The sequence below is a fragment of the Bartonella sp. AP331QHHD genome, assembly GCF_042195905.1.
GTDB lineage: Bacteria > Pseudomonadota > Alphaproteobacteria > Rhizobiales > Rhizobiaceae > Bartonella.
Map to the genome: position 1 here is coordinate 1 of NZ_JBHIPG010000064.1, position 57,671 is coordinate 57,671.

The 57,671-nt window shown below is 36.6% G+C and carries 27 protein-coding genes, 3 tRNA genes and 3 pseudogenes (1 of these 33 running past the window's edge); 16 read left to right on the forward strand and 17 right to left on the reverse strand.

What is annotated here, in order from left to right:
• Nucleotides 1–512: 512 nt before the first annotated feature.
• Entirely contained in the window at nt 513–1,520 is a 1,008-nt protein-coding gene (gene gpsA, locus ACFIMS_RS08000; RefSeq protein ID WP_375652409.1) for an NAD(P)H-dependent glycerol-3-phosphate dehydrogenase, read from the forward strand.
• Nucleotides 1,521–3,366: 1,846 nt separating this feature from the next.
• Here the strand turns inward: gpsA and fabI are convergent.
• Genes fabI through fabA form a run of 3 tightly spaced genes read right to left on the reverse strand, consistent with a single transcriptional unit; the run spans nt 3,367 to nt 6,021 of the window.
• Nucleotides 3,367–4,185: an enoyl-ACP reductase FabI gene (gene fabI / locus ACFIMS_RS08005; RefSeq protein ID WP_375681212.1), complete on the reverse strand. Its 819-nt coding sequence runs from the start codon at nt 4,183–4,185 to the stop codon at nt 3,367–3,369.
• A 48-nt stretch (nt 4,186–4,233) separates the two neighbouring features.
• Nucleotides 4,234–5,454 carry a beta-ketoacyl-ACP synthase I gene (gene fabB / locus ACFIMS_RS08010; protein ID WP_375628420.1) on the reverse strand — a complete coding sequence of 407 codons (1,221 nt, stop codon included), beginning with the start codon at nt 5,452–5,454 and terminating at the stop codon, nt 4,234–4,236.
• A gap of 57 nt (nt 5,455–5,511) precedes the next feature.
• A complete protein-coding gene (gene fabA / locus ACFIMS_RS08015) occupies nt 5,512–6,021 on the reverse strand; it encodes a 3-hydroxyacyl-[acyl-carrier-protein] dehydratase FabA (protein ID WP_273722474.1) in 510 nt (169 codons plus the stop codon).
• 232 nt (nt 6,022–6,253) lie between these two features.
• Here fabA and irrA point away from each other — a divergent pair, with 232 nt between their 5' ends.
• A complete protein-coding gene (gene irrA / locus ACFIMS_RS08020) occupies nt 6,254–6,766 on the forward strand; it encodes an iron response transcriptional regulator IrrA (RefSeq protein ID WP_375612837.1) in 513 nt (170 codons plus the stop codon).
• Nucleotides 6,767–6,812: 46 nt separating this feature from the next.
• Here the strand turns inward: irrA and ACFIMS_RS08025 are convergent, their stop codons facing one another.
• From ACFIMS_RS08025 to ACFIMS_RS08040, 4 genes are all read right to left on the reverse strand, one after another.
• Nucleotides 6,813–7,373: an SH3 domain-containing protein gene (locus tag ACFIMS_RS08025; RefSeq protein ID WP_375612838.1), complete on the reverse strand. Its 561-nt coding sequence runs from the start codon at nt 7,371–7,373 to the stop codon at nt 6,813–6,815.
• Nucleotides 7,374–8,992: 1,619 nt separating this feature from the next.
• Nucleotides 8,993–9,226 carry a 30S ribosomal protein S21 gene (rpsU, locus tag ACFIMS_RS08030; RefSeq protein WP_012754552.1) on the reverse strand — a complete coding sequence of 78 codons (234 nt, stop codon included), beginning with the start codon at nt 9,224–9,226 and terminating at the stop codon, nt 8,993–8,995.
• Between the two features lie 185 nt (nt 9,227–9,411).
• Nucleotides 9,412–11,085: a formate--tetrahydrofolate ligase gene (locus ACFIMS_RS08035; protein ID WP_375611441.1), complete on the reverse strand. Its 1,674-nt coding sequence runs from the start codon at nt 11,083–11,085 to the stop codon at nt 9,412–9,414.
• A 756-nt stretch (nt 11,086–11,841) separates the two neighbouring features.
• Nucleotides 11,842–11,918 (reverse strand) — tRNA-Arg (locus tag ACFIMS_RS08040).
• 369 nt (nt 11,919–12,287) lie between these two features.
• Between ACFIMS_RS08040 and ACFIMS_RS08045 the strand changes: the two genes are divergently transcribed.
• The 3 genes from ACFIMS_RS08045 (at nt 12,288) to pgi (ending at nt 18,412) form a co-directional block, all read left to right on the forward strand.
• The gene (locus ACFIMS_RS08045; RefSeq protein WP_375628415.1) at nt 12,288–13,427 is read left to right on the forward strand and encodes an efflux RND transporter periplasmic adaptor subunit; all 1,140 of its coding nucleotides are present in this window, start codon (nt 12,288–12,290) and stop codon (nt 13,425–13,427) included.
• Nucleotides 13,424–16,558: an efflux RND transporter permease subunit gene (locus tag ACFIMS_RS08050; protein ID WP_375696595.1), complete on the forward strand. Its 3,135-nt coding sequence runs from the start codon at nt 13,424–13,426 to the stop codon at nt 16,556–16,558. Before ACFIMS_RS08045 ends, ACFIMS_RS08050 begins: the two co-directional genes overlap by 4 nt.
• A gap of 189 nt (nt 16,559–16,747) precedes the next feature.
• Nucleotides 16,748–18,412 (forward strand): glucose-6-phosphate isomerase, encoded by a 1,665-nt coding sequence (pgi, locus tag ACFIMS_RS08055; protein WP_375668144.1) that lies wholly within the window; start codon nt 16,748–16,750, stop codon nt 18,410–18,412.
• 317 nt (nt 18,413–18,729) lie between these two features.
• Here the strand turns inward: pgi and ACFIMS_RS08060 are convergent.
• Nucleotides 18,730–18,819 (reverse strand) — tRNA-Ser (locus tag ACFIMS_RS08060).
• A 285-nt stretch (nt 18,820–19,104) separates the two neighbouring features.
• Here ACFIMS_RS08060 and rplU point away from each other — a divergent pair.
• From rplU to ACFIMS_RS08080, 4 genes are all read left to right on the forward strand, one after another.
• Complete coding sequence (gene rplU / locus ACFIMS_RS08065) at nt 19,105–19,584, forward strand: 50S ribosomal protein L21 (protein WP_375696596.1); 480 nt, start codon at nt 19,105–19,107, stop codon at nt 19,582–19,584.
• Between the two features lie 12 nt (nt 19,585–19,596).
• Nucleotides 19,597–19,866 (forward strand): 50S ribosomal protein L27, encoded by a 270-nt coding sequence (rpmA, locus tag ACFIMS_RS08070; RefSeq protein ID WP_100130483.1) that lies wholly within the window; start codon nt 19,597–19,599, stop codon nt 19,864–19,866.
• A gap of 1,410 nt (nt 19,867–21,276) precedes the next feature.
• Nucleotides 21,277–23,808 carry a phosphoenolpyruvate--protein phosphotransferase gene (ptsP, locus tag ACFIMS_RS08075; protein WP_375638169.1) on the forward strand — a complete coding sequence of 844 codons (2,532 nt, stop codon included), beginning with the start codon at nt 21,277–21,279 and terminating at the stop codon, nt 23,806–23,808.
• Between the two features lie 1,270 nt (nt 23,809–25,078).
• Nucleotides 25,079–25,168: transfer RNA gene (locus ACFIMS_RS08080), tRNA-Ser, on the forward strand.
• 680 nt (nt 25,169–25,848) lie between these two features.
• Here the strand turns inward: ACFIMS_RS08080 and ACFIMS_RS08085 are convergent.
• The 7 genes and pseudogenes from ACFIMS_RS08085 to ACFIMS_RS08115 all read right to left on the reverse strand — a co-directional run.
• Nucleotides 25,849–26,420, reverse strand: a pseudogene (locus ACFIMS_RS08085) (integrase); the annotation flags it as partial.
• 824 nt (nt 26,421–27,244) lie between these two features.
• The gene (locus ACFIMS_RS08090) at nt 27,245–28,471 is read right to left on the reverse strand and encodes an MFS transporter (RefSeq protein ID WP_375638170.1); all 1,227 of its coding nucleotides are present in this window, start codon (nt 28,469–28,471) and stop codon (nt 27,245–27,247) included.
• A 362-nt stretch (nt 28,472–28,833) separates the two neighbouring features.
• The gene (locus ACFIMS_RS08095) at nt 28,834–29,004 is read right to left on the reverse strand and encodes a hypothetical protein (RefSeq protein WP_375612867.1); all 171 of its coding nucleotides are present in this window, start codon (nt 29,002–29,004) and stop codon (nt 28,834–28,836) included.
• A 919-nt stretch (nt 29,005–29,923) separates the two neighbouring features.
• Complete coding sequence (locus ACFIMS_RS08100) at nt 29,924–30,013, reverse strand: YqcI/YcgG family protein (protein ID WP_375612870.1); 90 nt, start codon at nt 30,011–30,013, stop codon at nt 29,924–29,926.
• 151 nt (nt 30,014–30,164) lie between these two features.
• Nucleotides 30,165–30,239, reverse strand: a pseudogene (locus ACFIMS_RS08105) (YqcI/YcgG family protein); the annotation flags it as partial.
• 164 nt (nt 30,240–30,403) lie between these two features.
• A complete protein-coding gene (locus ACFIMS_RS08110; protein WP_375696597.1) occupies nt 30,404–31,609 on the reverse strand; it encodes an ATP-grasp domain-containing protein in 1,206 nt (401 codons plus the stop codon).
• Nucleotides 31,606–32,811, reverse strand: coding sequence for a hypothetical protein (locus tag ACFIMS_RS08115; protein WP_375696598.1), 1,206 nt, complete (start codon nt 32,809–32,811; stop codon nt 31,606–31,608). Before ACFIMS_RS08115 ends, ACFIMS_RS08110 begins: the two co-directional genes overlap by 4 nt.
• Before the next feature lie 1,208 nt (nt 32,812–34,019).
• Here ACFIMS_RS08115 and tmk point away from each other — a divergent pair.
• Complete coding sequence (gene tmk / locus ACFIMS_RS08120) at nt 34,020–34,478, forward strand: dTMP kinase (RefSeq protein WP_375696602.1); 459 nt, start codon at nt 34,020–34,022, stop codon at nt 34,476–34,478.
• A 600-nt stretch (nt 34,479–35,078) separates the two neighbouring features.
• On the forward strand, nt 35,079–36,290 hold the full coding sequence (locus tag ACFIMS_RS08125) for an MFS transporter (protein ID WP_375638174.1): 1,212 nt from the start codon (nt 35,079–35,081) through the stop codon (nt 36,288–36,290).
• Between the two features lie 318 nt (nt 36,291–36,608).
• Here ACFIMS_RS08125 and ACFIMS_RS08130 read toward each other — a convergent pair whose 3' ends face one another.
• Together ACFIMS_RS08130 and ACFIMS_RS08135 are read right to left on the reverse strand one after the other, a co-directional pair.
• Nucleotides 36,609–36,878: a hypothetical protein gene (locus ACFIMS_RS08130; RefSeq protein WP_012754562.1), complete on the reverse strand. Its 270-nt coding sequence runs from the start codon at nt 36,876–36,878 to the stop codon at nt 36,609–36,611.
• A gap of 2 nt (nt 36,879–36,880) precedes the next feature.
• Nucleotides 36,881–37,327 carry a hypothetical protein gene (locus tag ACFIMS_RS08135; RefSeq protein ID WP_375638175.1) on the reverse strand — a complete coding sequence of 149 codons (447 nt, stop codon included), beginning with the start codon at nt 37,325–37,327 and terminating at the stop codon, nt 36,881–36,883.
• Between the two features lie 494 nt (nt 37,328–37,821).
• On the opposite strand from ACFIMS_RS08135, the gene ACFIMS_RS08140 reads away from it, so the two are divergent.
• From ACFIMS_RS08140 to ACFIMS_RS09990, 5 genes and pseudogenes are all read left to right on the forward strand, one after another.
• Nucleotides 37,822–38,328 (forward strand): helix-turn-helix domain-containing protein, encoded by a 507-nt coding sequence (locus ACFIMS_RS08140; protein WP_375696603.1) that lies wholly within the window; start codon nt 37,822–37,824, stop codon nt 38,326–38,328.
• Between the two features lie 1,124 nt (nt 38,329–39,452).
• Complete coding sequence (locus ACFIMS_RS08145; protein WP_375696599.1) at nt 39,453–45,716, forward strand: Vomp family autotransporter; 6,264 nt, start codon at nt 39,453–39,455, stop codon at nt 45,714–45,716.
• Between the two features lie 634 nt (nt 45,717–46,350).
• Nucleotides 46,351–51,564 (forward strand): YadA-like family protein, encoded by a 5,214-nt coding sequence (locus tag ACFIMS_RS08150; protein WP_375696600.1) that lies wholly within the window; start codon nt 46,351–46,353, stop codon nt 51,562–51,564.
• A gap of 987 nt (nt 51,565–52,551) precedes the next feature.
• Nucleotides 52,552–52,854, forward strand: coding sequence for a hypothetical protein (locus ACFIMS_RS08155; protein WP_375611461.1), 303 nt, complete (start codon nt 52,552–52,554; stop codon nt 52,852–52,854).
• A 426-nt stretch (nt 52,855–53,280) separates the two neighbouring features.
• Nucleotides 53,281–57,671 (forward strand): annotated as a pseudogene (locus ACFIMS_RS09990) (Vomp family autotransporter); it runs 45 nt beyond the window's last position.

A 57,671-nucleotide genomic window follows, 5' to 3' on the forward strand; every position in this document is an offset into this window, starting at 1 on the left:
GTTCAGAAATGCCCATGGGGCAGGGTCTAAGTACGCAAACTCCTGTAGATCAAGCACCTGGTTCAGAAATGCCCATGGATCAAGATCCAAATACGCAGTTTCCTGTGGAGTAGTTGTTAGAAATATCTACGGAGCTGATGCGGCATGTATCAGCTTCGTAGAAGAAATTTGTAGGATATAAAGCAGGAGATAAGTACAAGATATCAGTGGAATGAGTATCATTATTTTGAATATACTTTTAATTTAAAAAAGAAAGTCCGTGGGGTATTTAGTCAAGCTTTAATTTTTGAGACAAATAGCTATTTGTAGAATATACAAAAAGTGATATTTGTAAAATTTACTACAAAGAAAGAGAATGTGCGAAACAAGTTTTTATGTTGTGTGAGATAAAAAAGCTACGAAGCAGTAATATTTTTAGATTTAAAGAATTTATATTAAAGATAGCATTAAAATTATTTGTAATAATAATATGCAATTGAAATCAAAAATTTAGAGAATAATCAGAAAATTTAATGAAAACCGTTGCAATGACAGTTATAGGTGCTGGTTCTTTTGGTACTGCATTAGCGATAGCTCTTGCCCGTAATGGTCATAATGTTTTACTTTGGGGATATAGTCCTCAACATATCAAAGAATTACAGGAACAACGTTGTAATCAAGTATATTTACCCGATGTTCGATTTCCTGAAAATTTATTACTTGAAGCTTCCCTTGAAACTGCAATAACGGCAAGTCACAATATATTAATCGCTGTTCCAAGCCATGTATTTCATCAAGTTTTGTATAATATTCAGCCTTATTTAGATCAGCATTCACGCGTTATTTGGGCTACAAAAGGTTTAGAACATGGTACTGGACGTTTCTTACAAGAGGTTGCTCGTGAGATTTTAGGTGAAAAAATTCCTTTAGCTGTTTTTTCTGGACCAACTTTTGCGCAAGAACTAGCTATTGGTTGGCCTACTGCAATGACGATAGCAGCTTCTGATGTTGAGTTTGGTAAAGAATTGCAGCAACTTTTTCATTGTGACAAAACTTTTAGAGTTTATAAAAGTTCAGATATGATTGGTGTTCAATTAGGGGGGGCCGTCAAAAATGTTATTGCTATTGGTGCAGGAATATCAGATGGCATAGGTTTTGGGGCAAATGCACGAATAGCTCTTATCACACGAGGACTAGCTGAAATCAGTCGTTTAGGGGGGGCTATGGGTGCTGAGCTTTCCACATTTATGGGAATGACAGGCTTAGGTGATCTGGTTTTGACATGTACTGATAATCAGTCGCGTAATCGCCGTTTTGGAATACTTCTTGGTAAAGGAATAGATATAAAAGAAGCAGAAAAACAAATTGGTCAGGTTGTGGAAGGATACTTAAATACCAAGGAAGTATATACGTTGGCGCAGCGTATTGGGGTAGAAATGCCCATTGTAGAACAAATTTATCAAATTCTCTATTGTGGTAAAAATATAACTGAAGCGGCAAACACATTACTAAGCCGCGCCCTCAAGGACGAAATTCAATAATATCCTGTTTTTTAATAATTCCAATCGTAAAAAATAGAAACATGCTATGATAGACATATAAAATAGATTTTATTGATGGTTGTATAAGGCAGTCATATTCCAGAAAATTATAGATTCATATCATTCGATTCTTTATGAAACATGGCTGAAATATAAAAGTTTTGGCTTTTGTCTAAGAGCTATCTCTTTTAAGATAAATTATCGTTTCCACTTACACATGTTTATGTAATGTAATGAACAAGATATTTTTATTGTCTCTTAAATTCATCTCACAATGATATTTGCAAACAGAATAGTACAAGACTCATTAGGTAGAAGCATCTTATTTATGTAACGTATAAGCTAAGAATATCGGGGCAGGGATATTGTGAATCTCTGTTTTTGTAATTCTTTAAAACAAGAAGACAATCTAATTTGGGAAGAAGATGAAATTTTAAAGCTGAAAATCGGTTCCCATTTCTACAATCATTTTTAAATTCAGTTTTACGCTATCTAAAGCAATATCTTTTAAATAATGGAGATTATCTCACACCTTTATTTTTCTCATTTTCTAATGAAAGCATTTCTCTGATGTGTCAGGTAAAATAGAACGTCCAAAAAAACACGATTGCTGTTATATATTCACGTGCTTGTTTTAAAGAGACCTCTCTTAAAAATCCTAAGTCCAATTTGCGACGGTGACCGTGAATAGTGTAACCGATAAAGCTATTGTGCACATCCCCATCTTTATGTTTATGAAGGAGGAAGACGAGCATCATTACACCCCCAAATGTTGTGAGACAGCTCTTGGCACTTGAAGCTGTTCAGTAGAGATATTTAAGCCTTTTATTTTCTCACATGTCAATTCTGTTTTTTATATGCAAGAAATGATTTTTGGAATTATAACTTTGAAAGTCTAAGATTGAAAAAATGTTATTGTACTTGTTTGTGGCTGTCATTTAAACTGAAAAATAATGTGATTATAAAGATAAAAAATTGATTTATATAAATAATTCATTTTATTTTTGTATTGAGTTAATTAAAAATATATGTTTGCTTGTCACAAGCGGGTTAGTATGTGGATAAAAATTATTAAAGATACTTCTAATGAATCATCTCAAGTGTCAAAGGTTGTTTCAATATTAGAACATGGCAAGTAAAATGACGGTGTCGGTTTGTCATCTATATAAACATTAAAATGGTGGTAAAAAAAGGATTTTATGTACTTCACAAGGATTTTTTATACGTTCTACAGGTACCATTGTGAAATGGAATGGCGTGCATTGAGAGATATCTTTAAAAAATGCATGAAGGAGAAACAGCTATAGTGTTTTTGGGTGTTCTATTTTACCTGACACATCAGAGCAATGCTTTCATTAAAGAACAATAGTAAGATTAATGATTGATTTCTTTACGCCTTCATATTCATCCTAAATTAGATTGTATTTGCGTTTCAAGAATAAATCAAACGGTAGGAATATTTTTTTCAATTTGCTACACAAAAGCTGAAACTAAGGGTTTTAATAATTCTCTAATCTCTGTTTCAAACTGCGGTGGCATGAGGGTTGGATATTGATTTATAAGCAATGGCAAAAGCGTATGCTTTAGTAAGGTAAATAACGTCATAAAATACACACTTTATCAACCATGGATTGAAGAAATATTCCGGCTTTTATAAAATATTTTGCGAAACAAGGCATCGTACATCTGGTTTTGTATTGACTTATTCTTACAAACATTTGCACATATTCCTTACGTCATATTATTATAAGTCAATACACTATTATATAGCTGAGAAAGTACTCAATACCCGATTAAAGCACTATGTACATGATTGATTTTCTTTTTTAGTGCAATGAAATAAATTTTATTCTTCTTGGGAATCGTCACTTTTTTTCAGTTCTTCAAGTATTGGCATAGACATGATGTTATAGCCTGAATCAACATAATGGATTTCACCTGTAACACCTGATGATAAGTCAGAGAGTAGATAAAGAGCAGATTTTCCAATTTCATGAATATCTACGGTACGCCGTAATGGGGCATTACGGCGTTGATGTGAAAATATTGCCCGTGCAGCTGCAATACCATTACCTGCTAAAGTTCTAACAGGACCAGCGGAAATCGCATTGACACGAATATTTTGAGGACCAAAGTCCGCTGCTAAATAACGTACCATAGCTTCTAAAGCTGCTTTAGCAACACCCATGATGTTATAATTAGGCACAACTTGCTGTGAAGCACCATAGGTAAGAGTTAAAAGTGTTCCTCCATTGGGCATAAGCTTACCCGCGTGCTGGGCAATTTCAGTAAAGGAATAAGCTGAAATAACCATCGTGCGTTGAAAGTTTTCACGTGTTGTAACATCAACGTAACGCCCTTTTAGCTGAGTTTTATCTGAAAAACCAATGGCATGGACAATAAAATCAATTGTTTTCCATTCTTTTTCAAGTTGCTCAAAGACGTAATCAATATTTTCACTTTTTTCAACGTCACACTCTAGCACTAATTTGCAGCCAAGTTTATCTGCTAGGGGATGAACACGTTTTCCAAAAGCATTTCCTTGATAAGTCAACGCTAATTCCGCTCCTGCTTGTGCGAGCTGACAGGCAATGCCCCAAGCAATTGAATGGTCATTCGCAATTCCCATAATAAGGCCGCGTTTGCCCTCCATCAAACCTTTCATATTATTCTCCGTAAGACCGTACTTTTTTCAATTACTAAGAGCTTTTGTTTATACATAACGTTGGAAAACAAGCGTTGCATTGGTACCGCCAAAGCCAAAAGTATTCGACAATACGGTATTCAGTTGTTGATGATCACGTCGTTCACGAACGATTGGCATATCAGCAAAAGCTGGATCAAGTTCTTCAATATGGGCACTTTCACAAATAAAATTATGATTCATCATTAACAATGTATAGATTGCTTCGTGAACACCTGCTGCTCCCAAGGAATGTCCTGTTAGAGACTTGGTAGCGGAAATGGGGGGGCATTGATCACCTGCTCCAAAAACACGACGGATAGCTTCTATCTCAGGAGGATCACCAACAGGAGTTGCTGTCGCATGGGGATTGATATAATCAATTTTATTATCGACTGTTGCAAGGGCCATGCGCATGCATCGTTCTGCTCCCTCTCCTGATGGGGCAACCATATCATGTCCATCGGATGTCGCACCGTATCCAACGATTTCTCCGTAGATTTTTGCACCACGTGCTTTAGCAAGTTCTAAATCTTCAAGGACTAAAACGCCAGCACCTCCAGCAATGACAAAACCATCACGATTAACATCATAAGCACGTGAAGCTTTGTGAGGAATGTCATTATATCTGCTGGACATAGCGCCCATGGCATCGAATAAAACAGATAGTGTCCAATCCAAATCTTCGCAGCCACCGGCAAAGATGCGCTTCTGTTTACCATATTGAATCATTTCGTAAGCATTACCAATACAATGATTGGAGGTAGCACAAGCTGAAGAGATTGAATAATTGATCCCCTTTATTTTAAAGAAAGTTGCTAATGTTGCAGATGCTGTAGAACTCATCGCTTTAGGGACAACAAAAGGTCCAACACGTTTTGGGCCTTTTTGGCGTGTAATGTCAGCAGCTTCTACGATTGAATGTGTTGAAGCACCTCCAGAACCCATAATAATACCCGTGTGTTCGTTCGATACTTCATGCGGTTCTAGACCCGCATCAGCAATTGCTTGATCCATAGCGATGTGATTCCATGCTGTTCCACGCCCATGAAAACGTAGAGCACGTCGATCTACGAGTTCTTCTATATTAATATCGGGCTTGCCATAAACTCTGCTACGAAAGCCTAATTCAGCATATTGAGGTGCGTAAGAAATTCCGGATTTTGCTTCACGTAAACTGGTTAAAACAGCTCCAGGGTTATTTCCAATTGCGGAGACAATTCCCATTCCGGTTACAACAACTCGACGCATTCATACCTCCTCGTTCCATACAGAATAGTGAAAAGTTCTTTCTGACGGAAATAACGTTCAATCTTCTTTGAATAAAGCAACACGTAAATCGTTCGCCTTATAAATAGTCTCTCCATCTGCTTTTAGCCACCCATCAGCTATTCCTAAGACTAAATTTCCACGTCGAATACGCTTAAAATCTATTTCATATTCAAGAATTTTGGTTTGTGGAGTTACCATCCCTGATAACTTTACTTCACCTGTTGATATTGCTCTTCCTTTGCCTGGTTCGCCTAGCCAACCAAGAAAAAAACCTGTTAATTGCCACATACCATCCAGTCCGAGACATCCTGGCATGACGGGATCGCCTATAAAGTGACAATTAAAGAACCACATGTCTGGTGTAATGTCAAATTCGGCGCGAACCATTCCTTTATCGTATTTACCATCAGTTTCACTAATTTGAGTGATTCGATGAATCATTAACATTGGCGGTGCTGGCAATTGCGCATTACCTCTACCAAACATTTCGCCGCGAGCGCAGCTTAGAAGCTCTTCATATGTGTAGCGAGACTTTTGTTCAGCCATTGTTACTCCATTTATTTGCATATATCTTTATTTCTGCGCTTTTCCCAACCTACTTTTAGAGCAAATTTTAAAGAGAGGGAAATGATTTTATATCATTTTTAATGACAAAAGCCTTTTTTTATGTATTCTACATAGGTAATTATTTAAAAATGGAATACAAGATTACACCATACTATTCCCATTTTTTTGTATTTTGATCTTATTTAGCAGGAATATATTTGGGTTTGTAATTATGTCAGTGAGTGCAGACAATTTAGATATGAATGAAGAGCAGCAGTTCACAAAAGAGTGTGGAAAAATTGTGCAATATTATTCCATTTCTATGTTAGAAAAACATTTGCGTCAAAATGGTCTGCGTCCAACACGTCAGCGGTTGGAACTTGCACATATGATTTTTTCTCAAGGAAATCGTCATATTACTGCTGAAGAGCTCTATGAGGAAGCGGTGAGGGCAGGTGTACCTGTATCTTTAGCAACGGTTTATAATACGCTTCATCAATTTACGGAAGCGGGATTATTACGGATTATTGCCGTAGAAGGCTCAAAAACTTGGTTTGATACCAATACCTCTGATCACTACCATTTTTATATAGAAGGCGAAAATCGTATTCTTGATATTCCTTATAATTTGGAAGAAGCTCCCATTATTAGAAATTTGCCTAAGCCACCAGAAGGTATGGAAATTTCACATGTTGATTTAATCGTGCGATTGAAACCAAAAAATCAATCTTGTGATAGGCAGTGAGGATATTCAATGAGGAATAAAAATTAAACTTGTTGAGTTTGAGTATTCACCAACCTTTTACTTTTTCATCAGGATAGATTCCCCATAACTGGGGTTGCTGAAGCCATCCGCGCGTATTATTAATGTTTAGTTCGCACCATTGTCCATCACATTGGCGGATGTTACCAATGACGTTAGGTTCTACTTCCGCCACAAGTTCTGCGTTGTCGGTGGGGTTTTTTCGTAGCATCAGCCTTTTTGTTTTATCTTTTTGCCATGGAATAGTTATAGCAGTTCGCTTTCCCGATAAAAGCGATTGATACACCCATCCCTCATCGCCTTCTGCATCACGAATTTTGCGCCATTGATCATATTCTTGAATGATTTCAATAGGTAAGCCCTTCTTTTTGTAGGTGAAAATGATTGAATAGTTGCTTCCTGGTCCGACGCGTACATTAACGCTGGTGGGTTTAATCGAAGCAAATCGCGGAAGTGGTAAACCACTGGGCCCTAAATTTTGATTAAATGTTTGTGCATGCAACAAATGAGATGAACCCAATACAATGACTATTGCTATTAAGATACATGATATGAGTATTGAAACGCGAAACCAACGAGAATTTTGCACACCGAACTCCTTTATTTCGTCATATATTGGAAATTTAAAATCTGAAAGATAAGACTGGAAACTGATAAAAAGTATGACACATTGCTCGTTAAAGAGATCTAAACGATGAAAAAATTGCTACAAAAATATCAAAATAAGGAAAACAAAAGGTTTGTATTTCTTAGTGCTTATCTTGTTTATGAGGGGGTAGATATAAATAAACATTAGATTTTTATGTAGCTGTAAGCGTGATAAAACAGTAAAGTATATTGGAGCCATAGGCAGTTTTTGTACAGGAAATTAGGGCTAAAGTATTGCATCTCTTTTTTGAGTTTGTTTCTCAAAGTAAAAGTGCATGTATGCATACTATGAACAAAGAGCTGTTCAGAAAGGGATTATTGTGTGGCTTGAAAAGAAGTTTTGAATGAACAAAATAATACGATAAATAAAACATTTAAGCGTAAAAATATGAGCAACATTATAGAGTAGATTGATATATGAAGGGCTAATTTTAACAGGACACTTTTTCGTGATAATTCATTTATAAAATTTTCTACACTCTAATCTTATGCCATGATAATGCTTATCCGTATGGTAGATAAGCTGGCTCCATCGTTCTATTTACCAGCTTTCAATGTTATGCAGTTCCTATTATTCATAGTGTTTATAAGAAGCATTTTTGTTTTTTCTTAAATAGCTTTTATTCTATTTGCATACGAATCCCGCTTATGATGTACAAGAAAATAATCTTGATTGATTCAATATGAGAAAGTGTTGAGAAACTTTACGTTATTCAGAATTATTACTTAATATGAAAAACGATTACTTATAATAATAAATCTCCGCGTTAAAAACTTTAACTCGTTATTTAAATTTTAAAAACATTTCCATCAAAAATGGTAATAAAAGGCACATTCATCCATATTAAAATACAGTGTTTTCTCTGTTTATTGTCAATTTTCTTTTTCTCTAACTCAGTATAGAAGAAAGTTGAATGAAATAGAAAGGCTTATTCGATACACTGATGAGGGTAATTACATAAGTGATGAATAGAAGAAATTTATCAAGAAAAAAGAATCTATAGTGCAGTGGTTGAAATTCGTCATCCTTTAGAGAGACAGAATCAAGAGATATAAAAAGTTATGGAATTATATCGTTTCGTTACATAACTGAAGGGAAAGAGGATTATGAATTTGATATTATATTTTACACACAATCGCATATTGCGATAGTTATTTTTGTTTTGTAATCAGACCTAGAATGATCGAAAGATGTAGAATATTTAATGACAAAAAAGAAGTTCATCATGAAATTTGTACATAAGAAGCAGTGATGTAAGAGATATCCAGAAGGAGAAAATTATAGCGAAAAGTGATAATAAAACACCCCGCACTCAATTTACATAGGAAAAAGTCGCTTAAATATCTCAAGTGTAGTTTGTTATCTATTTTTAAAATATAAGAGTGAAATAAAAACCACCTCTATGATAGAAACCTTATTATTTTCAAATAACTAACATATTAGATAACATTGTACATAAAAACCTACACAAGCAATTCATCGCAATTGCCTATGAAGATAAAATTTTCTAGTAGCTTACTATCTATTGCTTATGCAATTATATAATATCATAAAGTATATTACTTTACCGCAACAGTTCGTCCGTTACTAACAAAACCTTCTCTTTGTGCACGCTTACGAGCAAGCTTGCGTGTACGACGAATAGCTTCAGCTTTTTCACGAGCACGCTTCTCAGATGGCTTCTCATAATAACTACGCATTTTCATTTCACGGAAGATACCTTCACGCTGCATCTTTTTTTTCAACGCGCGGAGCGCTTGATCAACATTATTATCACGAACGAGTACTTGCACTATTTATCCTGCTTTTTTCAGTGTCACAAATAATAGGAAAACCTACGTCCTTTTAAAGGCATATCCAAAAGGACAGAAACTTATACCATATAAATAAGACATTTGTCTATATCGCTTTTAAAAATTCTATTTTTTTTGTAATAAAATGCTTTTTATAATGAATGATAGATTTCATGATTATAAACTTATGAAAGTCCTTGTATTTGATCATTTTCGTCAAGATGAATTTTTTCAGCCGTGGGATAATGGGGTAGTCCCGGCATGGTCATAACATCTCCACAAATGACAACAATAAAGCCGGCTCCCGCACAGAGACGAACTTCTCGTATGGGAATTTCAAAATCAACAGGAGCTCCGTATTGCTTGGGATCAGAAGAAAAAGAATAAGGTGTTTTGGCCATACAAATAGGGTAGACGCCAAAACCTTCTTTTTCCCAAGTTTCAAGTTGTTTGAGAATAGGGGCTGAGATGATGGCGCCACGTCCACCGTATAGCTTTGTTATAATACAATTAATTTTTTGAACGAGTGGAATATCATCTTGATAGAGAACTTTAAAATCAGAATCGTGCTTTTCAATCAAGGTAACGAGTTCTTGTGCAAGTTCTATAGCGCCTTTTCCACCTTGTTCCCAATGCTTACAGATAATAGCTTTGTGTCCAGTTGTTGCAACTATTTTTTGTAATGTTTTTATTTCAGCATCGCTATCGCTGTCAAAATGATTGATAGCCACAACACAAGGAATACCGTAGTGCTTCATATTTTTTATGTGTCGTAAAAGATTGGCAGCTCCTTTTTCTAAAGCGGTGATATTTTCTTCTGTCAGGTTATTTTTATCCAGACCACCATTCATTTTTAATGCACGAATAGTTGCGACGATCACTGTAGCATTTGGTACAATACCTGCTTGCCTACATTTGATATTGAAGAACTTTTCTGCTCCAAGATCTGCTCCAAACCCTGCTTCTGTGACAACATAATCAGCAAGTTTTAAAGCAGTTTTTGTTGCTATAACTGAATTGCAACCATGAGCAATGTTGGCAAAAGGTCCTCCATGAACGAGAACAGGATTATTTTCAATTGTCTGTACGAGATTGGGTTGTATAGCATCTTTGAGAAGAACTGCCATTGCACCTTCTGCATTGAGATCAGCAACGGTAATGGGCGTTTTATCATAACGATAAGCAACAATAATTTTTTTGAGTCTTTGTGTAAGGTTTTCTAAATTTTCAGAGAGACAAAGAAGCGCCATAATTTCTGATGCAACAGTAATATCAAAACCTGTTTGACGTGGAAAACCATTTGTTATGCCCCCCAATGAAATGACAATATCGCGCAATACACGGTCATTCATATCAAGAACGCGCTTCCAAACAATGCGACGTGGATCAATGTTTAGAGTATTTCCCCAATAAAGATGATTATCTATCATTGCGGCAAGAAGATTATGAGCAGATGTAATAGCATGAAAATCACCGGTAAAATGTAAATTAAGGTCATCCATTGGAATGACTTGCGCATAACCACCACCAGCAGCACCACCTTTTACACCAAAACAGGGACCTAAAGATGGTTCTCTCAAGGTAGCTATTGTTTTTTTACCAATAAGATTAAGAGCATCACTTAGTCCAACTGTTGTTGTTGTTTTGCCTTCTCCGGCAGGTGTGGGATTGATAGCTGTGACAAGGATAAGTTTACCATCTGGATTTTTATTAAGCGATTTTATGTATTCAGAAGAAATTTTAGCTTTATCATGACCATAGGGAATGAGATTTTCATGTGAAATACCAATTTTTTGTGCAATTTCAATAATATGTTGCTTTTTAGCAGTGCGAGCAATTTCAATATCAGTTTTAGGCATGGAAAAATTCTTTAAATTCAGCTTTTATTAATGTTTGAGATCTGTACTCCATGGATTAATTAGAAAAATTCATAGAGAACAGAAAAATATTAAGATATCATAGAAATCGATGATATGCCATGCAAGAGATAATGCTAAAGAAGCACAAGAAGAGTTTTATTGTTTTTTAGGAAAAAGAATCTTTTTGCTTTTAAGCAGTAAAAATACGTTTAATTCAATTAAAAATATTGCGAAAAGAAGCTTTGGTTTGCAACAAATGCTGATGACATTAATGGATACCATAAGTGTTTCATAGTAGTACGTTTGAGAAGTAGTTTATTTATTCTTTCTAACAACACACTGAAAAAGTTTCACATGGTGGTAAACCGGAATTTATGGCGACACATCTGAAGTCCCTCTTAAGATGGGACTGCTAGGAATAAAATATCCAGAAACATCCAGTTATGGAACAATTAGAAATAAGCACGTAAAAAATTACCTAACTGAGTAGAGAGTATAATCCGGAAGAGACCAAAAACAAGCGCATAGATTGAAAAAAGAAAACAACAACATACGCTACTCATGCAATCGCTACGATTATAAGCTAATAAAAGCAACTTAGAGCTGAATTGAAGGACTCGTAACATCTTATTCTAGCAAAATGGCTAAAGAAACGACTCACAACAGAATGAAATAACAAAATACAAAGATAGGTAAAAATAAATCACAAAATAAAGAATTTAAAAAGTCTGACTTTATAAGTAAGATATTGATAGATGGCGCACCCGAAGAGATTCGAACTCCTGACCCCCAGATTCGTAGTCTGGTGCTCTATCCAGCTGAGCTACGGGTGCATACATTTCAATTTTTTACATTGTCTAAGACAAAAGGGTTCCTAATCGTTTCATTAAAGAAATGCAAGTGAAACTTGAGTCGTCATAAAAAAAATCTCTCTTTTTTTATGATATATTTTAAAAAAGGATATAATATATTATGGCTTCAGTTGGTTTTGATATGAACATTTTTTTGTCATGACTATACAAAGCAATATGAACGATAGTTAACTTGACGTTTTAATCTATGAAAGATAGTCAAGCAGAGATGAGATGTGTTTTTTGCGGTGGGGGTAAGATATATACACCCGCTGTTGGGTTTTTGTGTAAAACGCCGATATTACTGTTGAAAACTATTTCAGATGAACATGACACAGCAAGGGCGGATGTATGGCGTTATTAAAAAAGAGCTTTCCATTAGTGTTTTTAATCGTTGTTTTAACGGTTACTTATTGGGCTGGAAAAAAGAGTGCAGACCAACCCATTTCTATGGTGGATAAAACAAGAGTATCGGATAAAGCTTCAAATGAAAAAATGGGAAGGCCACCGGTAAATGTTGTCGTTGATCTTGTAAAAGTTCAAGATCTTTATGAACAACTTAACGTTCTTGGGAGTGGAAAAGCTCTTGCAGAAGTCGAGCTTACCCCTTTATCCTCAGGTGTTATTGATAAGCTTTTTGTATCAGCGGGTACAAAAGTACAAGCTGATGATGTGATTGCAAAGCTTGATTCTAAAAAAGAAGAAATAGCGGCTGCAAAAGCAAAAGTGCAACGTGATAACAATGCGTTGACGCTTTCGCGTATTCTTAAATTACGCGCCAGCAATACGGCAACGGAAGTTCAAGAAATTATGGCACGCTTAGAGTTGGATAACGCAAATTTAGTTTTGCGTAATGCTGAATTAGATCTCGATCGGCGAACAATTCGAGCACCGATTCCTGGAGTTGTTGGTATTTTGCCCGTTGATGCGGGGAATAACGTGACCCTTAATACTGTAATAGGCCGTATTGAGAATAGAGAACGTATTTTGGTCGATATATGGGCCCCTGAACGATATGTGTCGCGCATCCATAAAGGAGATGAGGTAACGGCAACGTTAATCGCGCAGCCAGATAGATCTTTTGTTGGTCATATTTATGCGATTGATAATATCGTTGATCCAGAAAGTCGCACACTTCATGTTCAGGTTGAAATCAATAATGAAAAAGATACGCTCATGTCTGGTATGTCCTTTTCTGTTTCCTTGCAGTTTCATGGTGGTTCTTTTCCTGTCGTTAATCCTCTTGCAGTTCAATGGAATAGTAAAGGGTCATTCGTTTGGCGTGTGAGAGAAGGAAAAGTAGAGGCTATACCCGTATCAATTATTCAGCATAAAGCCGATCATGTTTTCGTGAAAGCTCCCCTAGAAAATGGTGATCAAGTTGTCATTCAAGGGGTGCAAATGCTTTATCCAGGAAGTAAGGTAACTATTGATGATCCAAAGTCTCATCAACAGCAATTATCAGTAGGTTATGGAACGGATATACAATGAGCCAAGAATTGAGCACAAAACAGCCTATGTCAAAGGTGGAGCAAGGTGGTCTCATTACCTTATTTATTCGCAGACCGGTTTTTACTTTTGTTTTAAATGCTATGATCATCATTGCAGGATTTGCAGCATGGTTAAATGTTGATGTAAGAGAATTACCCGATGTTGATACTCCTGTAACAACGATTGTGACGATGTTTTCTGGTGCATCGGCAGAAACAATTGATCGTGAAGTTACAAAAGTTATAGAAGATGCTGTTTCTCGTGTTTCAGGTGTTAAGACGATTTCTTCAACGTCTTCTTTTGGACGCTCCCGTGTGAAGATTAACTTTAATGTCGGTGTTGATTTGAATGTTGCAGCATCTGATATTCGTGATGCTCTCTCTCGTGTTACCTATTCTTTACCGAAAGATGCGGATTCGCCTTTGATTATTAAAGCAGATTCGAATGCTGCTGCCATGATGTATTTGGTTGTGACGTCACCAACAATGAGTGTTGATGATTTAACCACGATTGTAAACGATCAGATTGTTGATGCTATTTCTGCTGTTGATGGTGTTGGTGATGTACAGGTCGATAGTGCTCGCACAAAGATTTTTCAGATTGATATAGATCAAGCAAAACTTGCAAGTTATGGATTAACTGTAGCAGATATTTCACGTGTTCTTGCTGATATGACAACAGATGTGCCAGTAGGGTCATTACGCAATTCTAAGCAAACTTTAGTTGTACGTGCTACTGCACGTTTAACAACACCAGAATCTTTTGAACAAGTTGTTTTAAAGCCTCATGTGCATCTTGGTGATGTTGCGCATGTTACTTTATCGCCGGATATAGAAACAGTTATTCTTCGTATCAATGGAAAGACAGGTATTGGATTAGGTATCGTGCGTAAAGCACAATCCAACACTCTTAATATTTCTGAAGGTGTGAGAGCCGTTGTTGATAATCTCAAAAGTATTGTTCCTTCTTCTGTAAATATAGACGTTATTAATGACGATGCAATTTTTATTAAAAGCGCTCTTCATGAGGTTGAAGTTGCGTTGGTCATTGCTATTTTGAGCGTTATCTTGGTCATTTTTCTTTTTCTCAGAGACATTCGTGTAACGCTGATACCTGCTTTATCTCTTCCTGTCGCTTTGATTGGTACCATTGCGGCTATTTATCTTGTAGGGTTTTCATTGAATATTCTCACATTTTTAGGACTTGTTTTAGCAACAGGGCTTGTTGTGGATGATGCCATTGTTGTTCTTGAGAATATTGTTCGGTGGCGCAATATGGGATTAGGTTCCAGAGCAGCAGCGGTGATAGGAACACGTGAAGTGTTTTTTGCTGTTTTAGCAACAACATTGACATTAGTGGCTGTGTTTGTTCCTATTTCCTTTCTTCCTGGGCAAGTTGGAGGTCTTTTTAGAGAATTTGGTTTTGTTTTGGCAATTTCTATTTTGCTTTCTTCAGTTGTTGCCTTAACGCTTTGTCCAATGTTGGCTTCGCGTTTTCTCAAAGAACATATTGAGGAAAAAGAGGAAAAGTCCCATCATTTTGCTTTTTTATATAAATTAGGTACTTTTTTTCATAAGGCATATACTTACAGTTTGCATAAGTGTTTAGAAAAGCCTTGGGCTGTTGTTTTTGCTTCACTTATTTTTGCGGGTCTTTGTGTTGGAGGCTATACGAAGCTACAACAGGAATTAACGCCAGCAGAAGACAGAGCTGTGATCTTTTTGGTTATTAATGGACCACAAGGTATTTCAACACAATATTTGAACGAGCAAATAGAGCAAATTGAAGCAAGTCTACAGCCATTACGTGATGCAGGGGAGATTGCTAACAGTTACTCTATTGCGGGTGCTGGCGGTTCACCCAATACTGCTTTTTTGATTTTATTGCTTTCATCTTGGGATAAACGTTTACGGAGTCAGCAAGAAATCGTGAAAGATATTAATGCAAAGGTTAAACAGTTTCCCGCAGTTTTTGTGTTTGCTGCGCAGGGAAATTCTCTAGGTGTGAGCGGAACTGGGCAAGGGTTGCAATTTGCAATTCTTGGCAATGATTATGCAATATTACAACCCATTGCTGATAAGCTGGTAAGTGCTTTACAAGATGATCCGCGTTTTATTCGCCCACGCCTTACTGTTGATGCAACACAACCGCAATTTTTTATTGAAATCAATCGAAAAAAAGCCTCCGATTTAGGGATTGATATCACCAATTTGGGCGATACATTACAAACAATGTTGGATGGTAAAAAGATTGGTTCCATTAACGTGGATGATCATTCTTACGATGTTAAATTGATATCGCGTACAAATTCTATGAAGAGTCCTAGCGATTTAGAAAATATTTTTTTAAAAACCAAAGACAATCGATATGTTCCTTTATCGGTTATTGCGCGTTTACATGAAAAAGCTATTGCTCCTCAATTAAAACGGGAAAAACGCATGAGTGCTGTTATTTTAAGCGCAAATCTTGCTCCAGATATCGCTTTAGGGGAAGCTTACCAAACTGTACAGAAAATTGCTTCTCCTTTGTTATCAAAAGGAACCTACTTGGTTCCCTTAGGGGAAGCCGAAACGCTTAATGAAACATCTTCCAATTTTATGATTGTTTTTGGCATTGCCTTTTTGATTATTTTATTGATTTTGGCTGCTCAGTTTGAAAGCTTTATTTCAGGATTCATTATTATGGCCACTGTCCCATTAGGGATTGGTTGTGCTGTAATTGCTATGCTATTAAGTGGTGTAAGTCTTAATATTTACAGCCAAATTGGATTAATTTTGTTAATTGGTGTTATGGCAAAAAATGGTATTCTCATTGTTGAATTTGCAGATCAATTACGCGATCAGGGAAGAAGCGTGCGTGAAGCCGTAGAAGAAGCAGCAAACATTCGCCTTCGTCCAGTTTGTATGACAATGATTTGTGCCATTTTAGGAGGTATTCCTTTGGTTTTGGCCAAAGGTGCTGGCGCAGAAGCTCGTATAGCCTTAGGTTGGGTTATCGTTGGTGGCTTAGGTTTAGCAACTATTTTTACGCTTTATGTCACACCGGTTGTTTATCTTTTTTTAGGGCGTTTTATAAGACCAAAAGCAGAAGAAGATTTACGTTTAACAAAAGAACTCAATCAAGTTAAATGATGTATATGATAGAAAAGATTTGAAAGTTTATTCTTGTAAAAATATCATTTTCGGATCTTATCCTTTTATTTTGTATATTCCTTCATTTTTATGTGAGCAGTGAAAATAGCGAGCAATAAAGGAGGTGTTTTCTGCTTTGTTATTGTTTGGGCATAGATTTCATTATCAATAACCGTATAGGATAAGCTTATGGGAGATAGCTTTTCGATTCGAAATGAAATGGCTTTTGAAGCCACATTAAAAGCTTTAAGAAACCATGCCGCAAAGGATGGGGTCTATGATATTCGTCGGCATTTTGTAGAAGATGAACAGCGTTTTTCCCATTTTTCCCTCAGACTTGATGATCTTCTTTTCGATTTTTCAAAATGTGGTGTGACATTTAAAACATTGCAACTTCTAGATGATTTAGCGGTCGCAGCAGATGTGTTAGGCCGGCGTGATGCAATGTTTTCTGGTAAGGCGATTAATACAACTGAAAAACGCTCAGTTCTTCATATTGCATTACGTTTACCTGCTGATGAAATTTTCATGTTGGATGGTCATAATCTTATTCGCGATATTCAAGACGTCCTTGAAGGTATGGAAAGATTTTCTGAAAAGGTGCGTGATGGAAGCTATAAGGGAAGCAGTGGCGAGAGAATAAGTGATATTGTCAATATTGGTATTGGTGGTTCTGATCTTGGTCCTGCAATGGTCACATATGCTTTAAAACCTTATCATGATGGTCCACAGTGTCATTTTGTTTCGAATGCTGACAGTGCCCATATTTCTGATACTCTCTCTATTTTGAATCCAGCAACAACGCTGTTTGTCATTGCTTCTAAAACTTTTACAACGGCTGAAACAATGGTCAATGCTCAAGTTGCACGTCAGTGGATTTGTTCACATTTAGGAGAAGAAGCCGTTTGTACGCATTTTGTTGCTGTTTCAAGTGCGCTTGATAAAGTGGCAGAATTTGGCATAGATTCCACAAGAGTTTTTAAATTTTGGAATTGGGTTGGAGGACGTTATTCAATTTGGTCAGCCATTGGACTTGTTGTTATGTTTGCAATAGGTGGTGGAAATTTTCGCCAATTTCTCAATGGTGCTTTGCAAATGGATCAACATTTTAAAACTATGCCTTTGCATAAAAATATTCCTATTCGTTTTGCTCTTTTAGGATTCTGGCATCGTGTTATTTGTGGTTATTCATCACGTTCGATCATTCCTTATGCACAGCGTTTAATACATTTTCCAGCTTATTTACAACAGCTTGATATGGAATCAAATGGTAAACAAGTCTCGCTGGATGGAAAACCATTAAGTTTTTCAAGTGGTCCAATTGTTTGGGGGGATTCAGGAACAAATAGTCAACATGCTTTTTTTCAGCTTCTGCATCAAGGAACAGATATTATTCCTGTAGAATTTATTTTATTTATAAAAGGGCATGAGAAAAAATTACATTCTATGTATGAGATGTTGCTAGCAAACGGTTTAGCACAATCAAAAGCCTTGATGAAGGGGCGTAGTCTTGAAGATGCTCGGCATATCTTGATAAAAAATGGAGTTGATGAGGGTGAAGCAGACCATTTAGCACGTCATAGAAGTTTTAAAGGAAACCGTCCCAGCATTACGCTGGTTCAAGATTCATTAACACCTTTTGCACTCGGTCGTCTTATTGCGCTTTATGAACATCGCACTTTTGTTGAAGGGATTTTAATGAATATTAATTCATTTGATCAATGGGGTGTTGAACTTGGTAAAGAATTAGCAAACGAGTTACTACCAATTCTTCGTGGAGAAAGTAAAGCGGATAATCGTGATAGTTCAACATTAGGGTTGCTAGCACATATTCAAGCAAGACGTGCAAAATAATATAATTTTACAGTAGGTTTTGTACTAACTAAGCAAAAGTAGAAGGAGGAGAAATATGAGATAATTCTTTAATTTTACTATGCCTTCTCTTATTATCTGGATTAGATTTATGTAACAGAAAATCAAAAAAGTGCAAAAATTGTAAAAATGAGAATTTATTCGCAAAAACGATAAAGACCTTTGAGAGGTCTTTGAAGACCCTTTGAGCCCCCCCTTAAAATCCTTCGAAAAAAATAAATTGGTACAAAACCTGCTGACAAGCTACAACCGGAAAGCTACGATTAAAGACAGTTTTAATAATATCGCTTTATAAACTGTGGCGGAGAGAGAGGGATTTGAACCCCCGATAGAGTTGCCCCTATGCCGCATTTCGAGTGCGGTGCTTTCAACCACTCAGCCATCTCTCCATAATAAAGTGAAACAAAAATCGGCACTATTTGAGTGTATAAGGGGTAGATAACCTTCAATTGTTTTTGGTACAACCTTTTTTTCTTTTTTATGGGACTTTATTGACAGAGAATAGAAATTCCTTCATATATACAAAATATAAGCGTGGGGAAATCTGCGCATATTTGTGTTGAAGAAGGTTTTATCCTTCTTTGGGATCTATTACGACTGATAAAAAGCAGCCTATTTTCCCTTATTTCAAGGCAGAAATTAAATAAGAGCTGGAGTGAACGGAAGGATAAAAAATGTTCGCAGTCATTAAAACTGGTGGTAAGCAATACCGCATTGTTGCTAATCAAGTGGTAAAAGTTGAAAAAGTTAGTGGAAATGCGGGTGATGTTGTTGAATTCAATGACATATTAATGGTTGGGCAAGAAGGTAATGCGGTTATTGGTACCCCTGTCGTTGCTGATGCATTGGTGACAGCTGAGATTTTAGAACAGGCACGTGGGCGCAAGGTTATCGCATTTAAGAAGCGCCGTCGTCAAAATTCTAAACGCATGCGTGGCCATCGTCAAGAATTTACGAGGCTTCGTGTTTTAGAAATTTTAATGGGTGGTTCAAAACCTAAAAAAGTTGCTGCGAAACCGATAAAAGAAGAAGAAACTACACCACAAGAAACAAAAGCTGCTGCTTCTGTTGAGAAGACGGCTAAAAAAACGGTTGAAAAAAAGACTGCGCCGCAGAAGAAAGCGTCTGTAGCATCAAAGAGTAAGAAAGATTAAAGGAGAGCGTCTATGGCACATAAAAAAGCTGGTGGTTCCTCGCGTAATGGTCGTGATTCAGAATCGAAACGTCTAGGCGTTAAAAAATTTGGTGGTGAAACCGTTATTGCCGGAAATATTATTATTCGCCAGCGTGGTACACGTTGGCATCCTGGTAACAATGTTGGTATTGGAAAAGATCATACGCTTTTTGCATTATCAAATGGAAAGGTTTCTTTTCAACGCAAAGCGGGTAATCGTTCCTATGTTTCAGTCATTCCTATGCTGGAGGCAGCAGAGTAATCTGTAACACTCTCTAGCAATCAACAGGATTTCATTGAATTATAGTTGTGGTTTTATAAGTATTAAAAGGGAAAGATAGAGTCTTATCTTTCCCTTTTTGCGTTGGTACTATAATAAATGTAGAAGATATACGAAAAAGGTACAATTGAGGAAATGGCTTTTCTCAATGAGGGAAAGAGTTTGTGCGATGTTATGTTAGTATTTAGTCCTGAACATATTGATATTATGATAGAATTTGTTGATAAATTTCTGTATAATAATAGTGAGAGAGACTTTCTTTTTATGCATGAAGAAGTGTCTAGTGATTTCTTATAAGAGAAGCAGTTTGTTTTCAGAAAATTATGAGAAATTTAATGAGAGCATTCTTTATGTAATCATTTTGATAAAGATGGGTCTTTTTATCGGCATTGTGGTATTGATGAGTTGTCATACTGTTTTTAGGTGGTAGTGTGGATAGGTGTGGCTATTCATTTAAAAAGACATAGGGATAAAAAATCCATAAGAAGGCAGCCAAAACGACTTTGAAAGTGACGTGCATTAAGGAATTTTCGGTAAATCAAGAGTGAAATTATATTTTTAAGGAGGACGGTGTTTAAAGATATAAAAATAACCAACGTGCAATCAGCGCCCTTCAAGAATATTTTTTCTGATTTCACTATTATTGTGTATTGTTGAAAGTAAATAAGCATAAGAGCTAGGGTTAAGGCAATCATTGCGTTTCATTTTTTACTTTATTTATCTTATTTGTAGAGTTTTTCTTTATTTTAGTAATTGATGATGGTGCTTGGGGGGGGGGATGTTCGTACTTTGCAAATGTGCGACAGAGGGTATTGTGTATTTGCGATATTGATTGAAGTAAAGGTGTAGCTTAAAATATATAAATATTATATATCGAGGGTTTGATATCATAAGATGGGCAGCACGGAATTTTAAAGATGATAAGTTGCATGGAGCAATTTGTAATTATGTAATGAATTTATAAAGAGGGATAATAGGTTAAATAAACTTTGAGGAATCAATCAAAATATTAGCTGAAGTTACGGATGATTGGGAAGGATGCTTTCTTGTAGGAAAAATAATGAAAAGTTATGTTGAATAACTTAGGATAATGAGAGCGTTTCGAAAACATAGTTTTTCAGGTGATTGGTTCTGTAGAAAATGGGGTTTTGTCTTTGTAAAGTAAAAGAGTAAGAGGTAGATTTGCTTATAATGGTTTTAAGCACTTCGCTAGATAATAATATCCAATTGTTTTATCGGTTATATTGAGGTATTTAAGCACCTCACTTAGCTATATTCCGTAAAATATAAATAAAGCTGTGGTGGTATTTATAGCTTGTATTTTGGGAAATGCAGCTTTGAAAAGGAATGTGTCAGAGATATTGGTGTTCAAATGTGAGGCAATTTGAATTCATGATGAGATATGAGAAAGCAGAAGCAATGAATGTAGATTTTGCTGATGGTGAAATCTTGTCTATAAGATCTGTACAACTTGCAGCTGCTTTTGATCATAAAAATGATGCAATTTATGCTGCTGCTGAATTGCTTGTGCAGGTTGGTGCAGTTGATAAGTGTTATCTGGCAAGCATGCTTGCACGTGAAGAAACAACCAATACTTGGCTTGGAAATGGTATAGCCATTCCTCATGGTATGGCTGAAAATCGTGATTTAATTATCAAGGATGCTGTTGCTGTTATACAGGTTCCTGCTGGTGTTGAGTGGCAGGATGGCAAGAAAGCATATTTGGTTATTGCCATTGCAGCGTGTCCAGATCGCTATAGAGAAATTTGTAAAAAATTGACGTCTCTTTTATTTGATAAAAAACAGCTTGAAGTACTTGCAACAACTATGGACAAACAACAAATTGTTACAACTTTGTTTGACCAAAATATGAAGATAGAAAAAACTTTTATTGGTGACCTTTCTGTGTGTCAGGAATGGACTTTAGATTATCCAAGTGGTCTTCATGCACGACCAGCTTCTCTTTGGGTTGATTTTGCGAAAAAGGCTCAAAGTTCCATCAGAGTTCGCCATGGTCAATATACCGTTGAAATGAAAAATTTGGTTGGTTTATTGCAATTAGGAGCAAAAAACGGTGATGTTCTGATTTTTTCTACAGATGCTGCAGAAGGAGCACAACTTCTCAATGATGCCATTGCTATTGCAAAAAAAGTGAGTATTAGTGAAAAATGTCTGATGAGAGCAATGGAATCTCAAACAAAGGCTTTTCATGGTTGGTATCCACGCTCTATGCAAAAAGGCATTTCTGGTGTTGGAGCGAGTTCAGGATTAGCATTTGGTAAGATTTTTGTTTTAAGGCAAAATGATATTTCCATAATAGATCAGCCAATTGATTTTGCAGCTGGTGCAGCATGTCTTGAAAATGCTCTTACAAAAACAAAACATAAAATGGCATCTGTGATTTCTGATATTACAGTGCGTATGGGAGCAGATTCTGCTGCGATTTTTTCTGCGCAAATGGTTTTGCTTGAAGATGAAAATTTAATAGCTCAAGCTTGTCGTTTTATAGCGGAAGGTCATGGTGTCGCTTGGTCTTGGGATAGAGCGGTTCGTCAATTTTCAGATATGTTTTTTAAGGTAGATAATCCTTTGTTAGCAGCACGTGCTGTTAATTTAGTTGATGTTGGTCGACGTGTTTTAGGTGAAATCAATCCATCCTATAGATCGTTCTTTTTAAATGATATTCCACATGGTGTAATTCTGGTTACAAATGACCTTTCTCCTTCTGATGTAGCACAACTTGATTGTACAAGGGTAAAAGGATTAGCAACAGCATGGGGAGGTCCATTATCTCATACAGCTATTTTGGCGCGTACTCTTGGTATTCCAATGGTTGTTGCTGCAGGTGATGATATTTTAGCAATTCAGTCTGATATTCAGGCTATTATTGATGGCGATAACGGGTTTATTTACCTTAATCCTACGCTTGAAGACGTTGAAGATGCTCAAAGGCATATTGATACTGTTGCGCAAAAACGTGTCAGTGAAATAAATGCATGTAGATTACCAGCGCAAACGACAGATGGTCAAAGAATTCGTATCATGGCTAATGTCAACTACGCAAATCAGGTTCCTGTTGCGCTTGATTTAGGGGCTGAAGGTGTTGGACTCATGCGCACGGAATTTTTGTTTTTAGAGAATCCATATATTCCGGATGAAGAGCTACAATTTAATATATATCGGGCGATGATTACAGCTGTAGGAGATAAGCCATTAATTATTCGTGCACTTGATATTGGTGGAGATAAACAGGTTACGCATTTACATTTATCTAAAGAGGACAATCCTTTTTTAGGTGTTCGAGGAACGCGGCTTTTGTTACGTCGACGTGATCTTTTGGTGCCTCAATTACGTGCTTTATATCGAGCGGCAAAAGAGGGTGGAGATCTATGGATTGTGTTTCCGATGGTCATGTCTGTTTCAGAGATTGTCGCTATAAAAAAGATTGCAGAGGAAATCCGCAACGATGTTGATGCACCAAAATTAAAACTTGGTATTATGATCGAAGTTCCAGCAGCGGCCATTATGGCAGATGTATTAAGCGCCCATGTTGATTTTTTTTCAATTGGAACCAATGACCTAACACAGTATACAATGGCTGTTGATCGGCAAAGTCCGTACCTTGTGTCTGAAGCTGATAGCCTTGATCCAGCAGTTTTGCGTATGATTTATCAGACTATTCAAGGAGCTGCACAACATAAGTGTTGGGTTAGTGTATGTGGTGGTATGGCTGGAGATCCTTTTGGTGCAATGATTTTGACTGGATTGGGAATTCATGAGCTTTCTATGATATCTTGCGATATTTCTCCAGTAAAGGCGTGTTTACAGACTCATAGTTTTGAAGATATGAAAATTTTAGCACAAAAAGCATTACAATGTGAAACTGCACGAGCTGTACGTGCTCTAAGCAAGGATATAAGGTGATAAAGAACATTAAGGGAAAAGAACGAGCTCATTTTGCAGAGTAATCAGATCTTTAGTGCTGTAAAACATTATCCTTTAAGACGATTATTAACAACATATTAATTTATAATGGTAATTTATCGTTTTACATAATGAGAACTCTAAATATCGTAAGGTTTTTTCGTTTTAAATTTCTCTATATTAAATTAATAAAATTATTCTTTTATACATTACAAGGAGGAGTAATGTATGGATAAAAACACTTTAGGAAAGAATAAATGCCTTTTATGCATTCTCTTAAATAGCAGGGGATGTTGCAACATTAGGGGATAAATAGCGTGATCGTACTTGGCTTTTCCTTTTTATTTAAGAAAAGATGATGCTATCCAATAGATTTTATACCACTCATAGACACCGTATGAGGTAGATGTGACAAGCTTTAAGAGATGTTTTTTAACAAACGTGTGGATGAGAAAGAAAATATATTTTTAGAGTATTCTGTTTTGTTATGAGACCATATCCCACTTAAAGAATGCGATAATCAAAAGTATGAAGTAATACGTAATTTTTTTTAATAATGGAGACTACTTTAGATATTTTGAAAACTGTAACGCTGAATTTAAAAATATATGGTAAAAATGAAAACAGGTTTGCATTTTTATGATTTTGTATTTGATCAAAATGAGACTATTTTTTCATTTTAGAAAATAAAATATATTCATACATATTAAATTAAAAATGCAAAGTTTTTTCTGAATTTTATTTTCTTTAGTATCAACTAAATATAGAAGTGTGAAATTGAATAGAGGATTTAGAATAGGGCTTATTATGTAATCCTATGAAAGAGAAAACTGATACCATCACACTATTTTACAGCTCTCAATGTTGCAAAAATTCGTGCTATTTAAGAAAATGCATAAGAGCCGCTTATCCTCTCTTAAAATGTTCTTCCCCCACATACCATCCCTTCCTATGACGTATAAGTAAGTGATTTTAATTATTTGGTTGTGTAAAACTATGGACTGTATGCCAATTTTAAGAGAAGTATTTTTTTGTGAAGCAGAAAGTGCGTAAATGAGCATGAAAGTTTATAACTGGTGACAATCTTTTTATTCTCATTATTGTATTCTACAAACCTATCCACGAAAAAAGTTTTTTCTTAAAAAGAAGGGATGTGCTTGTTATTCAACAGATAAAAGCTCTTACTTTAATAAATGAATTTGTTTTTTGGGTTTTGAATGTATAGTTTAGACTTGCACGTTATTTCTTTCTGGGTATAGTGCGAACTTCTGGAGAGGTGGCCGAGTGGTTGAAGGCGCACGCCTGGAACGCGTGTATATGGGAAACCATATCGAGGGTTCGAATCCCTCTCTCTCCGCCATTGATGATAAACAAACCTTTATATAGATTTTATCACATAACCTTTAAATCCTAGAATGTACGAAATTTTTTGATATTTTTTGTTGATCGGATCTCTATAAAAACTCTTTAATTTTTCTTTTATTGCTTCTTTTCTGAAAAGATTTGTACTTGGAAACAGGAAGTGCGGAATCTTTAGACAAGAAACATCAATCGCTTGTGAACAGGGCAGTTCGTGTCTATCTAATAGTATAGCATTGTTAACGAGCGGGCTCTACAACTGCGTGAAGGGTAAAGAAGGGTTTATAATATTTTTTGAGACAAGGAAATTGGATCTTCCGAGAGATTGAAAGTTTGTTTGGACTTGTTAGTCAAATTTTGTTTTTTATTGTATTTCTCCCATGGGGACATTGATCTTGTCCAGTGCTTGTAAGGCTACCTACAGAGTTGTTTTTTCAGATTTTCATCTTTAAGTGTTCCGGTTTTCGCTGTTTTTGGCATTTCTACAGGACACAAACAGCATTTTTTCTGCTGTAAATTCAATTTTAAATTGTTTGTATTTTATAGCGGCTGATGTAGGGCAGTGATATTTATCATTTGGTTTTACGAATTGCGAGAACACCGTTTTTAACCAGTTGGTAACCATTGTCTGATACTGTTTTTGAGTGCGATCTCCAAAAATGAGCACAAGGAGCTTTGACTGATGGCTCTCCAATCCATTTCTGGAAAGTTTTGTGTTTTATGGCGTTGTTTCCCTAACAAAGTCTGCGCTTTTGTTATTGCTTGTAAATAAACATCTACATCTAATGCCGCAGCATGTTTTAGACAAGGATTAAGGCGGATGAGTGCTTTCTCTGCTGTTTCAGATTTTGTATGCCAAATAGGAGCAAATGTGTTATATATCTCTTTGGGTAATTTCTAAAACGAGCAGATAGCCTAATTTAGAGAGAATATGAAGTTTTAAGGATAGAAAACACTTCCCATCTCCTTTTAATTCTGCTTTACGACTTTTAAAGATCTCAAGTAATATATTTTAAATAATGAAGATTATGCATTGATTCATGCTTTTTTTTATTGCGTTCTTGAATGAGGGAACACCCCTCACGTAAAACAGAACGCCATTGGTTTGCCAATTCACGGTTTTTTAAAAGAAACATCTCTCAAAGAGCACCCAGGCCCATTTTACGGCGATGTCCGTGAATGGTATAACGATAAAGCTATTGAGCAGTGCCATCTTTAAGTTTATGAAAGAGCAAGCCGGCACCATCACACATTTTGCCAGCTCGTGGATGTTGCGACAGCCCTTAGTACTTAAGACGATTCATGAGAGGTATTTTTAGTCTTTTCTTAATAGTTTTTTACCTACATGCTAGTCTTGCTTGTGGTGTGTAAACAAGTGATTTTAATTGATTCAACATACATAGATTTGAAATGAGGAAATCTTACGATATTCGGGTCTTTAATTCAATATGAATAACGATATATTATCATTATAAATCAATGTCTTGTCCAATAGTTGATGGGTCGTATGTTTACTTTTTTTTCTTGTTTATTCACGAAGCTGCATTTCTGCAATCAATTTTCATCAGGTGAGAATCTACTTTATGATCAAAGTTGGCCACATTGGAAGGAGGAATCTTGACCATGTGGTTACGTTCAGTATGCTCAAACTTAACAGGAAAACTCTATCAATCGACCATAATGGAGAAATGCACCGTCACTCAACCGATGAAGCCAAGAGATCATTCAAGCATAGCTTTTGTTTGTCATTATGTGTCCCTAAAAATTTGTGTTGGATTTCCATAAGTTTTATAATTTTTATCTCCTTTCCCTCTTTAGATTATCTGATGCAGCATAAAATATTTTTTCGAATATTATTGAATGATTTTTACCATTATCACCAACTTAAAGCTTTAGAATCAATGGTGATCATAGAGCTATTTGCAATTTCGTTTATTAACGGGCTAAATTCGTTTTATCTACACCAGAGGTAACAAAAACTTCAGTTTTTCTTGTGCAATGTGCTCATTTAAAATTAATATCATGAATATTTATCTATTACTATAATCAGAATAAAGGTTGGCGTAATAATTGAATATCATTCATGCAACGCTTTTTTATGGCTAAGGCCTTTTAGGTAAATGGATAGCCCCTGTAAAATAAATAAAGGTGCGCAAAAGCCTATAAATACACACAGGACGTATAATATAGAAAATGAAAAAAATTTTCCTGCATATAAAAGTACAATAGAGAATAAAGCTGTTATGATGCGTACACTGGCATCGCCTGCCAAAATCACCTCGGCTAAATTTTCACTAGGTGTGATAGCTTGTCCAATTGTTATTCCCGATATCCTAAAATAAAATTGCCCAATACCTAATAAAAATCCCATAATATAAAGGGAATATTGAGTAAAATTTAAATATAAAACAAAAGAGATTGCGATCACGGCAAAAGCCGGTGCCCCCCATACAAAAAAACGAATTAAAGATGGAAATTTCCGTAAATAATAAGATGAGATAAGACCATTGATCACAAAACCCAGTGCTGACAAAGCAAAAATAGAATTTTGAATAGCTGTAAATTTTATATTATCTGATGTTATAGAAGCAAGAACAAGTGGCAATAAAACAATAGGCCCCGTATAGAGAGAATTATTCAAAATACGATTAATCGTTAAAAACCGCAACGCAGAAATCCGCCAAAGGCATCTAAAACCAATTCCATAAGCCTTTTGAGATGGCGTTTTTAATAGCTCTTTTACTCTGTTTAGGTGTTGTATAGACTTTATACGAAACCATAAGCTGGCATTCAAAAGATAGATAAATACAATAAAGGCTATGGCTATTTTGTGCCCCAAATGCGCAATTATAAAATATATAAGCAACGGGGATATAATAACAAAAAACTGACAGCAACTAGTATAAAATGCAAAAATTCCAGCTTTTTGTTTGGGAGCTGGAACCAGCAGATTCAAGGCACTATTGTTATTTGGATTATCAGCCCCCATCAGTAGAGCGAGTAAGAAAAACACAAATAAAATAAGCATTGAGTTGTTTATGAATAATAAGAAAGACAATAAACAAGCGCAAATAATTTGGCTATAAAACCCAATTATAAAGCCTTGATAGTGCACCAACACATTTCCCAAACATAAGCCAGCAATTCCAATTGCGATTAAATTAACGACATTTAAAGCAGCAGATGCTTCTCCAGTTGTATCTTGGAATTGTAATAAAGAAAGGCCGATAGATAATACACCACTCGTACAGAAACTTGTCAAACTTCCAATCAAAATCATAAGAAAGACGGAATTACGCAACATTTTTTATGATCCCAGACAGAGCACTAAACCATTTTGTGATTTCCTCTGTTGTCAAATGTAGCTCGGTACTTAATCCGAATTTTTCATAAAAGTTTAGTTCAAATGCGTTATAGGCACTTATTTTTTGAAAGTCATCTGTCAGCATGAATTCTATACTTGGTAACGTTGTACCTATAGATTGAGATAAATAATAGGAAATTACTTTCCAATACATATAGGTACGCTCTCGTGCCAAATAATTTTCCAAGGCATATTTCAAGTGACAACCACTTAAAATATATTTCGGACAATGGTGCAACGGATAATAAATACAAATAGCACCGGCTTCATGTCCGAGACAAGAAGAGATATTAATATTTTTATCATTTCATAATATTATAAAAACGCTCAGTGAGCAGATCTTCCAAATTTAGTCTAGTCACAACAAGATTGGTTGCTAATTTTTGAGCAACATGAGACCAAGCCAATCTTACTACTAAAGTTCCAATAACCTTTAAGTCAGATTCTGGATAAGCTTTTTTTAAATTTTCCACCCATATGTCTCTGTGACATATAATAATTGGCTCATCTCGTCTGAATGAACAAGATGTAATTCTAAACCAATATTATCACAAAGTTTTGAGCTCTTGAATTCTCCATATCCTAATCTGGTATTCTTAAATCATCATAGGAACTAAGAATTTTTAAGTATTCCAACTTTTATTAAACTTTGTAACAATCTATTGGAATCTCCCCTTCACTGACTTCGACAATTATTTTCTCACCACTACAAGAACAAAAAATTATCTTTGAATTTGCTTACTTTTAGAAAAAAAATGAGCAACACTCTTTCTTAACTAAAAGAAACACGCTCTCTACCTTTTTCTTTATGATTATCAAAAACCTATCCCGTTATAATTTAACCATCCATTATTAGGAGAATATTCTGCGTTTAGCCTAATAAACTGTTATAATCAATGTTTCTCTCTGTTCTAAAAATCAGCGTTTTTTCTCCTAGAGATACTCATAATTTCTGTACAATCTTTCCCAAAAAGGCCCCCCTAAACATTGCTATTAACACGATCATCCTGAGAAGTTTTATACATACACACTGCATTATACGGAGTGCTATGTATTTTTTGGAAAATCCCTTTGAATCTCTATCGAGCCTTGTTTTGGCAGTATCATTTTAATATATCATAAATATTTTTATTTAATTTAATTTTAGAAAACTTAGTCATTATCGTGTTTCATTAGATGATATGAGCAAGGTAGGGATTCAATAGTGTTGCCTTGCAGAAAATATTGCGTCCATTCTCTATTTTGGAGTTTGCTATATTTTCTTAAAAAAGGAGATTTTGTGATAATATCAAAAGGTTCAGGCCTTTTTCCTACAACGAGAATACATTTTGTTCTGTAGAGAGAAGACTTAGAAAAAACACTTAAGCTGGAAAGTTAACATAAATATAGAACTTACTTAATTCTGTTTATATGAGACGGGATATTGCAAACTATAAACATAGGTTCGCCATGAAAGCAGAACTCCCATAGACGATTGTACATATTTTTTGTATATACTTAGGTCATTCTCGGTTGTCAAAATCTCGCAAATTTTTAAGTGTAGACCAGAATTTTTCTCTATAAACTTCGATACTTTGTATGGGGTCGGCTTCTCGAATGCAACAAAAGATGTGTTCTTTCCAAAACTTTTATAATTATCGCAATAAGTTATCATGTCTTCCATTATATTTTTTGAGGTCAGCTTGTTGTAGAACCCAAATCTAAGCATATTTTTTGAGTATCCATTTACACCGAATAGGCAGAAAAGGCCTAATTGTGTTATTCATGGTTGCATTGAATTCTTTAAAAATGACTTGCTTCCATTTTTAATATTTGTCTATATTTTCAATTGATTGCGCTTCTGAATCCATGTTTTTCTCCCCTTGCTGTATTTTATAGGAAATTGCTACGAATGATCCTCTCCAAAGCTGATAATTCATCATCATTGTGTCCCCAAATTGCTATAATAGCTGGGCAGGTATTTAAATCGATGGTTAGGGGGAGGGGCTCGTTTTCTTTAAAAAAAAGCGTAAAATGAACCACATTTTCCCAAGAATGAAGCTTTTGCCGCCATACGTTAACATCTTTTATAATATGACCGTCGATCTCGTTGATAAGGAAGATAATACGCCCTTTTTTCTTAAAGCGACTTGGGGTTTGCGAAAACACGCCTGCAATAAGGTTAACGGAGCTTTCAAGTAAACCATCTTCATAGCAATGCGCGAACAAGGTGGGTGCAATTCCTCCGTGGAGGCGGGCTCCTACTTCGATCATCACTGGACCACGAGCTGTTTGCATGATTTCCATATGCGCAGGTCCATATTCAATCTCCAGCGCGCGAATGCATTGTTTTGCATAAGAGATAAGAGGGGCATAAGAGGGATCTTGAGAATCAAGTACATCAAGCGTTTCATAAACAAAAGTACTTCCATTATGAATACCTTTTTTATATCGTGACAAACTACATATTTTTATAGCCTCTCCCTTTACAACGGCATCGACGATGTATTCCTCTCCCTCCAATCTTTCTTGAAGCAAATAGGCCTCGTTAGGTGCGCCAAAAATATTTTTTTTCTTCCAGTCGATTTCAGAGGCCCACGTTACTACTTCCTCAAGATTAGAGAAAAACAAAACACCATCACTCCCTGCAGAATCATTTGGCTTTACCACATAGCCGCTGTGGCTTTCAAAACCATCGAGAGTACAATCGTTTTTTGTAAGAATCTTTGATCGGATGTAAGATAAACCATTTTCACAAAGACGTTTTTGCATCGCTGCTTTTTTCCGTCGCCAATCGGTAGTCAAGGGGTTATTCCCAAGACAACCATAATAAGCCGCCAATTGCTCTGCACAATAGATACCTCTTTCGGCACCCGCTATTACAGCCTCTATCGTGCCGATAGGAAAGCGTTTCTTTATCTCATCTACACTATGAAGCTTCGCTTCTGCTATGCCCTTTCCCTGATAAGAAAGCATAAAGTGTGAAAAAGGAGCTTGTTGAGAGACAACACCATAACAAGCATAGCCTAATTTTTGCAAAGCAGGGCCATAGAGGGCACCCGTGGAGAAAGGGTCGACAATAAGAATAGGTTTTCTCATACTTTGTTCCGCTGTGATAAAAGGAAAAGAACATAAATAAAGATTATTAGCCCTATAAGGGGCAGAAGATAAACAGCTGCTTGAGGACCCATAAGGGCAGAGCTTGTAAGAAGACCAAGAATGACATAACCTGCCGACTGGGAGAGAGTATAAAGCATGCCGCTATAGCTTCCCACCAGCTCTGCTTGAGCCTCTGTTTTGGTCGCTTCAATCGTATGTTTGCGGGCATTAATTCGCATGGTATTCATTGAAAAGCCAATAAAAAAGCAAAAGACCACAGCCAAATAGGGCGATTGTGTGGTGCTAAAAATAAGATCAGCTACGCTCAACATAAGGGCTGGGAGAATAAATTCAAAACGAGGGATTTTGATAAAAGCAGCCAAAAAAGCGCCCATGCCCGCAACCGCACTGCAAAGCCCATAGTATTCAGAGCCAAAATTTTTCACACTCTGAAAAAGAATGGTTGCCAGCGTATTATAAGCGCAAATATGAAAGCCAATAAGTCCTATGCAGACGCATAAAAGTTTAAGCTCACGGGAGAGTCCATCCGCTTGCGGTGTAGGTGCTGGCTTCTTACCAGTTGCAAGTGCTGTGGTATCTGTAGCGTTGTATTCATCGCAAAATATAATATATCCGGCTATAAGGCTTATAATGATGTCAAACACACAAAGTGTCACAATCAAACCATTATAACCGATTTCAGCCGCTGCCCCTCGAGGGCTGGTCGCTTCTAAGAGATAACCACTTAGTGCTGCTCCCAAAAATGCGCCAATTTGCACCACTGTTTGCATAATGCGGGAAGCCTTTTGGGCGCTAATATAACCACTAAGTGCTAGTTTAGTATTATAAGTCTCGAGTGTGCTTAAGGTAATCAAAGAGAGATAGCCGATAGAGATAGAGACAGCGATAAAACCAAAGGGGGAATCAGCGTAATGGAAAAGAGCAATCAATAAAAGAAGGCTATAGATAATGATCCGCCTTTTGTATAAATCGACCAACCGCAATGAGGCTTTAATGCGCACAAGACCGCTTTTTTTCAAAAGATAGGGCATAAGGGTGCCCAAAGCCATGGTTACGCCCAGGAAAACCGATGAGGATGTTATGCGATAAGCATTCCAAAGATTACTTAAAAATAAAACCATATCAGAAAGATACAGCAGGACAACAAGCCCATAAAACCGAAACATCAGTTGTTTGTGCACATTATCCCCCCCATGTTAAATAGACATGCTATAAATTATACATTTTTACAAAAAGCTAATATATATGTTGTTAGGCATGTCAAGTTTTTTCGATAGAAGCATGGTACAGATTTGAACGATAACGTTTATCATAGCGATAGCTAATTTTGGAGAAACTGAGAGCGGAGGCGGTTGGTATTTTTACTGTATCTCTTGTGAGGTGCTTTTCCAATGAGGAGTTTCTTCGCTAAATGACCAGTATAGCTATGTTCTTGGGAGGGCTGTGTTTGCACTCTTAAGATTTCCTCCATTTATACTCAAGGTTTAGGTTTTTCTATTGACCGTTGTTAGATGTTGTTGTGACAATAAACTTCGTTATCTATCAGAAACATTTATGGCATTAGCGCTAAGGTATTGTATTAAAGCCTTTACATAGTAGTCTTTTTATAGGGAGAAGGTATTATTGGTTCAGTTTTAGGAGGCTTTATTACGGCTGATTTGGGCGTCGTCGTTGTTTGAGGTCTTATTATAATATTCTTAGTTTCAGTTTATGAATATACCGAAAAATATAGTGAAACATTTGATTCAAACGCTTTTGCTAGGCATATTTCAATATCTCAGCGATGTTTTCCAAGAATTGCTCTGCTGCTTTTTGACGGGATCGGATATCAAATGCTTATAGCGAGGGCAGTGGTTTGAGAAAAGATAGAGTTGATTTCATTATCTTCCTATGGAGCGCAATCTAGTAGCAGCTCTTAAGGGACAATAATATACTGAGATCGAACTCATTTCTATACACTTACACGACGCTATAGGAGTAATCCTCAGAAACTCTACTAGAATTCGTCAAAAAATGACAGGTTATGGAGTGTGAACAAAAAAATATATTTTTTACAAATACTTAATCTCATTTTAAGTTGTCTAAAATATAACATTATCTTAAAACTAAGTCTATATACCGCCATTTATCATAAAGTTAATAAGTTATACAAAATGCGGGAGTATTGTGTTTTTCTGTTTAGAGACGAGTTAAAAAACACCTTATTAAACATTAAGAGATTTCAGATATAAAACAATTTAACTTATGGAAAGTATATAGACAAAATGTATCTTGATAAAAAAGTTTATAACTCCATGCGGTCTTCAAAGAAATTGCTCGCCATTACTCAACAGAAAAACATATAATACAAACTTTTCAACCCAGTTATTGGTATAGAAATAATCCAGAAATTAGAGATTACTTAGATACTGGAAAAGCAATTGATCCGTTGCTTTTAGCACTTTTAGCAGCGACAGATAGACGCAAACATACGCTTGAAATTATTGAACCTTCCTTAACGTCATTGCAAAATTTATTAATTAGCGATCGATATGTTTATTCTAGTCTTGCTTATTTTTATGCTCGAGAGCTTTCTGTTGAAAGTGTCGTTAAATTAAATCAATCTATTCCAAGACCTCATATTACATTTTATCTTCATTTACCGCCCATTACTATACTGGAACGGTTGCAGAAAAGGGATGGTTTAAACTTAAAATACGAAGAAAAACTCTCTTTTATTGAAAAAGTTTACAAAGTATACAAAGTTTTATCAGAAATAGATGAGCGGTTTATAACAATTGATGGAACTGCTTCTGTTTCTTTAATTCATCATCAAATACGACATCATATAGATAAGGTTTGTTTTTGATTATGAATAAAATCATTTATTAATCAATTTATCCACGATAGATCCTCCTTTATGTATTCGTACTCTAAATCTGAAACTTTAGAGATGTGATTGCAATAATTTAACTGCTCAGGAAAAATATCACGTTATATATTTTAATTAGAAAACTAACTGTAATGGGCTTGTTTTAAAAGATTTAGAGAAGGGGAGTAGAAAAGTTAGCAGTATTTATTGTGAAGATAATAGTATGTTTATTCTTTTAGAGACGAAGTGTGGTGATAGAAGAACGACATGGAGGAATATACTCGAGCATATTTTAGTGCACAGAATAATAAGGACAATAATGTGAGTGAAGCTTCCATACCGTAAAATTGTTTCACATATGTATAAAGGTGTAGCTTCTGAATAAAACGCACATAAAATATTAATTTTGTTTTTGTCCATAAATGTTCCGTTTTCATAGAAGAATTAATCATAAAACAGCACAAAGATTGTAAAAGCCTCAAAAAAGAAATTTTGCTTTCTTAAATTTAATGATCTAAAATAAAAATTGTAAGAATGCCTGTTTTTAAACAGGATGTATCATGCATATCGACTGGTATTCATTTTAGAGGATAATTTATGTTCACTTCAAATTTGAAGGAACGCATTGCTTTATTTGAAAATAGAACTTTTCTCTATTTTACTTTGAGCGGCTTATTTGCTACATTTGGAAGTGGACTAAATTATATTACATTGTCATGGATCGCTTACAATCAGACGGGCTCAATCCGTGGTGTAGCGTTGATGATGCTTTTTCTTTGGACGCCTGGCATTATTTTTGCGCCTATTTTTGGCATATTGGCAGATAAATATAACCGTAAAACGCAGATTATTATTTCAAATCTTGTGAGAGGTTTGGTAATCGTGGGCTGGGTAATGCTTTGGCATTTTGGTATAGAAATTGAATTGATGGTCTTATCTGCTCTTTTGGGTATTTTTATTCCTTTTTATATGCCATCAGCTATTTCTTTAATTCAAAGTATTGTGCTGAAGGAACAGCTCATCAATGCAAATGCAACCATCGATATGGTTTATGAACTTGGCACTATCGTAGGTATGGGCTTAAGTGGATTTATACTGTCCTATGCAGGAACAAAAGGAACTCTTCTAATAGGTGGTATATTCTTTATCATTGCTGGTTTATTTAATTTTGCAATGAAGGTACCTAAAAACCGAAGATCTAAAAAACAAAACCAGCAAAATTGGTGGGAAAATTATACAGCATCCCTTCATTATTTTAAACAGAATCCGGCTCTTTTTGTACCTTATATAAGCCAGATGATTATTATGACTCTTTTGATGACCATTCCTGTTATTCTCGTTCCTTATATACAAGAGGTTTTACATGCGGATAACAGGACCTTTGCAATATTTGAGGTGCTTTATTCTATGGGTGTATTGACAGGTGCGTTTTTTTCACCACTTCTTTGTAAAGTTTTATCTATCAGGAAAACATTAGCCATTTTATTAGCTTTTATGGCTATTGGCCTCGCTATTTTATCTGTTAATACACACAATTTTGTTGTTTTTCCTGTTTACTTTATGATTGGATTTGGACTTTCGAGTTGGGCTCTTTCGATTTCTTTATCACAACTCTCTTGTGATCCTGAATACCAAGGAAGATTGCAGGCAAGTTTTAATGGTATCTCTGGATGCTTGATCCTCGGAGTCTATCTCATCATGGCAAGCGATAACAGTAACATATCACCTCAATCGATATATTTTTTTCAAAGCATTGTTGCGTTTGTTGGAATACTCATAGTGCTGTTTTATAAACATGAAAAACAATAAATTACGTTTAAGAGTGGTCAATATACGCTATTTTTAAACATTTACGCTGCAGCACATTTCATATTTTGCTTTTAAAGGAGAGTTGAGAAAATGTAAAAGTTGGTGCTTAATGAACAAAGCATAAATTGATGTATGCTAGAGAATACTCTCTATTTTTTGATAATGATCTAAAAGAATTGATGCGTTTCTTTAATTCATCTCACTGTTGTTAAGAAGACGAAAACGTAACACTTTAAATCTTCTTGAAAGTTTTTTGTTTAAGCGTAGCAGAAAGTAAAGCGATGAGGTAATATCGTATCATATGGGGAGAGTATTGTATTATTTTTGTTTTTCAAAATCCATATGAAAAATTGTATCAATTTCATCTTCATTGGAATGAGTATTTCTACGACGATGCAAGGTTTGCACAATCTCTTTTTTTAAAACAGCATCTGTTTCACTTAAACGGTGAATACTGAGTTCCAATTCAAGAGATAACGCCAAATCCACGCACAGTTTAAGCTCTTCTCCAATGTCGAAACCGCGTTGATAGTCGTCATAAAGACCAACCAGTGTATCAGATAATTCTTTATCGCATAAAGAGGTCATGCTTAATTCCTCAACGTTGCGGGTTTCCATGCAGCTTTTTTAAGTATCACTCCACTATCATCACTTAAAATTGCCATGTATACGAACCTCATGGTTTTGTCAATTTTCTGCAAAATACGCGCTTTTAAATCAAAGCCTATTAAAGATTTTATTACTCCAAGATTTTGAAGCGCCCAATTGTAAATATGGATGGCAATGTGTTTGCTATAGAATTTATAGCATTTAAAATACATTGCCAAAAGGCTTTTAATATGCGTAGAGGAAGAGTATTCTGACGATAAACCAAACACCCTGAAATCTCTATTGCCAGTTACAGCTAAATCAGTGCTATTAATATATAAAATAAGCAAACAGGGTTTGTAAACGTCTAACTTTTTAATAACGAGTGATAATCTCATTTTTTGTAGAATACCAATTATTTCGCCTATTTTATATTGATTTTTAGACATTGATAAACTTTTTACCTTATAAAAACCTATGGGAAATACATTAGCATATTTTTGTAATAAGATTTCAGTGGTATATTACACAGCATGAAATGAAGAGAATCGTATTAGGCTTTTTGCTTTTGAAAGAATATGACTGCAACTTTTGAGAAAGCAGTTGGCAAGAATTGGCTTGGCATGCAAACTGATAGAGTTGGCAGTGGCGCATTTAGTTTTTTCATTGGCCTGTGTCCAAATGTTTTTGACTCTGGAAAATAGCCTCTGATAGGCTTGAGTTTTTCCAAGGTTATATTACAGGGGCGCAGCTCAGAAAAATACCACGGCGATTGCATTTTTTGTAATTGTCATAATTTTCGCTCCTGCTTAAATGGATGCTGTAACATCCGTTTTTGTGGGGTTATGTATGTGATAACTGCTCTTCTTAAGGGGCAGTAATGATAGATATAAATCAATATAATTATTTAGTCAACAATTATATTGATTTTGGAGTGTTTTTTTTGGCTCGTCCGGAAGCAAAACCTAAAACTGAGTTGGCAAAACGTTTTCGTAAAGTGCGTCACGCTCTTGGTTTTACAGAGCGTAAGCAGTTTGCTGAACATCTTGGTATCACTGCTGGCTCTATAGGAACTTATGAAACTGGTATAAGTGAGCCTACAGCCTCTGCGCTCTCCAAATATCAAGAAATTTGTGGTGTTTCATTAGATTGGCTAGTAACGGGAAATGGTGATATGTTTTCAGATATGGCAAAGGCGAAAGCAGCTGGTTTTAAACCGCAGGCGATTCCTACTGGGCTGATGAAAAAGCTGGGACATTTAGTTTATACGACCTATCATGATGCAAAAATAACACTTTCTCCTGAAGATGTTGCGGAATTAGCAGCAGAGCTTTATGGAAGATTGCAAGAGCTTATTCAAAACCTCAATGATATAGAAGAAGTCGAAGCCACTTTGCCACTTTTAAAATTACATTTAAAGCGTAAAATCGAAACTGAAAAGCACATCTAGAAATTTCATAAGATACGAATGAACAGCCTTTAAAAAAAATAAAACTTTTTTGATTTTCTGCTGTATAACCAAGTTTGGAATGTGAAGATCTCACGATCTTCGAGTCTCTTATTCGATCTGAAAAACGAGAAACTATCATTATAAATCAATAGACTGTTCTGATTAAAAATAAAACGGTTCATAAAAAGAACGACGGGTAGCAATACAAACAAAATTTCTTCAAAAAGAAGCTAATATAGTGCCATTCCTGAAATATTTGTTGGTTGAAGAAAAGATACGGACAACAGTGAAAATACAGTGGGTTCTGTGAGAGGAAAGAGTTTAGAAAACAGCTTCTTTTCGGTTTGTGATATTAAAAAATTTATACAATAGTGAAAATACAATGACGATGTTTTGTTCCTATAGAAGGGTAACAGATATATAAGAGAGAAGAACGAAAGACTATTTATAGGCGCGCTTTTGTCTTTTTATGAAGATGATAAGATGAGCACGTTAAAACTTTTTACAGAGCGTGCATCATTATATTTAAGACAGATTTCTTTCAAAGAGATGTATAATATATTGAAACAGTTTACCTCGCAACAAAAAGTGAGATTATCATGATAATCGTCATTATTACATTATGCTATAAGTTAAAAAATCATAAATTTGTGCTTATAAGAACAGCTAGTTTATTGAGAAGTATTTTTATAAATTTATAAAAAATAATTTTTACACTCTTGCCATTCTTCTGATGCGCTTTATTTGAAAAGTAGAATTGCTCTTTAGTGAAACTATTTTTGTTAAGAGATAAATCGCAGTATTTTTGAATGGAGATAACAGTATATTTTCAAAGTTTTGTGTTTTTATTTATTTTTTAGCTTGAATCCCTCTAGCTAAAAGGGTTGGGGACTTTTCTAGATTCGATGTTGTTGCAGAGATTTTAGGTCGATGCCGGATAAGTATCGGTATCGTAGGGGGGAGTTTTGTCTTGATTTATTGGTTTTTGAAGTGCGCAAACTAAGGGTTTTGCCATGTGTGTTTTCGCGCGTTGTGATGATGTTGAACTCTGTAGGAGGAGATTCTTATGAGAAAAAAAATATTCCACACCAAATTTAATTAAAGTTGTCTCTCTTAGTACGGTAATGGCCACACTCTTATCGAGTGTTTCTCCTGTTTTTGCTGCTAATCTTGCGATAGTAGGAGGGACGAGTCAAAGTACACCTGGTACTGGTGTTGCATATCTACACGGTAGTCATGGTAGTGTTGTGTTGGCTGGTGATGATGACTACTGTGGTGCAGACAACGTTATTGGTCGTGGCGGCAAACAACAAGAGAGAGTTGGTGAAAGTCAACGAATAACCGCACAAGAACAATATGAGCGATTTATTGGTGAGAAAGTTTTTAATGGTCGTAAACCTTATGGCACGACCACTGAAAAGGTTACTTGGACTGGTGATGGGACATTAAGTGATCCCACTAAAGGTTATATGGGGGGACTTACTCGTGGTATCATTAATGCTATGCCTGAGGCTTACGGTGTTTATTCTTTTGCAACGGGTTGTGGATCTGCAGCGACGGGTAATTATTCAACCGTATTTGGTGCAGGTGCGACAGCAAAGGCAGGGGGTGCACAAGCTTTTGGTGTTTCCGCACTTGCAAGTGGTATAGCAAGTGTTGCTATGGGTGTAGGCTCAGAAGCATCGGGCAAATCTTCAGTTTCTATTGGAGGGCTTGCAACTGCATTAGGTACAAATAGCATTGCTTTAGGTACAAAGGTAAAGGCAGAAAAGAGTTATACGATTGCTATAGGTACAGATGCTGAAGCTAAAGCTTCAGGTGCTATTGCAATAGGGGGCAGGCGCTCTGACAGAACCGAAGAAAATGATCCTAACAGAAAAGTAATCGCGAATGCTGAAAATGCGATTGCTATAGGTACGCAAGCTTATGCTGAAAAAGAAGATTCGGTTGCCATTGGTGTAAATTCGCAAGTGCTTGTTAGAGATGGTGTTGCTGTAGGTGGTGGGGCTATCTCTGATAGAGAGAAGGGGGTTGCTGGTTATGATCCTGCAACAGGTAAAGGGACAACAAAAACCAGTATAGCATGGAAGAGCACCACAGGCGCTTTTAGCGTTGGTGAAGTTGGCGGTCTTGGTAAGGGTACGCTAACACGACAAATTACAGGGGTTGCAGCTGGAAGTGAAGATACTGATGCGGTAAACGTGGCGCAACTAAAAGCTATGAAAGATATCATAGCAGGGGGAGGGGGGTGGAAACTTTCTGCTAACGATACCGATCCGACAGATGTGAATTCAGGCAATACTGTAGATTTTTCAGTGAAAAGTGAAAAAGAAGCGGGAAAAGACAACTTAAAGATTGCAAAAAACACTGCAGATAATAAGCATAAAATTGAATTTACTTTAAATGATCATCTTAAATTGACGCAAGTCACCACAGGCCAAAGCACGATGAGTGATGATGGCTTTTTTGTTAACGGTGAAAGCGGTTCACGCATGACTGTAGACGGCTTTTTTATTAATGGTAATGATGGTCCAAGCATGACTATTGATGGTATTGATGCAGCCAAGCAAAAGATCACAAACGTAGCAGATGGGTCTGAACCTAACGATGCAGTGAATTATAAACAGTTGCAAGAGGTGAAAAACGCGAACAAAACGAGTTGGCAGCTTGCTGTTAACGGTGGAAATGCTACGGCTATAGGTCCAAATGGTACAGTAAATTTTCAGTCAGTTGACAATAAAGGTACAAAAAATATCAAGATCGAAAAAGATAATGATCACAATGTCACATTTGATCTAGCTGATGATATTCAGGTAATGACTGTCACAGCAGGAGACAGCATTATGGATGCTGCTGGCTTTAGATTTGACGGTGATGAGGGGCCGAGCATAACTGTTAATGGTATTCATGCTGGTGATAAAACGATTAAAGGAGTAGCGGCAGGGGAAGAAGATACTGATGCTGTAAATTATAAGCAGTTGACAGAGGTAAGAACACTTGCTGAAGCAGGCTGGAAACTTTCTGTTGATGGGAACAATGCTACAGATGTTAAAGCTGGGAGTACAGTAGATCTTGTTGCGGATGCGGGTGAGGACGGAAGCAAAAATATAAAAATTGCAAAAGACAGTAATAAAGTTACATTTTCTTTGAATGATAACCTTAAGCTTACGAGTGTCACGACAGGCAACAGCATTATGAGTGATGAGGGCTTTAAGTTTATTGATGGTAATGGACCAAGCATAACTTTGAATGGTATTAATGCTGGTGATAAAAAAATTACAGGAGTAGCTAAGGCAGAAGGCAATACTGATGCTGTAAATTATGAACAGCTGAAAGAGGTAAGGACACTTGCAGAAAATGGCTGGAAACTTTCTGTTGATGGTAACAATGCTACAGATGTTAAAGCTGGGAGTACAGTAGATTTTGTTGCTGGTGAAAATGAAGATGGTAGCAAAAATATAAAAATTGCAAAAGACAGTAATAAAGTTACATTTTCTTTGAATGATACTCTTAAGCTCACGAGTGTCACGACAGGCAACAGCATTATGAGCAACGATGGCTTTAAGTTTGTTGATGGTGGTCCAAGCATAACTATGAAAGGTATTGATGCTGGTGGCAAAAAGATTACAAAAGTGAAAGCTGGTACTGATGATACTGATGCAGTAAATTATAAACAGCTGAAAGACTTTACAGCGGGGATGGAAACGGGCTGGAAACTTGCTGTTGAAGATGAAGAAGCTACAGATGTTGAAGCAGGAAGTACAGTAAAGTTTGTTGCAGTTAAGCATAAAGACGATGATAATAATGAGAGTGAGAACACAAATATAAAAATTACCAAAGGTGATAACAATGAAGTAAAGTTTGATTTAAACGAATATATTAAAGTTGGTCGTGTAGAAACAGGGGACAGCAGAATGAGTAATGCCGGTTTCATGATCAAAGATGGCCCAAGAATGACCAAGGGTGGTATTCATGCCGCCAATACAAAAATTACAGGAGTCGCAGATGGTAGCAATGAGCATGATGCTGTTAATCTTTCACAATTATATAAAATGAAGTTTGAGATAGAAGACAATAGTCTTGTTAAATGGAGTAAAAGTAAAAAAAATATTACCATTGGTGCTGAAAAAGAAGGTATCGAAATCAATATTGCGAACTCTGAAGGCAGAGATCGAATTATTTCTGGCGTTGCAGTTGGAAAAGTCAGTTCCGATTCAACAGAAGCAATAAATGGCCATCAACTGTTTAATTATATTACTAATATAGTGGATTTTTTTGGTGGTGAGGAGACAGATATACTTAATGGTATCAAACCAACTTTTATGGTTCAGAATACAAAACACGACAATGTAACGGATGCTTTCGCTGCTATTGATACTTCTATCACAGATATTTATAGTCAGATTAATAATGTAACAGAAAATAGTCTTGTTAAATGGAAAGAAGATCAGAAGCTTATCACTATTGGTGCTGAAAAAGGCGGTACGAAAATTGATATTACAGGTACTGAGGGAGAGCGAACCATTGCAGGTGTAAAAAATGGTGAAATTTCCAAAGACTCCATGGAAGCTGTAAATGGTAGTCAAATTAATACAATAGCTGGAGATGTTGCAAAATTCTTTGGTGGTAATACCTCGTTTGAAAATGGTGTTTTTGTTGGACCACAATATAATTTATCTACCGTTTCTGCAGATGGTACAGTAGTACAGAAAACATTTGACAATGTTGGTGAGGCTCTTGAAGGACTTGATGTAAATGTCAAGAATGTGAATAAACATATACAATATGTAGACAAGAAATTTGATGATAAATTTGATAAATTTTCTCAAGACGCGTTACTTTGGAGTGAAGAGGAAAAAGCGTTTGTCGCACTGCGTGGACCAAATGGACAGAAGACAGATAGTAAGATTAAATTCCTTGCGGATGGTGATATTTCAGAAGATTCAACAGATGCAATAAATGGTTCTCAACTTTATAAGATGGGCAATAAGATTGCGAATTATTTTGGTGGTGGCGCTAGTTATGAAGATGGAGAGTGGATAGAGCCTACTTTCAAAATTTCTCAGCGTAATGAGGATGGCACTATTGTTGAGAAAACGCATCATAATGTCGCTGATGCTTTTGAGGGTGTCGATAATTCTATCACAGATATTTATAATCAGATTAACAATGTAACAGAAAATAGCCTTGTAAAGCAGGAGGGAGAAGATGGTCTTATTACTGTGGGTAAAGCAACCGGTGGTACTGAAATCAGCCTTGTAAATAAAGATAAGCAAGAAAGAACACTTTCCGGTGTAAAAGATGGAGAACTTTCTCAAACATCAACGCAAGCGGTAAATGGTTCACAGCTTTTTGCTACGAATGAGAAGGTTACAACTGTTACTGATAATCTTAAAACAGTCGCTCAAAATACATCGAAATATTTTGGTGGTAGTGCAGATGTATTGAACGGTATAGAACCAGCTTTCCTTATTCAGGGGGAGACCTATCATAATGTTACGGAAGCGTTTACAGGTGTTAATACTTCTATCACAAATATTGATAATAAGATTTCCGAAGTGGTAAAAAATAGTCTTGTTAAGCAAGATGGAGGTGCATCAGGTATTATTACTATTGGTAAGGATACCGCTGGTACTGAGATCAATATTGCAGGTGTTGGTGGTTCAGGACGTAAAATTTCTGGCGTGCGGGAGGCAGAGAAGGGTGATGAAGCTGTTAACAAAGACCAACTTGATAAAAGCATAGATAAGATTTCTAAAGATATTGAGACAGTAACTGCTGCTGCGGTTCTCTATGATAAGAATGACGATAATAGTGTTAATTATGGTAGTGTAACTTTGGGCGGCGATAAGAACAACGGACCAGTTGCTCTTCATAACGTAAAAGATGGTAGCATTTCTGAAAATTCCAACGATGCAATCAATGGTAGTCAGATTAATAAAATATCAGCAGATATTGCAAAGTTTTTTGGTGGTGGTGCAAAGTTCATTAACGGTGCTTTTGAAGGGCTGAAATATACTTTATCCGCTATTGTAGGTGGTGAAGTAGGGAAGGCTAATTTTTACAATGTTGGTGATGCTTTAACAGGTCTTGATAAAAATGTTCAAGATGTGAATCAACGTTTAACGAATGTATCCAATGAGTTTAACCAGAAAATTGAAGATTTCTCTAAAGATGCTTTACTGTGGGATGATGAGGAAGAAGCATTCGTTGCACGTCATGAAAAAGATGGTAAGAAAACAAACAGCAAATTGAAGTATCTTTTAGATGGTGAGATTGCTCAAGGTTCAACAGATGCCATTACAGGTAACCAACTTTATTCCACGAATAACCAACTTGCGAATTATTTCGGTGGCGGTGCCAAATATGAGAATGGCAAATGGACAGATCCTACTTTTAAGATTGTTCAAGTCAATGCTGATGGTACGACTGTTGAGACAGAGCACCATAATGTTGCTGATGCTTTTGGTGACGTCAATAAAAATATGTCAAATATTAATAACCGTATTGATGATGTCATCAACAAGGTCGATTCAGATGCCTTAAAGTGGAATGATAAAGAAAAAGCCTATGATGCTGGTCGCGATGGAAAGCCGAATAAAATTATCAATGTAGCTGATGGTAAAGTTGAAAAAGGCTCGAAAGATGCCGTCAATGGTGGGCAACTTTGGGAAACCAATGAACGTGTTACTGGTGTCGAAAAAGATGTGAAACATCTTACCAACAGAGTTGATACCATTTCCAATACGATTGCTGATATTGGTGATACAGTTATCAATATTGATGCCAAAGTTGATAACATCAATAATAGAGTTGACGGCATTGAAGAGGATGCTGTTCGTTATGATAGAGATGAAAACGGCAAAAAAACCAATAAAATCACATTAGCGGGGGGGGATGCCAGTGAGCCTGTTCTGATTGATAATGTAGCTGATGGTAAAATTGAAAAAGGCTCGAAAGAGGCTGTAAATGGTGGTCAACTTCATGATTATACTAAAGAACAGATGAAGATTATTCTTGATGAATCCAAGCAGTATACAGATCAACGGGTTAATAATATTGTGATTGATGCGATTGATGATGCTGTTGATCGGGCTAAGCAATATACAGATATGAAGTTTGATATTTTAAACTATAGTATTGAGAGTGTGAAAAAAGAGGCAAGACAAGCAGCGGCTATTGGTCTTGCAGTGTCTAACTTACGCTACAATGATACACCTGGAAAATTAAGCGTTGGATTTGGTACTGGTTTATGGCGTAGTCAGTCTGCATTTGCCTTTGGTGCAGGTTACACCTCAGAAAATGGAAAATACCGCTCTAACATATCCGCAACAACTTCTGGAGGTCACTGGGGTGTAGGTGCGGGATTCAATATGACATTGAATTGATAATAAACAAAATACATAAAAATTCCTTTTCACCCCTGTCTCATGAGGCAGGGGTGAATTGTTGTTACGTATGTAAAAATACATATATATAAATTGATAAGCGCTAACGATAAATACAGGTTTAAAAAACAGAAAGACCGGACGCTTTCAACAAAATGAACTTCTTATTTCAAAATAAGATAGTGAGTTTTTTCATAAATTATAAGTTTATTATTTTCTTCTTTAATTTTTAAATCTGAAAAATCTGTAGCACTCTACAGATAAAAAAACCTTTTGCTCTCTACAAATCTATTAAAAAACTTTCTACTAAGACAAAAATCTCCATTCAAATGTATTTCAACTTTACTGGAAGAAGCTATAAAACAATATGCTAAATTAACTCTACCCCTTGCAAAAAACAACCAATAAGTTTAAAGGTTAAAAAAAACCAATCACCACAAAAAAATTTACTTTCTTAGGAAATGTAAAAGAGCAGAACGCATTAACCATAAAACCTAAAACACAACTTCTCTATCTTTTCAGTCAGGTACTAAATTTTTGAATACGTTTAGAAAAACCAATTTTAGAGGGCATTATAGCGTTTAAATGTGTCTTTTTTGTGTTTATAGTTATTTCTTTCATTGGGGAGTTCACTATGAAAAAATTATATACAAAATTAGCAGCGAGCGATTTAAAATTTTCTCGTTTTCCTTTTATTAAAGTCCTATCCTTAACTTCAATAGCTGCGCTTTTAGCCAGTATTTCCCCTGTTTTTTCGAATGATCTTGATGCAGGAGAAGAAATTTCTGCAAACATAAGGAACACTGCTGGGATATATCCACAAAGTGTTATCTCTGGTTACGATGAATCTAGAAGTAATTTGGGTTCTTTCAATGGATCAAAAAATAATTATATAGGAATATTGACTACAGCACGGACATCTCAAGTTAATGCTTTAAGCGGCTACAAAAATTTTTTAACCAGAACCCTTATTGGGGTAGGTGATGATAATTCTATTGCGAATACTTTAAAAATCGATGGCAATAAGTTATCAAACAACACATTAAGTCCAGAAAACCAATATAAGAAATTTATCGTCGATCCACAGTTTTTTATGGACAGTAGCTCTACAACTCAATCTTTCACTCAAAGTGGACAGGATACAGTGACTATTGATGCATCTGATTTTTCGCGAAAAGATCGCATCGCGTCAATGCAACGCAGCATTGGGATGCAACGAGATACGCGAGCGGATGACACTGTTGTTTTAGGTGCTGATGCATCTGTAAATGGGGAAAGAGGTATTGCTATAGGCTATAAAGCTCAGACATCAGACAAGGATACTATTGCTATAGGTTACATGGCTCATGCTGTGGGCCTAAGCAGTGTTGCAATAGGTTCGGAATATCATGAGTCGGAAGAGGGCGATTATACAACCGCGAAGGGCGATTATACAACCGCTGTGGGGGCTGTTTCTAAGGCTTTGGAGTATGGTTCAACTGCTGTTGGTCATCGTGCACAGGCACTTAGGAAGCATGCTATTTCTCTTGGATTTTATTCTAAAGCAGAGGGAGAGGGAGGTGTCGCAATAGGTGTTGATTCTGTGGTTTCGGTGAATGATGGCGTTGCTATAGGGAGAAATTCTATATCCGATAGGGCTGCTGGTGAGTTTGGCTACACTTCTTTGTTGCAGGGTCCTGCAACAAACATCGAGGCGCAATGGAAAAGTACGCGGGGCTCAGTTAGTGTTGGTGATTATAGTAAGGGTATAACCAGACAAATTACAGGCGTAGCTGCTGGTTCTAATGTTACCGATGCAGTGAACCTTAGACAGTTGCAGGACTTAGAACAAGTTGTAAGACAAAACGGTTGGAAACTCTCTGTTGAAGATAAAAATGCTACCACTGTTCTTATGAATAGCGGAGTAGATTTTTCTGCTGGAAGTAGCAACCTAAATATTACAAAGGGCGAAGATGACAATAAAGTAAAATTTGATCTGGCTCAAGACATTGCACTGAAGAGCGTAAAGGCAGGTACAAATACCTTCGATGCCACGGGCTTAGTAATTACTAATGGTCCGAAAATAACCACCGGTGGTATTGATGCTGGAAATAAAAAGGTAACGGGTGTTACATCTGGTGATCTTAGTGCAGATTCACAAGAGGCGGTAAATGGCAGTCAGTTGAATGTTGTAGCTACCCATATAGCTGGATATTTAGGTGGTGGTGTTAAATTTACGAATGGTCAATGGGATAATCCAGATTTCAAAATTAAAACTTTAAATCCTGAGACGAATGAGATTGAAGAAGAAAGTTTTCCAAATGTAGCCAAAGCCTTTGAAGGTGTGGGTAAGTCTTATGTAAATCTTCACAATGAGATTAAAAAAGCTACCGATGGTAGTGTCTTTAAATGGCATGCCGAAACGGAGAGCATTACAATTGCTGCCAGTGAGGGAAAAGGTGGGCAAGAAAGTATTGCTATAGGTAAGCTTTCAAGTGCAACTGCTAACAATGGTATTGCATTAGGTGGTTCTGCAAATGTATCTGGTGAAAATAGTATTGCATTAGGTGGTTTTGCAAATGCATCTGGTGAAAATAGTATTGCATTAGGTGGACTTTCAGCTGCAACAGCTAAAAATAGTATGGCATTAGGTTCAAATGTACAAGTACTTCCTGAGGGTGGTGTTGCTGTGGGTTATAAATCTGTTTCTCGTAACTCAGTGTCCGCAGTTGGCTATGATCCTTCCATAGGGAGCCAGTCAACGGATGATGGTGTGATATGGAAGAGCACTCAAGGAGCTTTTAGTGTTGGTGATACTCCGAATAAGATAACACGACAGCTTACAGGTGTGGCAGCGGGTTATGCAGACACTGATGCCGTCAACATTGCACAGCTGAAAAAATTAAGAGAATTTGTAGCACAAGGGTGGACACTTTCTCTTAATGATAAGGCTGTTTCAAACTTTCAGCCGGGTGATATATTAAATTTGGTTTCTGGAAGCAAAAACTTTGAGATTAAAAATAGTGATACAACAGACAATAAAGACAAAAAAATAACATTTGATTTGGCACAAGATGTCACATTGAACAGTGTAAAATTAAAAGACATCACTTTAGATAAAACGGGCTTAACTATTGAAAATGGTCCCAAAGTAATAGCGGATGGTATTGATGCTGCAGGTAAAAAAATAACAGGTCTTGCGGGTGGAGATCTTAGCACAAACTCGACAGATGCCGTTAATGGTGGCCAGCTTTACACAATCACTGGGGATTTATCAAAAATTTTAGGTGGAGATGTATCCTTTGATGGAAAAAACTTTAAAGTACCAGAGTATAAATTATCGAATATTGATGAAAAAGGTGTTGTAACAGATAAACCGCATACCGATGTTGGTTCTGCCTTTAAAGGACTTGATGATAATATCAAGAATGTGAACGCTCGCATTAAGGAAGTCTCAGAAGGAGTTGCACAAGATTCTTTATCTTGGAGCGATGCTGACAAAGCTTTTGTTGCTCAGCATGGGGAAGGTGATGACAGAAAGGCAAGTAAAATCACATCGCTTGCTGTAGGAGATATTACGAAAGAATCGATGGATGCCGTAAATGGTTCTCAACTTTATTCACTGGGCGATAAGGTTGCAAAATATTTTTCTGATGACGCTGAATATAAGGATGGGGAATTGAAAGTTCCTGATTTTAAGCTCAAAATTATCAATGATGATGGCACTGAAGCTGAATCAAGCTATAAGAATGTATCAGATGCATTTTCAGGTGTGGGTAAACTTTTCACAAAGGTTCAAACTGCGATCAGCGATGTAATCAGTAATTTGCTTGTTACGAAAAATGAAGATGTTATCAACATTGGTAAAGGAGTAGAAGGTAGTGAAATCAATATCGCAAACAAGGGTGGTAAGGATCGAACTCTTTCTGGTGTAAAGGCAGCAGAAAAAGCCAATGAAGCTGTGAACAAAGAACAATTTGATAAAGGTTTGAAGGATCTTTCTGATACCCTTCTGTCGGATAGTTCTTCTGTTGTTCTTTACGATAAAACAACAGATAATCAAACTGATTATACAAATGTAACTTTTGGGAAAGGGAAGGATGCTACACCTGTTGCGCTCCATAATGTAGCCGCCGGATCGATTGCGGAAAACTCAACGGATGTTATCAATGGAGGACAAGTTCACATTCTTTCAATGGATATAGCAAAATTGTTGGGTGGAGATGCTGAATTTAAGGATGGTGCTTTTAAAGGGCCAACTTATAATTTATCTAGTATTGATAAAGGTGGTGAAGTAACAGATAAACCGCATACCGATGTTGGTTCTGCCTTTAAAGGGCTTGATGAGAATATCAAGAATGTGAACGCTCGCATTAAGGAGGTCTCAGAGGGAGTTGCACAAGATTCTTTATCTTGGAGCGATGGTGACAAAGCTTTTGTCGCTCTGCATGGGAAAGGTGATGACAGAAAAGCAAGCAAGATCACATCACTTGCGGCTGGCTCTATAGTATCAGGCTCGAGTGATGCGGTTAATGGTGGACAGATTTATGATCTGAATCAGTCGCTAGCAAAGTATTTTGGTGGTGATGCTAAGTATGATGGTGATGGCTGGGTCCTTCCAGGTTTCAAGATAATGACTTTCCAAGAAGATGGAAGCTTTGTAGAGGAGGATTATGATAGCATTGCAGCCGCGTTTGCCGGTGTAAATAAGGTTTTCAAGAATCTTCATAATGAGATTTCAGACAACATTGAGCAAAATGCGTTGTTGTGGAGTGATGATGCAGGTGCGTTTGTAGCACAGCATGAGGAAGAAGGTAAAAAGGAAAACAGCAAGATCACGTTCCTTGCGAAAGGAAAGATATCAGAAGATTCGACTGATGCGATTAATGGTGGTCAGATTTATACTCTTCAACAGACATTTGCCTCATATTTTGGTGGAGGAGCTGGTTATGATAAGGAAGGAAACTGGCAAGGACCAAAATTCACCGTTCAGGTCTTTAATAAGGATGGTACGAAAGGTGATAAAGAGGAGCGTAATAATGTCTCTGAAGCATTTGATGTTGTTAATGACAGCATGAGCACTATCAACGATCGTATAAAAGAAGTTGAAAAAGGTACCTCTTCGAATAGTCTGAATTGGAATGAAGAAAAAGGAAGCTATGATGCATCTCATGTTGATGCTCAGGGTGTTAAGAGTCCAAGTAAGATTATCAATGTAGAGGATGGCAAGGTAGACAGAGATTCAAAAGAAGCTGTGAATGGAGGACAGCTTTGGGAAACTCAGCAAATGATTACAGATCAGGTCAAGGATATTGAAAATAAAGTTACGGAGGGATCTGTACAATACGATAAAGATAAAAAAACGGGCAAAAAGACCAATAAAGTTAGCTTAGTTGGTGGAGATGAAAGTTCTCCAGTATTAATAGCCAATGTAGCCGATGGAAAGATTGAAAAGGATTCGAAAGAAGCGATTAATGGCGGTCAATTAAAAGATAAGATGGATTTTGTGCTTGAAAATGCCAATAAGTATACGGATGAGCAAGTTTCTCATCTTGTAAAAGATGGAGTTAGTGAGGCTAATTCGTATACGGATATGAAGTTTTCGACATTAAGTTATGCTGTTGAGGATGTTCGAAAAGAGGCAAGACAAGCAGCAGCTGTTGGTTTAGCAGTAGCTGGTTTACGCTATAGTGATATTCCTGGAAAATTAACAATCGCATTTGGTAGTGGTTTATGGCGTAGTCAATCTGCTTTTGCTTTTGGTGCAGGTTATACTTCAGAGAACGGTGATATTGGTTCCAACTTGTCAATTACCACTTCTGGAGGTCACTGGGGTATAAGTACAGGGGTTAATGTGATACTCAACTAATAAACGACTAAATCCATAAAATTGATTTGCCTTTTTCTTAATTGAAGAAAAGGGCAAATTTTTTACTTTCTTCCAGAGTTCTCTAAAGCTATTCTAAATGTATAAAACACCCGTAATTATATAAAATCCGAATATAAAAAGCCTATGACAACTTTTTTTGAGAATAAAAGACCTTAATGGTAAAGATTTAAAAAATTGATTGCTATTATTTTGATTTATTAAAATGCTTCAAGAAATGTAAATACGAATATACCCTTTATTAAAAGAAGACAGTTTTAGCTTTTATTTTCGTATAGTTTTAAACGTATGCTTTATAATGCAACGCTCTACAGATATGCAACGTACTCCAAACACAAGTATTGCTTTAGGGTAGTGGAGCGCAAACGGAAAAAGAATGAAGCGTTTCTGTAGGCAATATGGCTTACGCTTTAGAGAAAAGCAGTATTGCAATAGGTAGTGAATATAATAAGAAGAGCGAACACGGGGAAAATGATTATACTCTTTCGAAGAGTGATTATTCAACAGTAGTAGCAGCTGTTTCTAAAGCTTTAGAATATGGTTCGATTGCTCTTGGTCATCCGTACATAAGCATTTGCTCAAGAAGCTATTTCTATGGGCTTCTATTCAAAAGCAAAAGGGGTTGGAAGTATCGCTTTAGGTTCCTATTCTAAAGTGATGGTTGATGGGGGGCTATCGGGAACAGCTCTGTGTCTGGTAGGACTGCTGGCGTTTTTGGGGATACGTCTGTTCTGCAAGGACTGGCTAAAAACACCTAATCTCAATGGAAAAGTACGAAAGTTTCAGTAAATATTGGTGTTCCTAGTAAGAACATAACGCGACAAATTATAGGCGTAGCAGCTGATAGCAAATCTGCCGATGCGGTGAACCTGAGACAGTTGCAAGATTTAGAAGAAGTCGTAAGAAAAAAAGAGTGGAAACAGTCTATTTCTGGTGAGGCAGCTAAAGATATGGGTGCTAGATAGTACAATGAATTTTTCATCGGGAGGAAGTAACTTCAGGGTTAAAAGAGATAAGGACGATGAAAATAAGCTCATATTTGGTTTGGCTAATGATATAGCATTGAAAAGCATAACATTAGGAGAGAAAAGAAAAGTCGATGCAACAGGCTTAGTAATTACTGATGTCCCGCAAATAACCACCGGTAATATTAATGCGGCAAGTAAAAAAGTAACAAATGTTGCAGAAGGAACTAGCAATACTGATGCAGTGAATTTTTCACAACTGAAAGGAATAAAAGAACAAGTAGCAGTGAGTATTTTTGTAAAATAGGATACAGCAACGAGACACATTACCATTAGTAAGGATATAGATGGGGCATTTTAGTAAAAAGCTTTCATAAATCCTCTAATGAAATAAAAGAGCTTATTCACGAAAAATAAACTGATGCCTAAGCGGATGATCAATAGGCACAAAAATTATACCTTTTTCAAAGAGATCAAAGCTAAAAACGACACACAACCTTTGATAGAAAAATGAAATCCATTCTAATATTAAGTATTTTTTTACCTTCCTCAAATTGACTTTCACGAACCTACCCCTAATTACCCTCTAAAGGCGTTGCAGAAACAACAGCTTACGTCTTAATTTTATTTATGTCCTAAAACACGCTGTAAAAGCAGGAACACGCAAGGGAAATAAGAAAGCTCTAGAACACACCTTTTTTGTGTTTTTAATCTATTGTTATGAGGGGGTATTATGAAAAAATATTCAACACCAAATTTGATTAAAGCTGTTTCATTGGGAACAGTTATAGCGGCGCTCTTGTCGAGTGTTTCTCCTGTGGTTGCTGCAAATCTTGCGATAACAGGTGATAAAGTTCAAAGTACAAGTGGTCCTAGCGTGTCTTATCAATACGCTAGCCATGGCAGTATTGTATTAGCTGGCGATAAGGATTACTGTGGTGTGTTTAATGTTGTTGATCGTGGTGGAAGCAATCAAGGTACTAATAACCAAATCACTGCAGAGGAACTATATGAAAGAGTTTCTATGAATAAAGAGATTAATGGCAAGCGTCCTTTTAACTGGGCGAAGGTTCAGCTTAATTGGGTTGATGATGGTCTGACCGGTAAGGGGGGATATATGGGAAAAGCAACCGGTGGTCTTTCAAATGTTCTGCCTGAAGCTTATGGTGTGTATTCTTTTGCAACTGGGTGTGGATCTTCCGCAACGGGGCATTATTCAACAGCATTTGGAGCGGCTGCAACTGCAAAGTTTGGGGGATCACAAGCTTTTGGTATTGCTGCACTTGCAGGTGGACAAGCAAGTATTGCTATAGGGGTTGCGTCTGAAGCAGTAGCAAGCAATACGATTGCTATTGGTGGGCGTGCAAAAGCAAAAGGCGTTGATAGTATTGCATTCGGTAACAAATCACTTGCAGGTGGACAAAAAGCAATTGCTATAGGTTATGGTGCTCAAGCTCAAACAGATCTTTCGATAGCGATTGGTTCAGATGCAAGAGCGACTGAGCATAAGGGTGTTGCTCTTGGGAGCGAGTCTGTGGCTGATGTTGCTGCTGGCGCTATCGGGTATAATTCTTTAACTAAAGGCCCTTCAGATTCTGACGACATGATATGGGCGAGTACGCTAGGTGCAGTGAGTGTTGGTGATGCTAAATCAAAAAAAACGCGCCAGATTGTAGGAGTGGCAGCTGGTAGTGGCGACACTGATGCCGTTAATGTTGCACAGTTAAAATCATTACAAAAATACGTAGACCAAGGTTGGACACTATCTGTTGGAGGTAAAAATGCTAAAGCTGTTGGTGTACAAGATACTGTAGATTTGTCGGCTGCAAGTGACAACCTTAAGATTACAAAAGGTGGGGAAAACAATAATGTAACATTTGATCTAGCTAATAATATTACAGTGGAACGAGTTACCGCTGGGAGAAGCTCTATCAGTGATGATGGCATTTTGTTTGCTGATGGGGCTAAAATAACTGTGGATGGTATTGATGCTGGCAATAAGCAGATTACAGGAGTGGCAGCTGGGGAAGAACCTGATGATGCAGTGAATTTTGCGCAGTTGGAGCAGGTTAATCGGGACGTTGCAAGTGTAAGTCAAAATACATCACAATATTTTGGTGGTGGTGCAGATGTATCTAATGGTAAAGCACCAACTTACACAATTCAGGGTAATTCTCATAATGATGTTGGTTCTGCTTTTAATGCTGTTGATACTTCTATCACGAATATCCAAAATCAGATTGCGAATGCGACAAAAAATAGTCTCGTTAAGCAGGAAGGAGATGCAGGTACTATTACCATTGGTGTGACAACGGGGGGTACAGAAATTAATGTTGCAAACAAATCTGGTGAAGCTCGTACAATTTCTGGTGTAAAAGCTGCAGAGCGAAATGATGAAGCTGTTAACAAAGCCCAGCTTGATAAAAGTATAGAGAAGATTTCTAATGATATTAATCTTACAAGTGCTGCTGCAGTTCTCTATGATAAAGAAAAAGATACCGTTAATTATAATAGCATAACTTTGGGTGGTGATAAGACTACAGCACCCGTTTCCCTCCATAATGTTAAAGATGGGAAAATTGCTGAAGATTCGNTTATGATAAAGAAAACGGTACCGTTAATTATGGTAGCGTAACTTTAGGTGGGATGGATAACCAAGTCCCTGTTGCTCTCCATAATGTTAAAGATGGCACAATTGCGCAAGGATCGCATGATGCGATCAATGGGAACCAAATTAATAAAATATCTGGAGATATAGCAAATTATTTTGGTGGTGGTGCCTCGTTCGAAAATGGTGCTTTTAAAGGACCAAACTATAGTTTATCTGTTATTGTTGAAGATGGTCAGGTGGCAAAAGCCAATTATCATGATGTTGGCTCAGCTTTGAGTGGTCTCGATGCAAATGTGAAGAGTGTGAATAGTCATCTCACGAATGTGGTCAATAATTTTACACAACAAATCAATGATATTACACAAGAAGTCAAAGGGGATGCTTTGTTGTGGAGCAATGATGAGCAGGCATTTGTAGCACAGCATGGAGAGGAAAAAACCAATAGCAAAATTAAGTTTCTTGCTAATGGAGATATTTCTGAAGATTCAACCGATGCAGTGAATGGTTCGCAGCTCTTTGCTACTAATCAGAATGTTATCACTGTTACGAATCATCTCTCAACAATTTCTCAAAATACATCACAATATTTTGGTGGTGGTGCAGATGTATCTAATGGTAAAGCACCAACTTACACAATTCAGGGTAATTCTCATAATGATGTTGGTTCTGCTTTTAATGCTGTTGATACTTCTATCACGAATATCCAAAATCAGATTACGAATGCGACAAAAAATAGCCTCGTTAAGCAGGAGGAAAATGAAGGTACTATCACCATAGGTAAGGCAACAGGAGGTTCTCTAATTAATATTGCAAATAATGCAGGCAACGATAGGACAATTTCTGGTGTGAAGGCAGCTGTGAATGGTAATGAAGCTGTTAACAAAGCCCAGCTTGATAAAAGTATAGAGAAGATTTCTAATGATATTAATCTTACAAGTGCTGCTGCAGTTCTTTATGATAAAGAAAACGGTACCGTTAATTATGGTAGCGTAACTTTAGGTGGGATGGATAACCAAGTCCCTGTTGCTCTCCATAATGTTAAAGATGGCACAATTGCGCAAGGATCGCATGATGCGATCAATGGGAACCAAATTAATAAAATATCTGGAGATATAGCAAATTATTTTGGTGGTGGTGCCTCGTTCGAAAATGGTGCTTTTAAAGGACCAAACTATAGTTTATCTGTTATTGTTGAAGATGGTCAGGTGGCAAAAGCCAATTATCATGATGTTGGCTCAGCTTTGAGTGGTCTCGATGCAAATGTGAAGAGTGTGAATAGTCATCTCACGAATGTGGTCAATAATTTTACACAACAAATCAATGATATTACACAAGAAGTCAAAGGGGACGCCTTGTTGTGGAACGGTGATGAGCAGGCATTTGTAGCACAGCATGGAGCAGACAAAGAAAATAGCAAAATTAAGTTTCTTGCCAATGGAGATATTTCTGCTAATTCAACCGATGCTATAAATGGTTCGCAACTTTATTTGATGAGTAATCAGCTTGCTGCATATTTTGGTGGTGGCGCTGGCTATAATAATGGAGAATGGACTGCTCCTACTTTCAAGATAGCACAATTCAAGGCTGACGGGAGCTCTGGTGAAAAGAAGGATTATCATAACGTTGCCAGTGCTTTTGACGGCGTAAGTGAGAGTATGTCTAAGATAAACGACCGTATTCAAAGTGTTGAAAACAATGTCTCGTCCAATGGTTTAAATTGGAATGAGCAGAAAAAAGCTTATGACGCTAGCCATGATGGTCAACCAAGTAAGATTATCAATGTAGCAGATGGTAAAATTGCAGAAGGTTCAAAAGATGCAGTCAATGGTGGACAGCTTTGGGAAACCAACGAACGTATCACTGGCGTTGAAAAAGATATTAAGCATATTGAAAACAGAGTCGACAATATTTCCACTACGGTTACGAATATTGGTGAAACGGTTTTCAATATTGAAGACAGAGTTGATAATATTGAGAACACGGTTAATAATCTTTCTGATGGTGCAGTTAACTATGATAAAGATGCTGATGGTAAAAAAACCAATAAGATCACTCTAAAAGGTGGCAACGAAAGTGAACCTGTTATGATTGATAATGTTGCCAATGGTCGCATTGAACAAGGTTCGAAAGAAGCTGTGAATGGTGGTCAACTACATGATTACACTCAGCAACAGATGAAAATTGTTCTCGATGATGCAAAAAAATATACGGATAGTCGGGTGGATAATATTGTTATTAATGCCATTGATGATGCTGTTGATCGGTCTGACCGATATACAGATATGAAGTTTAATATTTTAAGTTATGACATTAAGAGCGTACGGAAAGAGGCAAGGCAAGCAGCCGCCGTTGGTCTAGCAGTATCCAACCTACGTTACTTTGACGAGCCGGGATCTTTGAGTGTCTCATTTGGTAGCGGCGCATGGCGTGGACAATCCGCATTTGCTCTTGGTGCTGGTTATACATCTGAAAACGGAAAAATCCGCTCTAATCTCTCTGCCACGAGTGCTGGT

Bases quoted from the DNA above. Each gene is read 5' to 3' on its own strand.
- gpsA (WP_375652409.1), top strand. From the start codon at position 513: ATGAAAACCGTTGCAATGACAGTTATAGGTGCTGGTTCTTTTGGTACT.
- fabI (WP_375681212.1), bottom strand. From the start codon at position 4,185: ATGAAAGGTTTGATGGAGGGCAAACGCGGCCTTATTATGGGAATTGCG.
- fabB (WP_375628420.1), bottom strand. From the start codon at position 5,454: ATGCGTCGAGTTGTTGTAACCGGAATGGGAATTGTCTCCGCAATTGGA.
- fabA (WP_273722474.1), bottom strand. From the start codon at position 6,021: ATGGCTGAACAAAAGTCTCGCTACACATATGAAGAGCTTCTAAGCTGC.
- irrA (WP_375612837.1), top strand. From the start codon at position 6,254: ATGTCAGTGAGTGCAGACAATTTAGATATGAATGAAGAGCAGCAGTTC.
- ACFIMS_RS08035 (WP_375611441.1), bottom strand. From the start codon at position 11,085: ATGCCTAAAACTGATATTGAAATTGCTCGCACTGCTAAAAAGCAACAT.
- ACFIMS_RS08045 (WP_375628415.1), top strand. From the start codon at position 12,288: ATGGCGTTATTAAAAAAGAGCTTTCCATTAGTGTTTTTAATCGTTGTT.
- ACFIMS_RS08050 (WP_375696595.1), top strand. From the start codon at position 13,424: ATGAGCCAAGAATTGAGCACAAAACAGCCTATGTCAAAGGTGGAGCAA.
- pgi (WP_375668144.1), top strand. From the start codon at position 16,748: ATGGGAGATAGCTTTTCGATTCGAAATGAAATGGCTTTTGAAGCCACA.
- rplU (WP_375696596.1), top strand. From the start codon at position 19,105: ATGTTCGCAGTCATTAAAACTGGTGGTAAGCAATACCGCATTGTTGCT.
- rpmA (WP_100130483.1), top strand. From the start codon at position 19,597: ATGGCACATAAAAAAGCTGGTGGTTCCTCGCGTAATGGTCGTGATTCA.
- ptsP (WP_375638169.1), top strand. From the start codon at position 21,277: ATGATGAGATATGAGAAAGCAGAAGCAATGAATGTAGATTTTGCTGAT.
- ACFIMS_RS08090 (WP_375638170.1), bottom strand. From the start codon at position 28,471: ATGTTGCGTAATTCCGTCTTTCTTATGATTTTGATTGGAAGTTTGACA.
- ACFIMS_RS08100 (WP_375612870.1), bottom strand. From the start codon at position 30,013: ATGTACAATCGTCTATGGGAGTTCTGCTTTCATGGCGAACCTATGTTT.
- ACFIMS_RS08110 (WP_375696597.1), bottom strand. From the start codon at position 31,609: ATGAGAAAACCTATTCTTATTGTCGACCCTTTCTCCACGGGTGCCCTC.
- ACFIMS_RS08125 (WP_375638174.1), top strand. From the start codon at position 35,079: ATGTTCACTTCAAATTTGAAGGAACGCATTGCTTTATTTGAAAATAGA.
- ACFIMS_RS08130 (WP_012754562.1), bottom strand. From the start codon at position 36,878: ATGACCTCTTTATGCGATAAAGAATTATCTGATACACTGGTTGGTCTT.
- ACFIMS_RS08135 (WP_375638175.1), bottom strand. From the start codon at position 37,327: ATGTCTAAAAATCAATATAAAATAGGCGAAATAATTGGTATTCTACAA.
- ACFIMS_RS08145 (WP_375696599.1), top strand. From the start codon at position 39,453: ATGGCCACACTCTTATCGAGTGTTTCTCCTGTTTTTGCTGCTAATCTT.
- ACFIMS_RS08150 (WP_375696600.1), top strand. From the start codon at position 46,351: ATGAAAAAATTATATACAAAATTAGCAGCGAGCGATTTAAAATTTTCT.
- ACFIMS_RS08155 (WP_375611461.1), top strand. From the start codon at position 52,552: ATGAATTTTTCATCGGGAGGAAGTAACTTCAGGGTTAAAAGAGATAAG.